At 28.7% G+C, this 47,953-nt stretch carries 63 protein-coding genes and 1 tRNA gene; 36 read left to right on the top strand and 28 right to left on the bottom strand.

The window, feature by feature from the left end; translation table 11 throughout:
- Nucleotides 1–155: 155 nt before the first annotated feature.
- Complete coding sequence (dnaQ, locus tag ACTTA5_RS06595; RefSeq protein ID WP_440648840.1) at nucleotides 156–818, top strand: DNA polymerase III subunit epsilon; 663 nt, start codon at nucleotides 156–158, stop codon at nucleotides 816–818.
- On the opposite strand, the gene ACTTA5_RS06590 is transcribed toward dnaQ, so the two are convergent.
- Nucleotides 811–1,239, bottom strand: coding sequence for a protein-export chaperone SecB (locus ACTTA5_RS06590; RefSeq protein WP_440648838.1), 429 nt, complete (start codon nucleotides 1,237–1,239; stop codon nucleotides 811–813). The genes dnaQ and ACTTA5_RS06590 overlap by 8 nt on opposite strands.
- A complete protein-coding gene (locus ACTTA5_RS06585) occupies nucleotides 1,217–1,645 on the bottom strand; it encodes an FxsA family protein (RefSeq protein ID WP_440648836.1) in 429 nt (142 codons plus the stop codon). Before ACTTA5_RS06585 ends, ACTTA5_RS06590 begins: the two co-directional genes overlap by 23 nt.
- A gap of 59 nt (nucleotides 1,646–1,704) precedes the next feature.
- Between ACTTA5_RS06585 and ACTTA5_RS06580 the strand changes: the two genes are divergently transcribed.
- The 4 genes from ACTTA5_RS06580 to ACTTA5_RS06565 are packed head-to-tail and all read left to right on the top strand — an operon-like array spanning nucleotide 1,705 to nucleotide 4,425.
- The gene (locus ACTTA5_RS06580; RefSeq protein WP_440648834.1) at nucleotides 1,705–2,301 is read left to right on the top strand and encodes a Tim44/TimA family putative adaptor protein; all 597 of its coding nucleotides are present in this window, start codon (nucleotides 1,705–1,707) and stop codon (nucleotides 2,299–2,301) included.
- The gene (locus ACTTA5_RS06575) at nucleotides 2,302–2,721 is read left to right on the top strand and encodes a Smr/MutS family protein (RefSeq protein WP_440648832.1); all 420 of its coding nucleotides are present in this window, start codon (nucleotides 2,302–2,304) and stop codon (nucleotides 2,719–2,721) included. It begins immediately after the preceding gene.
- Nucleotides 2,722–2,726: 5 nt separating this feature from the next.
- Nucleotides 2,727–3,566 (top strand): sulfotransferase domain-containing protein, encoded by an 840-nt coding sequence (locus ACTTA5_RS06570; protein WP_440648830.1) that lies wholly within the window; start codon nucleotides 2,727–2,729, stop codon nucleotides 3,564–3,566.
- Nucleotides 3,567–3,570: 4 nt separating this feature from the next.
- Nucleotides 3,571–4,425: a sulfotransferase domain-containing protein gene (locus tag ACTTA5_RS06565; protein WP_440648828.1), complete on the top strand. Its 855-nt coding sequence runs from the start codon at nucleotides 3,571–3,573 to the stop codon at nucleotides 4,423–4,425.
- A gap of 8 nt (nucleotides 4,426–4,433) precedes the next feature.
- On the opposite strand, the gene hslU is transcribed toward ACTTA5_RS06565, so the two are convergent.
- Both hslU and hslV read right to left on the bottom strand, forming a co-directional pair.
- Complete coding sequence (gene hslU / locus ACTTA5_RS06560; protein ID WP_440648826.1) at nucleotides 4,434–5,807, bottom strand: ATP-dependent protease ATPase subunit HslU; 1,374 nt, start codon at nucleotides 5,805–5,807, stop codon at nucleotides 4,434–4,436.
- Nucleotides 5,807–6,322, bottom strand: coding sequence for an ATP-dependent protease subunit HslV (hslV, locus tag ACTTA5_RS06555; protein ID WP_440648824.1), 516 nt, complete (start codon nucleotides 6,320–6,322; stop codon nucleotides 5,807–5,809). The genes hslU and hslV overlap by 1 nt, the downstream gene beginning before the upstream one ends.
- A gap of 89 nt (nucleotides 6,323–6,411) precedes the next feature.
- On the opposite strand from hslV, the gene hisB reads away from it, so the two are divergent.
- Genes hisB through ACTTA5_RS06520 form a run of 7 tightly spaced genes read left to right on the top strand, consistent with a single transcriptional unit; the run spans nucleotide 6,412 to nucleotide 10,243 of the window.
- On the top strand, nucleotides 6,412–7,002 hold the full coding sequence (hisB, locus tag ACTTA5_RS06550; RefSeq protein ID WP_440648822.1) for an imidazoleglycerol-phosphate dehydratase HisB: 591 nt from the start codon (nucleotides 6,412–6,414) through the stop codon (nucleotides 7,000–7,002).
- A gap of 5 nt (nucleotides 7,003–7,007) precedes the next feature.
- Nucleotides 7,008–7,634 carry an imidazole glycerol phosphate synthase subunit HisH gene (gene hisH / locus ACTTA5_RS06545; RefSeq protein ID WP_440648820.1) on the top strand — a complete coding sequence of 209 codons (627 nt, stop codon included), beginning with the start codon at nucleotides 7,008–7,010 and terminating at the stop codon, nucleotides 7,632–7,634.
- On the top strand, nucleotides 7,634–8,359 hold the full coding sequence (gene hisA / locus ACTTA5_RS06540; protein WP_440648818.1) for a 1-(5-phosphoribosyl)-5-[(5-phosphoribosylamino)methylideneamino]imidazole-4-carboxamide isomerase: 726 nt from the start codon (nucleotides 7,634–7,636) through the stop codon (nucleotides 8,357–8,359). Before hisH ends, hisA begins: the two co-directional genes overlap by 1 nt.
- Nucleotides 8,352–9,107: an imidazole glycerol phosphate synthase subunit HisF gene (gene hisF / locus ACTTA5_RS06535; RefSeq protein ID WP_440648816.1), complete on the top strand. Its 756-nt coding sequence runs from the start codon at nucleotides 8,352–8,354 to the stop codon at nucleotides 9,105–9,107. The genes hisA and hisF overlap by 8 nt, the downstream gene beginning before the upstream one ends.
- Nucleotide 9,108: 1 nt before the next feature.
- Entirely contained in the window at nucleotides 9,109–9,381 is a 273-nt protein-coding gene (hisE, locus tag ACTTA5_RS06530; RefSeq protein WP_075506069.1) for a phosphoribosyl-ATP diphosphatase, read from the top strand.
- On the top strand, nucleotides 9,378–9,743 hold the full coding sequence (locus ACTTA5_RS06525; protein ID WP_440648814.1) for a histidine triad nucleotide-binding protein: 366 nt from the start codon (nucleotides 9,378–9,380) through the stop codon (nucleotides 9,741–9,743). Before hisE ends, ACTTA5_RS06525 begins: the two co-directional genes overlap by 4 nt.
- Nucleotides 9,740–10,243 (top strand): GNAT family N-acetyltransferase, encoded by a 504-nt coding sequence (locus ACTTA5_RS06520; protein ID WP_440648812.1) that lies wholly within the window; start codon nucleotides 9,740–9,742, stop codon nucleotides 10,241–10,243. Before ACTTA5_RS06525 ends, ACTTA5_RS06520 begins: the two co-directional genes overlap by 4 nt.
- Here ACTTA5_RS06520 and ACTTA5_RS06515 read toward each other — a convergent pair.
- Both ACTTA5_RS06515 and ACTTA5_RS06510 read right to left on the bottom strand, forming a co-directional pair.
- On the bottom strand, nucleotides 10,240–10,785 hold the full coding sequence (locus ACTTA5_RS06515) for an outer-membrane lipoprotein carrier protein LolA (RefSeq protein WP_440648810.1): 546 nt from the start codon (nucleotides 10,783–10,785) through the stop codon (nucleotides 10,240–10,242). The two genes, ACTTA5_RS06520 and ACTTA5_RS06515, sit on opposite strands and share 4 nt — an antisense overlap.
- Nucleotides 10,785–12,869 (bottom strand): DNA translocase FtsK, encoded by a 2,085-nt coding sequence (locus ACTTA5_RS06510; RefSeq protein ID WP_440648808.1) that lies wholly within the window; start codon nucleotides 12,867–12,869, stop codon nucleotides 10,785–10,787. The genes ACTTA5_RS06515 and ACTTA5_RS06510 overlap by 1 nt, the downstream gene beginning before the upstream one ends.
- 62 nt (nucleotides 12,870–12,931) lie before the next feature.
- Between ACTTA5_RS06510 and ACTTA5_RS06505 the strand changes: the two genes are divergently transcribed.
- Nucleotides 12,932–14,008, top strand: a complete 1,077-nt coding sequence (locus tag ACTTA5_RS06505; RefSeq protein WP_440648806.1) for a ubiquinone biosynthesis protein UbiB — start codon at nucleotides 12,932–12,934, stop codon at nucleotides 14,006–14,008.
- On the opposite strand, the gene ACTTA5_RS06500 is transcribed toward ACTTA5_RS06505, so the two are convergent.
- Entirely contained in the window at nucleotides 14,009–14,653 is a 645-nt protein-coding gene (locus tag ACTTA5_RS06500) for an LON peptidase substrate-binding domain-containing protein (RefSeq protein ID WP_440648804.1), read from the bottom strand.
- Nucleotides 14,654–14,734: 81 nt separating this feature from the next.
- On the opposite strand from ACTTA5_RS06500, the gene ACTTA5_RS06495 reads away from it, so the two are divergent.
- Both ACTTA5_RS06495 and ACTTA5_RS06490 read left to right on the top strand, forming a co-directional pair.
- A tRNA-Gly gene (locus tag ACTTA5_RS06495) sits at nucleotides 14,735–14,809 on the top strand.
- Nucleotides 14,810–14,815: 6 nt separating this feature from the next.
- Nucleotides 14,816–15,163, top strand: a complete 348-nt coding sequence (locus tag ACTTA5_RS06490; protein ID WP_440648802.1) for a 4a-hydroxytetrahydrobiopterin dehydratase — start codon at nucleotides 14,816–14,818, stop codon at nucleotides 15,161–15,163.
- Here the strand turns inward: ACTTA5_RS06490 and purH are convergent.
- From purH to ACTTA5_RS06460, 6 genes are all read right to left on the bottom strand, one after another.
- Complete coding sequence (gene purH, locus ACTTA5_RS06485) at nucleotides 15,153–16,688, bottom strand: bifunctional phosphoribosylaminoimidazolecarboxamide formyltransferase/IMP cyclohydrolase (protein ID WP_440648800.1); 1,536 nt, start codon at nucleotides 16,686–16,688, stop codon at nucleotides 15,153–15,155. The genes ACTTA5_RS06490 and purH overlap by 11 nt on opposite strands.
- Nucleotides 16,688–18,313, bottom strand: a complete 1,626-nt coding sequence (locus ACTTA5_RS06480) for a heparinase II/III domain-containing protein (RefSeq protein ID WP_440648798.1) — start codon at nucleotides 18,311–18,313, stop codon at nucleotides 16,688–16,690. Before ACTTA5_RS06480 ends, purH begins: the two co-directional genes overlap by 1 nt.
- 4 nt (nucleotides 18,314–18,317) lie before the next feature.
- Nucleotides 18,318–18,977 (bottom strand): ribulose-phosphate 3-epimerase, encoded by a 660-nt coding sequence (rpe, locus tag ACTTA5_RS06475; RefSeq protein WP_440648796.1) that lies wholly within the window; start codon nucleotides 18,975–18,977, stop codon nucleotides 18,318–18,320.
- A 28-nt stretch (nucleotides 18,978–19,005) separates the two neighbouring features.
- Nucleotides 19,006–19,362, bottom strand: a complete 357-nt coding sequence (locus tag ACTTA5_RS06470; protein WP_440619143.1) for a hypothetical protein — start codon at nucleotides 19,360–19,362, stop codon at nucleotides 19,006–19,008.
- A 69-nt stretch (nucleotides 19,363–19,431) separates the two neighbouring features.
- Nucleotides 19,432–21,246 carry a sodium:solute symporter family protein gene (locus ACTTA5_RS06465; protein ID WP_440648794.1) on the bottom strand — a complete coding sequence of 605 codons (1,815 nt, stop codon included), beginning with the start codon at nucleotides 21,244–21,246 and terminating at the stop codon, nucleotides 19,432–19,434.
- On the bottom strand, nucleotides 21,246–21,506 hold the full coding sequence (locus tag ACTTA5_RS06460) for a DUF4212 domain-containing protein (protein WP_440613626.1): 261 nt from the start codon (nucleotides 21,504–21,506) through the stop codon (nucleotides 21,246–21,248). The genes ACTTA5_RS06465 and ACTTA5_RS06460 overlap by 1 nt, the downstream gene beginning before the upstream one ends.
- Before the next feature lie 121 nt (nucleotides 21,507–21,627).
- Between ACTTA5_RS06460 and ACTTA5_RS06455 the strand changes: the two genes are divergently transcribed.
- Nucleotides 21,628–22,251, top strand: coding sequence for an esterase (locus ACTTA5_RS06455; protein ID WP_440648792.1), 624 nt, complete (start codon nucleotides 21,628–21,630; stop codon nucleotides 22,249–22,251).
- Here ACTTA5_RS06455 and acs read toward each other — a convergent pair.
- The 3 genes from acs to tsaD are packed head-to-tail and all read right to left on the bottom strand — an operon-like array spanning nucleotide 22,248 to nucleotide 25,814.
- Entirely contained in the window at nucleotides 22,248–24,314 is a 2,067-nt protein-coding gene (gene acs, locus ACTTA5_RS06450; protein WP_440648790.1) for an acetate--CoA ligase, read from the bottom strand. The genes ACTTA5_RS06455 and acs overlap by 4 nt on opposite strands.
- 13 nt (nucleotides 24,315–24,327) lie before the next feature.
- Nucleotides 24,328–24,741: an EVE domain-containing protein gene (locus ACTTA5_RS06445; protein WP_440648788.1), complete on the bottom strand. Its 414-nt coding sequence runs from the start codon at nucleotides 24,739–24,741 to the stop codon at nucleotides 24,328–24,330.
- Nucleotides 24,738–25,814, bottom strand: coding sequence for a tRNA (adenosine(37)-N6)-threonylcarbamoyltransferase complex transferase subunit TsaD (tsaD, locus tag ACTTA5_RS06440; RefSeq protein ID WP_440648786.1), 1,077 nt, complete (start codon nucleotides 25,812–25,814; stop codon nucleotides 24,738–24,740). The genes ACTTA5_RS06445 and tsaD overlap by 4 nt, the downstream gene beginning before the upstream one ends.
- A 55-nt stretch (nucleotides 25,815–25,869) precedes the next feature.
- On the opposite strand from tsaD, the gene hemC reads away from it, so the two are divergent.
- From hemC to ACTTA5_RS06400, 8 genes are all read left to right on the top strand, one after another.
- The gene (gene hemC / locus ACTTA5_RS06435; protein ID WP_440648784.1) at nucleotides 25,870–26,787 is read left to right on the top strand and encodes a hydroxymethylbilane synthase; all 918 of its coding nucleotides are present in this window, start codon (nucleotides 25,870–25,872) and stop codon (nucleotides 26,785–26,787) included.
- Nucleotide 26,788: 1 nt separating this feature from the next.
- The gene (locus ACTTA5_RS06430; RefSeq protein ID WP_440648782.1) at nucleotides 26,789–27,487 is read left to right on the top strand and encodes a uroporphyrinogen-III synthase; all 699 of its coding nucleotides are present in this window, start codon (nucleotides 26,789–26,791) and stop codon (nucleotides 27,485–27,487) included.
- Nucleotides 27,488–27,489: 2 nt separating this feature from the next.
- Nucleotides 27,490–28,575 (top strand): mechanosensitive ion channel family protein, encoded by a 1,086-nt coding sequence (locus ACTTA5_RS06425; RefSeq protein ID WP_440648780.1) that lies wholly within the window; start codon nucleotides 27,490–27,492, stop codon nucleotides 28,573–28,575.
- Nucleotides 28,572–28,862: a YggT family protein gene (locus ACTTA5_RS06420; RefSeq protein ID WP_440648778.1), complete on the top strand. Its 291-nt coding sequence runs from the start codon at nucleotides 28,572–28,574 to the stop codon at nucleotides 28,860–28,862. Before ACTTA5_RS06425 ends, ACTTA5_RS06420 begins: the two co-directional genes overlap by 4 nt.
- Before the next feature lie 8 nt (nucleotides 28,863–28,870).
- Nucleotides 28,871–29,716, top strand: coding sequence for a bifunctional 5,10-methylenetetrahydrofolate dehydrogenase/5,10-methenyltetrahydrofolate cyclohydrolase (locus ACTTA5_RS06415; RefSeq protein ID WP_440648776.1), 846 nt, complete (start codon nucleotides 28,871–28,873; stop codon nucleotides 29,714–29,716).
- Between the two features lie 79 nt (nucleotides 29,717–29,795).
- A complete protein-coding gene (locus ACTTA5_RS06410; protein ID WP_262589965.1) occupies nucleotides 29,796–29,999 on the top strand; it encodes a hypothetical protein in 204 nt (67 codons plus the stop codon).
- A 3-nt stretch (nucleotides 30,000–30,002) separates the two neighbouring features.
- Nucleotides 30,003–30,275, top strand: coding sequence for an SHOCT domain-containing protein (locus tag ACTTA5_RS06405; RefSeq protein ID WP_440613635.1), 273 nt, complete (start codon nucleotides 30,003–30,005; stop codon nucleotides 30,273–30,275).
- An 8-nt stretch (nucleotides 30,276–30,283) separates the two neighbouring features.
- Nucleotides 30,284–31,075, top strand: coding sequence for a TauD/TfdA dioxygenase family protein (locus ACTTA5_RS06400; protein ID WP_440648774.1), 792 nt, complete (start codon nucleotides 30,284–30,286; stop codon nucleotides 31,073–31,075).
- On the opposite strand, the gene ACTTA5_RS06395 is transcribed toward ACTTA5_RS06400, so the two are convergent.
- Genes ACTTA5_RS06395 through ACTTA5_RS06385 form a run of 3 tightly spaced genes read right to left on the bottom strand, consistent with a single transcriptional unit; the run spans nucleotide 31,076 to nucleotide 33,840 of the window.
- Nucleotides 31,076–32,059: an MBL fold metallo-hydrolase gene (locus ACTTA5_RS06395; RefSeq protein ID WP_440648772.1), complete on the bottom strand. Its 984-nt coding sequence runs from the start codon at nucleotides 32,057–32,059 to the stop codon at nucleotides 31,076–31,078.
- Between the two features lie 4 nt (nucleotides 32,060–32,063).
- The gene (locus ACTTA5_RS06390; RefSeq protein WP_440648770.1) at nucleotides 32,064–33,155 is read right to left on the bottom strand and encodes a PQQ-dependent sugar dehydrogenase; all 1,092 of its coding nucleotides are present in this window, start codon (nucleotides 33,153–33,155) and stop codon (nucleotides 32,064–32,066) included.
- A complete protein-coding gene (locus tag ACTTA5_RS06385; protein ID WP_440648768.1) occupies nucleotides 33,130–33,840 on the bottom strand; it encodes an SDR family NAD(P)-dependent oxidoreductase in 711 nt (236 codons plus the stop codon). The genes ACTTA5_RS06390 and ACTTA5_RS06385 overlap by 26 nt, the downstream gene beginning before the upstream one ends.
- A 27-nt stretch (nucleotides 33,841–33,867) precedes the next feature.
- Here ACTTA5_RS06385 and ACTTA5_RS06380 point away from each other — a divergent pair, with 27 nt between their 5' ends.
- The 6 genes from ACTTA5_RS06380 to ACTTA5_RS06355 are packed head-to-tail and all read left to right on the top strand — an operon-like array spanning nucleotide 33,868 to nucleotide 36,950.
- On the top strand, nucleotides 33,868–35,358 hold the full coding sequence (locus tag ACTTA5_RS06380) for a cryptochrome/photolyase family protein (RefSeq protein WP_440648766.1): 1,491 nt from the start codon (nucleotides 33,868–33,870) through the stop codon (nucleotides 35,356–35,358).
- Between the two features lie 5 nt (nucleotides 35,359–35,363).
- Complete coding sequence (locus ACTTA5_RS06375) at nucleotides 35,364–35,693, top strand: hypothetical protein (protein ID WP_440619124.1); 330 nt, start codon at nucleotides 35,364–35,366, stop codon at nucleotides 35,691–35,693.
- Nucleotide 35,694: 1 nt separating this feature from the next.
- Complete coding sequence (locus tag ACTTA5_RS06370) at nucleotides 35,695–35,823, top strand: DUF2256 domain-containing protein (RefSeq protein WP_440648764.1); 129 nt, start codon at nucleotides 35,695–35,697, stop codon at nucleotides 35,821–35,823.
- A gap of 5 nt (nucleotides 35,824–35,828) precedes the next feature.
- Complete coding sequence (locus ACTTA5_RS06365) at nucleotides 35,829–36,548, top strand: type 1 glutamine amidotransferase (RefSeq protein WP_440648758.1); 720 nt, start codon at nucleotides 35,829–35,831, stop codon at nucleotides 36,546–36,548.
- Nucleotides 36,545–36,736 carry a hypothetical protein gene (locus tag ACTTA5_RS06360; protein WP_262589953.1) on the top strand — a complete coding sequence of 64 codons (192 nt, stop codon included), beginning with the start codon at nucleotides 36,545–36,547 and terminating at the stop codon, nucleotides 36,734–36,736. Before ACTTA5_RS06365 ends, ACTTA5_RS06360 begins: the two co-directional genes overlap by 4 nt.
- Nucleotides 36,729–36,950 (top strand): hypothetical protein, encoded by a 222-nt coding sequence (locus ACTTA5_RS06355; RefSeq protein ID WP_440619118.1) that lies wholly within the window; start codon nucleotides 36,729–36,731, stop codon nucleotides 36,948–36,950. Before ACTTA5_RS06360 ends, ACTTA5_RS06355 begins: the two co-directional genes overlap by 8 nt.
- On the opposite strand, the gene ACTTA5_RS06350 is transcribed toward ACTTA5_RS06355, so the two are convergent.
- Genes ACTTA5_RS06350 through ACTTA5_RS06320 form a run of 7 tightly spaced genes read right to left on the bottom strand, consistent with a single transcriptional unit; the run spans nucleotide 36,947 to nucleotide 42,333 of the window.
- On the bottom strand, nucleotides 36,947–38,086 hold the full coding sequence (locus ACTTA5_RS06350; protein ID WP_440648754.1) for an FAD-binding domain-containing protein: 1,140 nt from the start codon (nucleotides 38,084–38,086) through the stop codon (nucleotides 36,947–36,949). The genes ACTTA5_RS06355 and ACTTA5_RS06350 overlap by 4 nt on opposite strands.
- A gap of 6 nt (nucleotides 38,087–38,092) precedes the next feature.
- A complete protein-coding gene (locus tag ACTTA5_RS06345; protein ID WP_075504930.1) occupies nucleotides 38,093–38,473 on the bottom strand; it encodes a phosphate-starvation-inducible PsiE family protein in 381 nt (126 codons plus the stop codon).
- A complete protein-coding gene (locus tag ACTTA5_RS06340; protein ID WP_262589950.1) occupies nucleotides 38,473–38,931 on the bottom strand; it encodes a hypothetical protein in 459 nt (152 codons plus the stop codon). Before ACTTA5_RS06340 ends, ACTTA5_RS06345 begins: the two co-directional genes overlap by 1 nt.
- A gap of 53 nt (nucleotides 38,932–38,984) precedes the next feature.
- Nucleotides 38,985–39,602: a DsbA family oxidoreductase gene (locus ACTTA5_RS06335; protein ID WP_440648752.1), complete on the bottom strand. Its 618-nt coding sequence runs from the start codon at nucleotides 39,600–39,602 to the stop codon at nucleotides 38,985–38,987.
- 4 nt (nucleotides 39,603–39,606) lie between these two features.
- Complete coding sequence (locus ACTTA5_RS06330; protein WP_440648750.1) at nucleotides 39,607–40,794, bottom strand: argininosuccinate synthase; 1,188 nt, start codon at nucleotides 40,792–40,794, stop codon at nucleotides 39,607–39,609.
- 4 nt (nucleotides 40,795–40,798) lie between these two features.
- Nucleotides 40,799–41,308: an invasion associated locus B family protein gene (locus ACTTA5_RS06325; RefSeq protein ID WP_440619114.1), complete on the bottom strand. Its 510-nt coding sequence runs from the start codon at nucleotides 41,306–41,308 to the stop codon at nucleotides 40,799–40,801.
- Nucleotides 41,299–42,333: an aldo/keto reductase gene (locus ACTTA5_RS06320; RefSeq protein WP_440648748.1), complete on the bottom strand. Its 1,035-nt coding sequence runs from the start codon at nucleotides 42,331–42,333 to the stop codon at nucleotides 41,299–41,301. The genes ACTTA5_RS06325 and ACTTA5_RS06320 overlap by 10 nt, the downstream gene beginning before the upstream one ends.
- 79 nt (nucleotides 42,334–42,412) lie before the next feature.
- On the opposite strand from ACTTA5_RS06320, the gene ACTTA5_RS06315 reads away from it, so the two are divergent.
- The gene (locus ACTTA5_RS06315; protein WP_440619111.1) at nucleotides 42,413–43,174 is read left to right on the top strand and encodes a Bax inhibitor-1/YccA family protein; all 762 of its coding nucleotides are present in this window, start codon (nucleotides 42,413–42,415) and stop codon (nucleotides 43,172–43,174) included.
- A 1-nt stretch (nucleotide 43,175) separates the two neighbouring features.
- Here ACTTA5_RS06315 and ACTTA5_RS06310 read toward each other — a convergent pair whose 3' ends face one another.
- Nucleotides 43,176–43,520, bottom strand: coding sequence for a DUF2794 domain-containing protein (locus tag ACTTA5_RS06310; RefSeq protein WP_440613652.1), 345 nt, complete (start codon nucleotides 43,518–43,520; stop codon nucleotides 43,176–43,178).
- Entirely contained in the window at nucleotides 43,513–44,064 is a 552-nt protein-coding gene (locus tag ACTTA5_RS06305; RefSeq protein WP_440619109.1) for a septation protein A, read from the bottom strand. The genes ACTTA5_RS06310 and ACTTA5_RS06305 overlap by 8 nt, the downstream gene beginning before the upstream one ends.
- An 87-nt stretch (nucleotides 44,065–44,151) precedes the next feature.
- On the opposite strand from ACTTA5_RS06305, the gene hspQ reads away from it, so the two are divergent.
- From hspQ to ACTTA5_RS06280, 5 genes are all read left to right on the top strand, one after another.
- Entirely contained in the window at nucleotides 44,152–44,472 is a 321-nt protein-coding gene (gene hspQ, locus ACTTA5_RS06300; protein ID WP_262589942.1) for a heat shock protein HspQ, read from the top strand.
- 177 nt (nucleotides 44,473–44,649) lie between these two features.
- Nucleotides 44,650–45,357 carry a heme ABC transporter permease CcmC gene (gene ccmC, locus ACTTA5_RS06295; protein WP_440648746.1) on the top strand — a complete coding sequence of 236 codons (708 nt, stop codon included), beginning with the start codon at nucleotides 44,650–44,652 and terminating at the stop codon, nucleotides 45,355–45,357.
- Nucleotides 45,354–45,581 carry a heme exporter protein CcmD gene (locus ACTTA5_RS06290; protein ID WP_440619108.1) on the top strand — a complete coding sequence of 76 codons (228 nt, stop codon included), beginning with the start codon at nucleotides 45,354–45,356 and terminating at the stop codon, nucleotides 45,579–45,581. Before ccmC ends, ACTTA5_RS06290 begins: the two co-directional genes overlap by 4 nt.
- A gap of 10 nt (nucleotides 45,582–45,591) precedes the next feature.
- Nucleotides 45,592–46,011, top strand: a complete 420-nt coding sequence (gene ccmE, locus ACTTA5_RS06285; RefSeq protein WP_440619107.1) for a cytochrome c maturation protein CcmE — start codon at nucleotides 45,592–45,594, stop codon at nucleotides 46,009–46,011.
- Nucleotides 46,012–47,886 (top strand): heme lyase CcmF/NrfE family subunit, encoded by a 1,875-nt coding sequence (locus ACTTA5_RS06280; RefSeq protein ID WP_440648744.1) that lies wholly within the window; start codon nucleotides 46,012–46,014, stop codon nucleotides 47,884–47,886. It abuts the gene before it with no gap.
- Nucleotides 47,887–47,953: the final 67 nt, after the last annotated feature.

The raw sequence follows: 47,953 nt of genomic DNA, 5'->3' as shown, positions 1-47,953 counted from the left end.
GAGTAAATTTTAATATTAAACTTATTAATATGTTTAGAAAGATTCAATTAAAACCATCTTTGAAGAAAAAAAAATCTCACTATATAATTAAAAATACTTTCACTAAAGATTCTGTTAAAAAGCAAATTGAAAAAATTTTGAACGAAATTATATAAATGAAAGAAATAGTTTTAGATACGGAAACAACAGGAATATCCATAAAAGATGGTCACAGAATTGTTGAAATTGGATGCATAGAATTAGAAAATTTAATTCCAACAAAAAACACTTTTCATTGTTACCTTAATCCAGAAAGAAAAGTTTCTGAAAAAGCTTTTGAAGTACATGGTTATTCTGATGAATTTTTATCTAAACAAAAGAAGTTTAGTGATGTCGGAGATGATTTTTTAGAATTTATAAAAGACAAAAGACTTATTATACACAATGCCGAGTTTGATATTGGTCATTTAAATAATGAATTAAGTTTATTTGGAAAAAATAAAATTGAAAATGAAATTATAGATACTTTAACATTAGCACGAGATAAATATCCTGGATCTCAAGTAAGTTTAGATGCTCTTTGTAAAAGATTTAGAATTGATAACTCGCGCAGAACTTATCATACTGCTCTAATAGACTGTGATTTATTGGCAAAGGTATATATTAATTTAATTGATCAAAAAGAACCTACTTTAAATTTTAATAATGATAAAATTTTACAAGAAATAGAAAATATAAAAGTGAATTATTGCAAAAAAATAATAGTACCAACTAAAGAAGAAATTAAAAGACATAGAGAATATTTAAAAATTAATTTAAAAAAAAATTATTTTAATTAAATCTTTGATTATATAAGTTTTCAAAATCAACTTTTTTGTCAAATTTAACACCCGGATAGCCTGAGTTGTGTAATAAGTCCAGTAATGCTTTTTCCATGTAAGGGTAAATTTTTATTTGTAAATCACATAAAATAATTTTTTCTAACTCTTTTTTTTCTTTAATATCCTCATTAATTTTGACTATTGTTGAATAAACAAATTCAAAATAAGATTTTTTTTTATTATCTTCATTGTCATGAAATTTGAATTTTGTATTAACCTCAATCATTTTATTTTTTAATGCCACAGAGTTAATATCTATCCCTAACTGATATTTGTTTATCCTATCTTTTACAAACAAGTATGTCTCTGTATCTGGAGTTTCAGCTGAAAGATCTTTTATATATCTGCCTAAAATTTTATATTTTTCTGCTTTCATCATCGTCTCCTATATCTTCAAATTCTCCTTCAATAAAATCATTTTTCTGTTTTTTTTCTATGTTTGATTTTTTGAAGATAGTTTTAAAAATTAATTTTCTAGTTAGAGGAAATATTAATAAAAATCCTATTATATCAGTAGCAAATCCTGGAATTATTAAAAGCAATGCTGCAAAGGCAATTGCAGCACCAGATATAACTTCATAAGTTGGTTTTTTATTTTTGTTTATCTGAAATATTCCAGATTTAAGAGTATTTAATCCCTCATACTTCGCATAATAAACACCTACGATTGCAGTAAAAAAAATAAAAAAAATAGTATAAATTGCACCAATTTCTGCTCCAATCTTAATGAAAAGATATATTTCAATTACAGGCACTAAAATAAATGATATTAAGATTGTGTTCATTTGTCCTTAATCTAAATTGCTGGTTGAAATTAATCAATAGAGTAATTACTATTAACAGAATGAATTACAGTTTCCAATATATAGACATAATTTTATTAGCCATGATTGCTGGTTTTATTTTTTTAAGGTTAAGAGGAATTTTAGGAAAAAAAACAGGTTTTGAAGGCAAATCTCCATCAAAATTTAAAGAAGCTATTAAAAATATAAATGTTGAAGGTAGTAAAATTTTAAAAAATAATTTTGATCATGAAGCACAAAAAGAATTTTTGAATGGTGCAAAAATAGCATATGAGACAATTATTACAGATTTTGGTGATAATGATAACAAAATTACCAATGCAAAACCCTTGTTAGATAAAAAAATATATGAGCAATTTGATGAAGCCTTAAAAGAGAGAACAAAGAGAGGCCACTTCGCTGAAATTACTTTTATTGGAATTAATAAAGCTGAAATTAAAGAGCATAAAAAAATTGGAAATATTTTAAATGTAACAGTAGATTTTATTGCTGAAGTCATAACATGCGTTAAGGATAAAGAAAAAAAAATTGTCTCAGGTGATCCTGAAAAAATAAAAAAAATATTCGACACTTGGGTTTTTTCAAGAGATACGACATCTTCAAATCCTAATTGGCAGCTTGTAAATATTTTAACATAATTGAAAAATCAAAATTCAGATAAAGATATTAAAGATTGGGAAAAATTTATTAATAGTAATGACAAACTTCCCAATAAAGATGAAATTAAAAAAAAAAAAATTATCAATCAAAGTATTTCAATAGATCTTCATGGCTACAAATTAGATGAAGCGAATAAAGTTATTGAAAAATTAGTACTTAAAGCATATGAAGAAAAAATACTTAAAATAATTGTAATTACAGGGAAAGGTTTGCACTCTAATGTTGAAAAAAACCCTTATGTTTCAAAAAATTTAAGTATTTTGAAATATTCTGTTCCAGAATATCTCAATAACAATAAAGCTTTGATGAATATTATTTATGATATTACGGATGCAAAAATTGAAGATGGTGGATCTGGTGCTTTTTACATATATTTAAAAAAAAATCTTAAAAAATAAATTAAATGATAATCTGGTTGGCTTCTTATCCTAAAAGTGGGAATACTCTTTTAAGATCTATTTTGAGTTCTTATTTTTTTTCCAATAATGGAGAATTTAGTTTTGAAAACTTATATAAAATAACACAATTTCCTCTTCTAAGTCATTTATTGTCAGTTGGAGTAGATATTAATAATGAAAAAGACACCTTCAGAAATTTTATCAAAGCTCAAGAATATATAAATAAAGAAAAAGGAAATTTAAAATTTTTCAAAACTCATAGTTCATACGCAAAGGTTTATGATAGTGATTTTACAAATCTAAAGAATACACTAGGTGCAATTCATATAGTTCGTGATCCTAGAAACGTAGTTACTTCTTTAACTCACCATTATGATTATACTGTCGATGAAGCAATTGAAACGATGATTAACAAAGAACAATTTATGGCCAAAACAGATTTAAATGCAAAAGTATTTATTGGATCATGGAGTTTTAATTTTAACTCATGGAGACAATTAAAAAATCATAGTAATTATTTGCTTATCAAATATGAGGATTTAATAAATAAAAAAAAAACAGTTATGCTTAAAGTTCTTAAATTTTTGAAATCACTAGGGGCAAATATAGATATAGATATGATTAAGTTAAATAGGGCAATTAAATCTACAGAATTTAAGAACATGAAAATTAAAGAACAAAAAGAAACATTTACGGAAGCAGTCATTGATAAGAAAACTGGTAAAAGAAAAAATTTTTTTAATCTTGGGCCAAAGAATGATTGGAAGAATAATTTGAGCGATGAAATTAGAAAAAAAATTGAAAAAGAGTTTGAAAAAGAAATGTTAGAATTAGGTTATTTGTAATTTTATGTTTATTTGGATAGCTTCATACCCAAAAAGTGGAAATACACTAGTTAGATCGATGATTTCATCTTATTTTTTTACTAAAGATGGGTCATATGATTTTGGGCTTTTAAAAAACATAGGTCAGTTTCCAGATGTTACGCTATTTGAAAATTGTGGAATAGATACAAAAAATGAAAAACAAGTTATAAGAAACTATATCAATGTTCAAGAAAAGATAAATAATAAAAATTCAATTCAATTTTTCAAAACTCACAGTCTTTTATTTAATATAGACAATAATTTATTTACCAATCTAGATAACACTCTTGGAGTAATTTACATTATTAGAGACCCAAGAAATGTTGTTCTATCTTGGTCAAAGCATGCCAGCATTTCACTTGAACAAACCACTGACAGAATGATTAATAGGTATCATTTTGGAGGTGATATTAACAGCAAAAAAATCTCAGAGAGAACACTAGTTTATTCTGGTACATGGAGCACAAACTTTAATAGCTGGAAATCTTTTAAAGTCCAAGATAGATATTTATTAGTTAAATATGAGGATTTAGTTATTAATAAAGAAAAAACATTTTTGGATATATTAAATTTTTTGGGAAAATTTCGAAAAACAAAACTTATTTTAGATAATAAAAAATTTGAAAATGTTCTCAAATCAACAGATTTTCAAATAATGAAAAATTTAGAAAAAGATAAAGGTTTTGTTGAAGCTAAAATTAATAAAAAAACTGGTGAAAAAATACCTTTTTTTAATCTAGGTCCAAAAAATGATTGGAAAAAAAAATTAGATACTAAATTAAAAGATAAAATTGAAACTGCTTTTAGTAATGAAATGAAAGAATTGGGTTATCTATAATAAAAAAATTATAGAATAAATTTTGAGAGATCTGTATCTTTAACTAGGCTATCTAAGTTTTTATTTATATAATCTTTGTTAATTATTATTTTTTCTCCAGCTCGATCAGTAGCCGTAAAACTTATATCATCTAATATTTTTTCAATTATTGTATGTAATCTTCTTGCACCAATATTTTCGACAGTAGTATTTACTTCGGATGCGATATATGCAATTGCATCAATGCCATCATCTGAAAACTCAAGATCAACATTTTCTGTTTTCAACAGTGCTACGTATTGTTTAATCAAACTAAAATCTGGTTCTCTTAATATTCTTTTAAAATCTTCGCTTGTTAATGCTTCTAGCTCAACTCTTATCGGCAATCTTCCTTGTAATTCTGGTAGCAGATCAGATGGTTTTGCTAGTTGAAATGCTCCAGAAGCAATAAACAATATATGATCAGTTTTTATTGGTCCATGTTTTGTATTAACTGTTGTGCCCTCAATCAAAGGCAATAGATCTCTTTGAACTCCTTCTCTTGAAACGTCTCCTCCAACTCTATCTGTTCTAGCAGAAATTTTATCAATCTCATCTAAGAATACTATACCATTATTTTCTGTTGATAATTTAGCAGCTTTAATAATTTTATCTTGTTCGATTAGTTTGTCTGATTCATCATTAATTAAAATTTCATGAGACTCTTTAACCGTCATTTTTTTCTTTTTTTCTTTGTTGCCCATAGATTTACCAATCATTTCTCCAATGTTTATCATTCCAACATTAGCTCCTGGCATTCCTGGGATCTCAAAAGAGGCACCATTTGAACCATTATCGCTTACGGCTATCTCTATTTCATTGTCATCTAAGTCACCATTTCTAAGTCTTTTTTTAAAACTTTCTCTTGTTGCAAGGCTTGCTTTTTTACCAACTAAAGCATCTAATACTTTTTCTTCAGCAGCTTTTTGAGCTTTTGCAAAAACTTCTTTTCTTTTTTTTACTTTTTCCATTGCGATTGCAATCTCAATCAAATCTCTAACAATTTGCTCAACGTCCCTCCCTACGTATCCAACCTCTGTAAATCTTGTTGCTTCAACTTTAACGAAAGGAGCCTCTGCTAATTTTGAAAGTCTTCTAGAAATTTCTGTTTTACCAACTCCTGTTGGCCCGATCATCAGAATATTTTTTGGCAAGACTTCATTTTTCATTTCACCCTTTAAAGCTTGTCTTCTCCATCTATTTCTTAATGCAACAGCAACAGCTTTTTTTGCTTTGTTTTGTCCAACAACAAAACGATCTAATTCTGAAACTATTTCTCTTGGAGAAAGAGCGCTTACCAAAGAAGCTTCTTCTTTCTGATTTTTTTCTTTTGGGTGTAGTGGGGTTACGTTTGAATTATCCATTAAATTTTTTCAATTTTAACATTTTCATTTGTAAAAACACAAATATCAGATGCAACTTTAATTGCTTTTTTTGCAACTTCTTCTGCAGACAAATTACCTTCTATTAAAACTTTTCCTGCTGCTAAGGCATAATTTCCACCAGAACCAATTCCAATTATATCACCTTCAGGCTCTAAAACATCTCCAGTTCCAGAAATTATATAACTGTTATTTTTGTCACCAACAGCCATTAATGCTTCTAATCTTCTTAAGTATTTATCGGTTCGCCAATCTTTTGCTAACTCAACAGCAGCTCTAGATAAATTACCAGCATGTTTTTCTAATTTTCCTTCCAGTCTTTCAAATAAAGTTAATGCATCAGCAGTTGATCCTGCAAATCCTGCAACTACATCTCTCTTTTCAATTTTTCTAACTTTCGATGCTGTACTTTTGACAACAGTATTTCCCATACTTACTTGACCGTCACCAGCAACTACAACTTCATTATTTTTTCTAACTAGTACAATTGTTGTCATACCTAATAAATGGTAACTATTTTTGATACTTCAAGTCTTTACACTAATATTGATATAGTTGGATTAAGTATGTATACCATTTAAAATATATGGCTAGAAAAGGAAAAGTTTCTCGAAAAACAAAAGAAACCAGTATCAATGTTGAATTAAACATTGATGGTAAAGGTAAATACCAGATTGATACTGGAATAGGTTTTTTAGATCATATGCTTGAACAACTATCTAAGCATTCATTAATAGATTTAAAAGTTAAAGCAAAAGGCGACACTCATATCGATCTTCACCACACAACTGAAGATACAGGAATTGCAATTGGTGAAGCTTTAAAAAAAGCTGCAAAGAAATTTGTAGGTATTAAAAGATATGCACACAGAGTTATCCCTATGGACGAAACATTAACTAGAGTTGCAATAGATGTATCGAACAGACCTTATTTGATTTGGAAAGTAAAAATAAAAGTTGAGAAACTTGGTGAGATGGATACTGAATTGTTTAAGGAATGGTTCCAGGCATTTTCACAGGCCGCAGGTATTACAATGCATGTTGAAAATATTTATGGTGATAACAGTCATCACATTATAGAGTCTTGTTATAAAGCATTAGCAAGATCATTAAGAGAGGCATTAGAGATGGATCCTAGAAGCAAAAAAAGTATTCCATCAACTAAAGGCTCATTATAAGTTTAATGAACGTCACTATTGTTGATTATAATTCGGGCAATATAAGCTCGGTAATAAACTCGTTTAAGGAAGTTGCTAAAGATAAAGTAAATATCGAGGTTACATCAGATTTAAATAAGATTAAATCTTCAGACAAAGTTGTTTTACCAGGGCAGGGTTCGTTTAAAAGTTGTGTTGATGCACTTAAAAATATTAATGGTTTAGCCGATACTTTGAATGAATTTGCAAATAATAATAAAAAACCTCTTCTTGGCATTTGTGTTGGACTACAAATGTTTGCAGATATTGGATATGAAGAAATAGAAACCAAAGGCCTTGGTTGGATATCTGGCAAGGTATCTAAAATAGATAATCAAAATGGAAAATTTAAACTCCCTCACATTGGATGGAATGAAATTGATATAAAGAAAGATAGTAAAATATTTAAAGGTATTGATAATAAATCTCACATGTACTTTGTACACAGTTATGAGTTTATTCCAGAAGATAAAAATGTGATTTCTGCAATTACAGATTATTCTTCAAATATCGTTTGTTCAGTTGAAAAAGAAAATATTTTTGGAACACAGTTTCACCCTGAAAAAAGTGATAAAATTGGACTCAAAATAATTGAAAATTTTATAAATTTATAATGAAGATATTTCCAGCAATAGATATTAAAGACAAAAAGTGTGTGAGGTTAGTAAAAGGAGACTTTGATAATAAAACTGAATATGAAATGTCTCCAGTTGAACAAGCTAGAAAATATAAAGATCATGGTTTTAAAAACTTACACATAGTTGATTTAGATGGGGCATTAACTGGTGAAACAGTTAATTTAGATATTATTCAAGAAATAGTTACTAAATTTGATCTTAAAATTGAGATTGGTGGAGGTGTAAGAAATTTTGAAAGTATCCAGAAATATACTGATGCTGGTGTTGAAAAAGTTATTTTAGGAAGTGCCGCCATAAAAGATAAAAATTTTTTAAAAGAAGCTTGTAAAATATTTCCAGACAAAATTGCCTTAGGTTTAGATGCTAAGGACGGTTATTTGTCTGTTTCTGGTTGGAAAGAAAATTCAAATCAGTTGACTTTAGATTACTTAAAAGAAGTAAATGAATATGGAGCAAGTAGACTCATTTATACTGATATCAATAGAGATGGAATGAAGCAAAGTCCTAATTTCGAGGAGACATTTAAAGTTGCTGATACCTCAAATTGTCCTGTAATTATATCTGGTGGAGTTTCATCAATTTTAGATATTAAAAAAGCTAAGGAGTTAAACAATAGTAATATCGAAGGTATTATAGTTGGAAAAGCTATTTATGATGGCGATATTAAATTGTATGAATTAGCTAAGGAAGTAGATGCTTAAGAATAGAATAATACCTTGTTTAGATGTTAAAAATGGTCGTGTTGTAAAAGGAATTAACTTCGTTGATCTGCAGGATGCAGGAGATCCAGTTGAACAGGCCAAAATTTATTCTGATGGAGGAGCAGATGAAATTTGTTTCTTGGATATCACAGCATCAAATGAAAATAGAGATACAATTTATGATGTTGTAGAGAAAACTTCAAAAAAATGCTTTGTTCCATTAACAGTTGGAGGAGGGGTTAGAAGTGTTGATGATATTAATAAATTACTTAATTGTGGAGCAGATAAAGTTTCTATTAATACTGCAGCGGTTCAAAATTCTGAGGTAGTAGTTGAAAGCTCAAAAAAATTTGGTTCACAATGCATTGTGGTGGCTATTGATGCTAAAAAAAATGCTGATAAATGGGAAATTTTTACACATGGTGGAAGAAATAATACTGGAATTGATGCAATAGAATTTGCATCAAAAATGGAAAGTAGTGGAGCAGGTGAACTATTGGTAACTTCAATGGATAGAGATGGTACCCAGGTAGGTTATGATATTGAGCTTATGTCTAAAATTTCATCCAAAATAAACATTCCTGTCATTGCATCAGGCGGAGTAGGGAATCTTGATCATTTAGTTGATGGAATTAAATTAGGAAATGCTAGTGCAGTCTTAGCAGCATCAATATTTCATTACGGTAAACACTCAGTAAAAGAAGCGAAGGAATATCTGGATTCAAAAGGAATACCTGTTAGAATTTGATATGCTTAATACATTAGAAAATCTAATTAAACTTGCAAGAGAAAGAAAAACCAATCCAGTTGAAGGTTCTTATACAAATAAATTACTTACAGACAAATCTTTAAGTAAAGCTAAGGTCTTGGAAGAAATTGATGAATTAATTGAAGCTATAGAGGAAAATACAAACAAAATTCACGAAGCAGCTGATGTCTTTTATCATCTGCTAATGTATTTAGAAGCTAATGATGTAAAAATTGAAGAAGTAATGGAAGAATTAGAAAAAAGGAAAAAATGAACTACGATGACAATAATATTTTTGCTAAAATTTTACGTGGAGAGATACCTTGCAATAAAATATACGAAGATGATTATGTTTTGTCATTTCATGATATCAATCCACAAAAGAAAGTTCATGCTTTAGTAATTCCTAAGGGAAAATACAAAGATCTTGATGATTTTAGCATGAATGCATCATCTGAAGAGATGGTGGGTCTTTTGAAAGGTATTAATATAGTTGCAAAAAAGCTAGGTATTTCAACAGAAGTAGGCCAAGGTTATAGAGCACTTGCTAATATTAGTGAACATGGTGGTCAAGAGGTCCCTCATTTGCATTTTCATCTATTTGGCGGCGAACGTGTCGGAAAAATGGTCGAGTGACAGAAGAAGTTAAAAGAAATTATCTAGAAATAAACTCACTGCATGATTTAAAAGACGGTGAACTACCTTCGAAAGATTACAAAGTTAATTTGATTGAACCGATTGATTTTCAATTAAATAAATTTTTTTATAAAAATATAGGTAAAAAACATAAATGGATCGATAGATTAATATGGACAGAAGAGCAGTGGATTAAATACGTGTCCAACAAAAATGTTAAAACATTTGTATTAAAAAATAAAAAAGATTTAGTTGGTTTTTTCGAATTAATTATTCATTCAGATAAAAAAGAAGTAGAAATTGCATACTTTGGAATATTAGAAGAATATCAAAATAAAAAATTAGGCTCATTTTTATTATCGGATGCCATTAAAAAATCATTTCAACAAAATGTAGAGAGAGTTTGGCTTCATACGTGTTCTTTGGATCATAAAAATGCACTTAATAATTATCTAGCTAGAGGAATGAAAATATTTAAATCAGAAATTGTTAAAATTTAATTTTGAAGAGGAGTTTTAAATATTTTTTCATCAACAACTTGATTTGATTTAACTGAATAAAGAAGTGTGACAGCAATATTTTGATAAATATCCTTAGTTTGCCAGCCAATTAAATTATAATTATTTATATCAAAAAAAATCTCTATTGATTGATTATTTTCATTTATTGTAAATTTGACCAGAGAATTATTAATAATTTCTTCATTTAATTTCGATATTTTATTTAATAAGAAATTTTTATCTAAAATAAAATTTAATGGTGTTTTATCCAATGGATACCTGTAGTAGCTCGAAGTAGATTTTATAATTAAAGATTTTCCATTTGAAACTATAACTTTGTTTTTTCGATCATACGTACAAAACATTTTTTTTGGATATTGAATTGTACAGTTTCCAAACTCAATTTTTCCATTTATATCTTGCTCAAAATCAAAATTTAAATTTAAAGTATCTTTTAATTTATTAATTATTTGATTTTTATTATTTGCATTTACCTCACTAGATAAAATAATCAGATAAACCAATAGCAATAATCTCAACATCAAAGAACGTCTCTTTTACCCACATGATTTGCTTTGCTAACAATTCCATCAGCTTCCATCATATCAATTATTCGTGCAGCTCTATTGTACCCAATTTGAAGTTTTCTTTGTAAAAACGAGGTAGAGGCTTTTCCTTCAGATCTAATTATTTCAACAGCTTGTTGATATAATTCATCTTTATCTCCTTGATCTGTATTTGATCCTAACTCTTTCTCGTCTGCAAAATTCAAGATTTCATCAATATAGTCTGGTTCAGCTTGTGATCTTAAAAAATTGTTTATTTTCTCTATTTCATTATCTGAGACAAATGGAGCATGAATTCTTACTATTCTGTTAGCAGATGACATATAAAGCATGTCTCCCTTTCCTAATAATTGTTCTGCTCCTTGTTCACCTAAAATTGTTCTACTATCTATTTTTGAAGTTACTTGAAAAGATATTCTTGTGGGAAAATTAGCTTTAATTGTACCTGTTATTACATCAACACTAGGTCTTTGCGTAGCCATAATAATATGAATCCCAGCTGCTCTAGCCATTTGAGATAATTTTTGAATATAGTTTTCTATCTCTTTTCCTGCCACTAACATTAAATCTGACATTTCATCTACCACCACCACTATGTAGGGCATTGGAAGTTTGTGCTTAGCATTGTAACCATCAATATTTCTAACTCCTTCTTTTGTCATCAACCTGTATCTACTCTCCATTTCTTTTACTACCCAACCAAGAACTGATGCAGCTTTTTTAGCTTCAGTTATTACAGGGCAAAGTAAGTGTGGTATGCCTTCATATGTTGAAAGCTCAAGCATTTTAGGATCAATTAATATAAACTTACACCTTTCAGGTGTGTGACGGTAAAGAAGAGATAAAATAATTGTATTAATGCAAACAGATTTTCCTGAACCTGTAGTACCAGCAATCAGCAAATGTGGCATAGAAGATAGATCTCCTACAATAGATTTTCCAGAAATATTTTTACCAAGAGCTATCGGTAATTTTGTTTCCTTCTTTTTAAAATCGGCGTTATTTAGAATTTCACTAAGATAAACGTTTTCTCTTGAATTATTTGGTAATTCAATTCCTATAGTATTACTCCCAGGTATAGTTGAAATTCTAGCAGATTCAGAGCTAGTATTTCTAGCGATATCATCTGATAAATTTATAATTTTAGAAACTTTTACTCCAGCAGCTGGTTCAAATTCATTGAGTGTTACAACTGGACCATGACTTACTTTCTGAATTTCCCCCTTAACTCCAAAGTCCATTAGAATTTTTTCTAAAAATTTAGGGTCATTTGTTTCATTTTTATTTGAGTTTTCTCTTTCTCTTTTAGTTGGAACTTTTAATAATTCTATTTTTGGTAATTGAAACTTATTTTTAGAGTTTGATTTATTCTCTGCTTTAATAAATGGTAAGTCTTCTTGTATTAAGTTTTTGATTTCCTCTTGAGGAATATATTCACTTATAAGTTCACTTTTATCTGTGTAAGATTTATTTTCTTTTTTATAAAAAAATTGAAAAATTTTAATTAAAAAATTATAAAATTTAATAGGGTGGAAATTTACACTTAATAAAAATAAAGTAATTATCAGTATAATTAGAACATAGTAAATTAATGTTTCATTTGTAAGAATTATTGTGTTTAAAAAAGTTTGTCCAAAATAGTCTCCTACAAAACCTCCATTTCCATTTATATAAAGTGTAAAAGCATCAGAATAAAAATGGTTTAAAAATAACGTTCCAATAATAGTATATAATATTGCTATAAAAGTATTTTCAATTATTAAAAAAAACTCCTTTAATCGAAATATATTGATACCAGTAATTATGTATGTAAAAGAAATAAGATAAGCAATGAATCCAAAAGATTGAAAAAACAGATCAGAAATAAAACTTCCTTGAAAACCTAATAAATTTTTAATTTCAGTATCTTTAGGAAAAATAAAGTTAGGGTCATCAGGAGAATATGAAAAAAGTGCAATAAATAAAAGAATACCAGCAGAGAAAATTATAATACCAGATATTTCTGCTAATCGATTTAAAGTAAAATTAAGTAATAAATTAGCTGTTTTTTTAATGTCCATTTATACAAATCAATTATACCACTTTGTATCATCTAATTTTTGTTGTTAAAATTAAAAATAATATGAAGATTTGTTTAATAGGCAGTGGACTAACTAGTTTAGCTTTAGCTAAAGCTTTAGTTAATCAAAATATACATGTAGATATTTTAAGAGATAAAAAAAAACAAATAATAGATCAATCTAGGACTATAGGTATTACAAAAAGTAATGTTGAATATTTTAATAATAATATAGTCAATATTGATAAAATAATTTGGAAATTAAATAAAATAGAAATTCTTTCTGACAAACTAAATCAAGAAAAATTATTGGAGTTTCAAAACAACAATCAAGAACTTTTTTCAATGGTCAGAAGTTATGATCTTTATAATATTTTAGAAAAAAGTCTCAAAAAAAATAAATTTTTTAAAATACAAAATCAAATAAATTTAGAAAATATTCAGAATAAATATAATCTTTTAATAAATTTAAATTTTGCAAATTTAATTGCAAAAAAATTTTTTAGTAAAAAAATTATCAAAAAATATAAAAGCTTAGCTTACACTTTAATTCTAGAACATGACAAAATTGATAATAAAATTGCGAGACAAGTATTTACAAAGATTGGACCTTTGGCATTTTTACCTATTTCTGATAAAGAAACTTCTGTTGTTTATTCTATAAAAAATACTGCTAAAATTAAAAAAGAAAATTTAATAAAACTCATAAACTCACATAATCCAAAATATAAAATTAAAAAAATTATAAAAATATCTTCATTTGAATTATTCTCTGCAAGTTTAAGAAATTATTATCATAAAAATATTCTAGCTTTTGGCGAATTAACGCACAAAATACATCCTTTAGCTGGACAAGGTTTTAATATGACTATTAGAGATATAAAAATATTATTAGAGATAATTCAAAAAAAAATAGATCTTGGATTACCAATAAATAGTTCTGTTAATCAAGAATTTCAAAAAAATACAAAACATAGAAATTTTATTTTTTCGAACGGAATTAATTTTATTTATGAATTTTTTAACTATGAAAGTAAGACTAGGAATAATTTTCTTCTAAATTCTTTAAAATATATAGGAAGCAAAAATTCTATAAATAGTATGCTAAAAAAAATAGCAGATACTGGTTTGAATTATTGATTATTGAATAGTGTTATTTTCATAGATATCGTGAGTATATGTTTTTAATATCTCGGCAATTTTGTTTTTTCTGATATCTAAATTTTGAGCTTCTAACAAAACTTGTTTTTCTTCTAGAGAAAATGGCGAGGCCATTGCTAAAGCATTTATTGTTTCATCTAAACTTTGTTTTTCTAGTGCTTTCCAATTAATGATAAAACCTTTTTTTTCAAACAAAGATTTTAGGTCTTTGAAGATTAACTCTAAATCTGAAAATTTAAGATCTTCTTTTTTATTATCCAAATCTTGAATATAATCATTATAATCTACATGCAAAATTCTATATTTAGTTACAGTTTTTAATTCTTTTACAGATTTAAATCTTGTAACTCCTTTTAATTCTATTAAATACCTACCATCTTCTGTTTCTCTAAAACTAGTTATTTTACCAATACAACCCACTTTATGAAGCTCGGGTTGAACTTTTTGATAGCTAGATGATTGAGGCTGTATCATTCCTATTATTTTATTTGATTTCATACTATCGTTAATCATGTCAATATAACGAGGCTCAAAAATATTTAACGGGACTGTAGTTTTTGGAAAAATGATAAAATTACTTAATGGAAATACAGGAATATTAATTGGTAGATCTTCTTTTTTCATAATAAAATTAAATATAACATAGAAAATGTAAATTAGTATTGATTGAATTAAAAAAAGTGTTTAGTTATAATATTTTTTTAAGCGGGCATAGCTCAGTGGTAGAGCGTCTCGTTGCCAACGAGAAGGTCGAGGGTTCGACCCCCTTTGCCCGCTCCAAATTTTATGAACGATGATCTTTTAAGTAAAAAATGTTTACCTTGTGAAGGAGGTGTCCTTCCTTTTGATATATCTGAAATTCATAAATATCAGAAGAAAGTTGATGGTTGGGATATTACAGAAGACGAAAATAAAATATTTTTCCTATTTAAAAAATTTAATTTTGAAAATTTTATAAAAAGTCAAAATTTTGTTAATGAAGTTGGTAAAATTTCTGAGGAAGAAGGTCATCATCCAGATATAAGTTTTGGTTGGGGTTATGCAGAAATTAAAATTACCACACATGCAATCAAAGGTCTTTCAGAAAATGATTTTATTTTAGCTGCAAAGATAGATAAAATTACTAATGTCTGAAATGTCTTGTCTTGGAAAAGACTAGAATAGTATCTGTTTCGTTTGCAAATTTAATTATTTCTTTGTCTCTAATTGATCCAGATGGTTGAATTACAGCTTGAACTCCTGATTGAACTAATTTTTCAATTCCATCCACAAATGGAAAAAAAGCGTCTGACGCTGCAACCAAATTATCTCCAAATAAATTAAATTTTCTCATTTTATTAATTGCTATCTCACAGCTATCTAATCTACTCGGTTGACCTGATCCAATACCAACAATAGAATCATCTTTTGCGAGGACAATTGCGTTTGATTTAACATATCTACAAACATTGAATGCAAAAAATAGATTTCTGAGCATCTTAGGGTTTGGTCTTCTTTTAGATACAACTTTAAAATCTTTATTTTTGAATATTTTTAAGTCTTCAGATTGAACTAATATTGCTTCATTTGATGAATTGAATTTTGTAATTTCACTAAGTGAATAATTTGTTGAGTCAATTACACGTAAATTTTTTTTAGTTTTAAGTATTTTTAGAGCATCACTATCAAAACCATTAGCAATAATTACTTCTAAAAAAAGTTTATTTAGTTCAACTGCAAGATTTTTTCTTATTTTAAAATTACAAGAAACAATTCCTCCAAAAGCACTTATGGGATCACATGCTAATGCAGATTTATAGCTATTTATAGGATTTGAATTTATTGATACACCACAAGGGTTTGCATGTTTTACAATTACAGTACCTTTGTTTTTTGGTAAAGATTTTGAAATAGTTAATGCAGCAAAAATATCGTTGTAATTATTGTAGCTTAGTTGTTTTCCTTGAAGTTGTTTTAAATTAGTTTTTAAATTTTTCGAATAATATCCACTAAATTGATGTGGATTTTCTCCATACCTAAGTTTTTCAATTAAATTTGCAGAAAAAACTTTTTTATCTGGCAAGTGTATATTAGCTTTTTTATTAAAATAACTTGAAATTACAGAGTCATAGTAAGCAGTTTCAGTAAAAGCTATTCTTGATAGTTTTTCTCTGAAATTTAATGATGTAGCTCCATTATTTCCATTCATCTCATCAATTAATTCTTGATATTGATCTGCAGAAGTAATCACAGTTACATCATTATAATTTTTAGCAGCAGACCTAACCATAGTGGGACCTCCCACATCTATATTTTCAATTATTTTTTTGTGATTATTTGTAATTTCTAAAGTTTTTTCAAAAGGATAAAAATTTACAATTACTAGATCAATATTTTCAAAATTATTTTTCTTTAAGTCATTTAAATGTTTTTTATTGTTTCTTTTATTTAAGATTCCTGCGTGTACTTTTGGATGTAAGGTTTTAACTCTTCCCTCTAAAATTTCAGGAGAATCTGTAAAATCAGATACTTCTAAACAATTAAATTTTAATTTTTTTATTTCTTTAAAAGTTCCACCAGAACTAATAATTTTGATTTGATATTTTTTTAAAATTTCTAAAACTGGTTTTAAATTATTTTTATTTGATACAGAAATAAGAGCTGTTTTTATTTTTTTCATTATATTTTACTTATTTCCCATTTAATTATTTGTTCACTTTCATTACTCATGCCAGAGATAAATATATTTTGGTTTTCTTGATACGAATTTTTATTACCGAAATATAAACCATTATCAATATTTATATCATAGTTATCACAACTAAATTGCCAACCTTCATCTTCTAATTGTATCAATATAAACTTATTATTTTGCGTTTTCATAACTTTAGAGTCGGGATGAAGATGAAATCTAATATCAAATTTAATTTGCTTGTCAGGATCTTTTCTTACTATTTTATCATGACCAATAAATTTAAATTGTTCAGGATAGAATTCTATTTCTCTATGATGATCTATTTTAAACTTTTTGAAGTAACCATTATGACTAGCTGAAATTTTCCAATAATTCTTCTCAAAAACTATATTTTTATTTTCAATTTTTAAATCTTTTTGTATCAAAAAATTATCACCATCTTTAATAAAATCGCATGAAGAATAATCTTCAATTGAAAGTGTACTTTGTAAAGCGGTGCTTTTGGAAAATTTATTCAGTCTGTTTTTTGGATCTGGATAATATCCAGAATTTGAAATTAATTTTTTATCGTTAGAAAAAATTTCAAAAGATAAAGCGCCTGCCTGATAATTTTTGGTATATATTTTTTCAGGATTTGATCCAATGTCAGCCGCTAGGATAAATTTTTTATTTTGCAATATTGTATATCCAGCTAACTCATTAATTTGATTTTTAAAAGTATATCCAAATCGTTTTAAATATTGGTCAAATTCATTATGATTAGATGAATAATTTCCATTAAAAAAGATATCTTTCTTTATGTTTTGCCACACAAAAGCATAACTGGATCCTAAATAATATATAGTTTCATCAACATATTCTGGAATTGGATTTTGCGATTCTTTAAACCATTCTCTAATAATGATTAGATATTTAAGATAAAAAACTAAATTTTGAATATTTCTTGATTTGGGAAAACCTTGTTTATCAAGAGAGTTTTTGATTAAATTTTTTAATATATTTAAACCACTGTCTAAATAATTTTTCTCATCTTTATACGCTAAACCTGTTAAAATTATTGCGGCACAGCCAATCAGTTTTTCTTCTGTTTCATCTAAATTTTTGATCTCATTTAATAAATGGTTAGTTTGTTTTTGAAGCATATGATTAAAATATAATCTATATTCTTCATTACTATCTTCATAAGTTAACTGATGATTGGAAAGCCAAGCAATAATTCTTTTTGCAGTAATATTGAATTCCCAAATATTCTCATCAAATTTTTCATTTTTATTAATCCAATTGAGAATAATTGATTGCGTGGTTTCCTTAGATGATTTTAAATCCAAACTAAAAAACCAAAAAAAATTGTTTAGTTTTTTAAAGTCTTTAGAAGAAATATTGTTTGTCCAGATAGTTTCAGTTACAAAATCTTCAATTTTATATTTTTTTTTTTGATAATTTATAATTGAAGATAAAAGATGAGGACTTGGTTTATATTCAAAATTGTTATCAAAAGTTTTTGAAATTCGTTTTTCATAAAAATTTGAATTTTTATATAATTTCTTAAATGAAGATTTTAACTTAAAAAATATTCCATTAGAAAGATTTAAGGAATTTTGAGATTGCATTAACTTATCTTGTTTTTAATAAATTAATATTCTTTTTAATATCTCCATCATTGCTTTTAAAAACCGTTGTACCAGATACAAGAATATTAGCACCAGCTTCAATTGCTATTTTACAATTGTCAAAATTTATTCCACCGTCTATTTCAATATCAAAGTTAAGTTTTTCTATTTCTCTAATTTTTTTTAATTGTTTAATTTTTTCTAAAACTTCTGGCATGAATTTTTGTCCACCAAACCCAGGATTTACACTCATTATTAAAACTAAATCAATTTTATCTAAAAGATTTTTTATTAAATCTATACTTGTTTCAGGATTGAGAGAAACCCCTACCTTTTTCTTTAGATCTTTTATTTTATTTATTGAGTCTTCTAAATTATCAGTTGCTTCTGGATGCACAGTAATTATATCTGCACCTGCATCAGCATAATCTTCTATGTATTTATGCACTGGAGAGATCATTAAATGAACATCGAATTTTAATGAACAATGTTTTCTGAGAGCTTTAATTACTGGAGGACCGATTGTTAAGTTTGGAACAAAGTGTCCATCCATTACATCTACATGAATCATATCAGCTCCGCCTTCCTCAAGTCTTTTTATTTCAGTACCTAATTGGCTAAAATCAGCTGATAAAATTGATGGAGATATTTGTATATTTTTCATTGATATCTAGACTTACTAGTATCAATTTTTAAAATTTAATTGAATTAAAAAATTGATAAATCTGCCTAGAAATTTCACTTTCAAGAGGGAAGGATAACATTCCCATAACTGAATATCCCAAGATCCAAGGCATCAAATAAAATCTAATCATGAAAAAGAACCAAGCCACATAAAGAGGTACCAATGGTTGAATTATGAAAGAAGGAGTAACAGGTTTAAAAATTCTTAATAAGGGATTGGTAAATTTTACAAAAGCTTTCATAAAGAAAAAATTTGAGTCTTCTCTTTGAAAGATATTCATTGCTACTCTTCCAACTAAAGTCCACATTATAATTCCAAGAATATAGTCAATTATATAAACTAAAGGATGAAAGTTAGCAGACATTAAGGAATTTATATTTGATCTTAAAAAGAAATAAAAGGGGCGAAATTAATCGCCCCTTAAAAAGATTATTTATTTTTGGCCGCCGATTACAGATGCACCCGCAGGTACCCTAGAATCATCAACCATTTTTTGTGTTGCAGCGCTCGGTGCTGAAGTCATTAAACTTACAACAACCATAGCTACTAAGCTAACAGTAGATCCGAAGATACCAAATGTTAACTGAGTAATTCCTAAGAATCCGCTTCCACCACTTCGTACCCAAACTAGATACGCGAAACCAGAAACTAATCCTAAGACCATACCAGCTATAGCACCTTCTTTGTTAGCTCTCTTCCACCATACACCAAGTACAAGTGGCCAGAACAATCCAGACATCGCAAAGTCAAAAGCCCAGATTACTGAACCTAAGATACCTTGGATCTCCATTGCTGCAATAGTTGCTCCTGCAAAACCAATTACTACAAGTAATACCCTTGCAACAACTAGTCTCTTAGCAGTTTCAGCTTTAGGGTCTACCATTTTGTAGTAAACGTCATGCGAGATTGCATTTGCAATTGCAAGAATCAAACCATCTGCAGTTGACATCGCAGCTGCCAAACCTCCAGCAGCAACTAGACCTGAGATTACATATGGTAATCCAGCAATTTCTGGCGTTGCTAATACAACGGCTTTACCACCCATGAAGAACTCGTTTAATTCAACAGTTCCATTTCCGTTAAAGTCGCTTACAAACATCAGATTTGCTTGGTTCCAGTTTTGATACCAATCGATTGCTTGAACGTCTGCAATTGATTTACCAATAATACCTGTCGGTAAGTTTGGATCAATCAAAGCAAGTTTAGATAGTGTCGCTAACATCGGTGCAGAAGAATATAGTAGGAAAATAAAGAATACTGACCAACCTACTGATTTTCTAGCTGCTTTTACACTTGGAGTAGTAAAGAACCTCATCATTACGTGTGGTAATGAAGCTGTTCCCATCATCATTGCTAATGCTAATGAGATGAAAGCCCAAGGTGTTGCGTTTACTTCAGAGTGAGCTTTAGTAATACCAGCTAACCCTTTAGGTACTGTAGCTAAATCAGCAGCAGAGTTTTTAACAAAACCATACTGTTGTTCTAACTCACCAATTCTAGCAACTTCATCAGCTAACATGAAGTGTGGGAAGAAACCCGCACCAATATTATTACTGATCCAGAATACTGGAAGTAGGTAAGCTATAATTAGCACAATGTATTGTGCAACCTGTGTCCAAGTTACCCCTCTCATACCACCAAGCATTGAACATAGTAAAATACTAACTAGTCCAACATATACTGCGTATTGGAATGGGATATCTAAAGCAACAGCTGCAATAGTACCTGTAGCGTTAATTTGTGCAGTCACATACGTGAATGATGCAACAGTTAAAACGATAACTGCCATCAATCTTGCAGTATTACCACCGTATCTAGTACCTACGAAATCTGGAACTGTGTAACATCCAAATTTTCTTAAGTATGGTGCTAATAAAGTTGCAACTAACACATAACCACCTGTCCAACCTACAAGCAAAGCCATATATCCATAACCTTTGAAGTAAATACCACCTGCCATCGCAACGAATGAAGCACCAGACATCCAGTCAGCTGCTGTTGCCATTCCGTTGAATACAGTTGGAACCGTTCTTCCAGCTACGTAATAGTTACTTGCTTGGGCTGTTCGAGATAGCCAACCAATTGCTGCGTAGATGAAAATGGTAAAACCTACAAAGCAAATACCTATTGCTTTTGCAGACATACCCATCTGCTCACCAATCGCCATTAAGATTATGAAACCTATAAATCCACCCGTGTAGATTCCATAAACTTTAGGCAAGTTATCTATAAAATTACCCTTAATCATTAGTCGTCTCCTTTTTCACTAAAGCCGAACTCTTCATCAATTTTTTCTTGTCTACCTGCAAACCAGAAAATCAGGATTACAAATATGGCAAGAGAACCTTGACACGTGAACCAATAAGTTAATGGATACCCAAAAGGTCCAGTAACTTCGTTCATTTCAGCTCCGAAAAGGAATATACCCATTGAGAATACAGCCCAGATTGCAAGTGTTACAAACAACAAGCCTCTGGTCTTTTCCCAGTGTTGAGCGTTTTTCGCCATGTATACCTCTCTTTTTTAGTTATAACTGCTAAAACCTTAACCATTATGAAAGAGAATAAAAGTGTAAAATTAGCCGTATTAGGTTAATTTTTTCAAATATTTTCAATAAAATTAACTTTTTATGGATAAAAAAAAATTAAGTTGGAAAGATTTATCATTAAGTGATTTCAAAGTTTATTTTTTTTCTTTGTTTAAAGCTTTTATTCCTAAAACAAAAATTAAAACTTTAGATGAGTTAGAAAAGTTTATTCAAACAAAATCAGCCTGGGTATCTCAAGTTACACTTTATAGTTATTTAAAAACTAGAATGGGGACAAGATATGTTCTTCACTTTGATAATGATGAATTTATGAAGTCTGTAAATGAAGCTAAATGGAATATTTATTCTGTTGCTCTTCAAGATTTAACATTTTTCACTTTTTCTTATTTAAAAGTTAATTTTAGTTACAATGAATTAGATAAAGCCAAGGAAATTTTTTTAAAAATTTTAGATGATGAAACAACAAATAGTATGCCTTTGCATATCATCGAAGAAGCAAAAAAAGAATTTGATGAAAGACTAATTAAAATTGATTGGGAGAAGTATCACAATGATCGTCCTTTTAATCCAAGTGCTTTATCAATGTATAAATGGGCACCAATAGCAGATGAATTAAAAACTCTTGATCGAAAAATAGTTTTAAATTCCGTTATTTTAAAATGGGATGTTATTAAAAAAGAATTTAAAGACAGAATACAATTCTAAATATTTTTTCTGTTTTCAACCAAACTATCTACAACACTAGGATCGGCTAATGTAGTTGTATCTCCCAATTGACCATGTTCATTTGCAGCAATTTTTCTTAAAATTCTTCTCATAATTTTTCCAGACCTTGTTTTTGGAAGTCCTGGAGTGAAATGAATTAAGTCAGGTGTAGCAAGAGGACCAATTTGTTTTCTAACCCAAAGTTTTAGATCTCTTTCGAGTTCACCAGTTTCTCTTTCACCAGCATTTAATGTTACATAACAATATAGACCATTACCTTTAATATCATGTGGGTAACCTACAACTGCTGCCTCTGCTACCTTTGGATGAGCCACAAATGCACTTTCAATTTCAGCAGTACCCAAGTTGTGTCCTGATACAATAATTACATCATCTACCCGACCTGTAATCCAATAATATCCATCCTTGTCTCTTCGACACCCGTCTCCAGTAAAATATTTACCTTCAAACTGAGAAAAATAAGTATCTATAAATCTTTGATGATCCCCATATACTGTTCTCATTTGTCCAGGCCATGATTGTGCTATACAAAGCCTTCCTTCTCCAGGTCCTTTTATCTCTTTGCCGGATTTATCAACTAACATAGGCTTTATTCCATAAAATGGTTTTGTTGCAGAGCCAGGTTTTAGAGGAATAGCGCCTGTTTGAGGAGCAATTAATATCCCTCCTGTTTCTGTCTGCCACCATGTATCTACAATTGGGCACTTAGAATTTCCAACTGTTTTGTAATACCACATCCAAGCCTCTGGATTTATTGGTTCACCAACAGTTCCAAGTAATTTTAAAGATTTTCTAGATGTTTTTTTGACAGGCTTATCACCTTCTCTCATTAGAGCTCTGATTGCAGTGGGTGCAGTATAAAAAGTATTTACTTTGTATTTGTCAACTATTTGCCACCACCTAGAACTGTCAGGATAGTTTGGTATTCCCTCAAACATTATAGTTGTTGCACCGTTCGAAAGAGGACCATAGATAATATAACTGTGGCCTGTTACCCAACCAATATCAGCAGTACACCAATAAATATCTTTTGGTTTGTAATTAAAAATATACTGATGAGTCATTGATGCATACACCATGTATCCACCTGTTGTATGAAGAACTCCTTTTGGTTTTCCAGTTGAACCTGATGTGTATAAAATAAATAAAGGATCTTCTGCGTTCATTTCTTCTGGCTCACATTGAGAAGGAACATCTTTAATTAAATCATGATACCAAACGTCTCTATCATAATTCCAACTAATTGAATTACCTGTACGTTTAACAACGATACATTTTTTTACATTGGGACAACTTTCTAATGCTTCATCAGTTGTTTCTTTTAAAGGAATAGTTTTTCCACCTCTAACACCTTCATCAGCTGTAATTATATATTCAGACTCACAATCATTAACTCTTCCAGAAATAGAGTCTGCAGAAAAACCTCCAAAAATAATTGAGTGGACTGCACCAATCCTAACACATGCCAACATTAAAATAGCAAGCTCAGGTATCATTGTAAGATAAATTGTAACCCGATCTCCCTTTTTAATACCTAATTTTTTTAAACCATTTGCCGCTTTAGAAACTTTTTGATGAAGCTGTTTGTAAGTAATTTTTTGATTATCTTTTGGATCATCACCAACCCATATTATTGCTGTTTTATCTTTTTTATCTTTTAGATGTCTATCGATACAGTTTGCAGATGCATTTAGTGTTCCATCTTCAAACCATTTAATTTTTACTTCCTTAGAACTGTATTTAACGTCTTTAATTTTTTTATAAGGTTTAATCCAAGTAATTCTTTTTCCCTCTTTTTTCCAAAATTCGTCGTTATTTTTTATAGATTGAGAATATTTTTGCTCGTATTTACTTTTGTTAGCCAAACTACTTTTGATCCACTCAGGTTTAGTTTTTATAACTAATTCAGGAGCAGGTTTTTCATTTTGCTTTAAAATTTTTTTTGATTTTTTTCCTTTAACTTTAGTTTTTTTCTTAACAGCAGTTTTCTTTCTTACTTTAGTTTTTTTTTTAGATTTAGCTTTTTTCTTTTTTTTTGGCATGGATTATTTTTTTTTAAATTTTACTCATGTTATTTATAATTTTCCAGCTTTTATCATCAATTGGCATTACCGAAAGTCTACTTTGTTTAATAAGCGCTAAATCGCTTAAATCCATATTTTTTTTGATATTTTCAAGGGTTACTGGTTTAGAGAATTTGCTTTTAAATTGGACCGTTACTGCAACAAACCTTCCAGTCTTATCAGTTTTATCTAAATAGTGTTCTTTAATTACTTTTACTATTCCAACCACCTCTTTACCAATGTTAGAGTGATAAAAAAAACATAGGTCACCCTTTTTCATACTTTTTAGATTATTTGCTGCTTGATAATTTCTAACACCATCCCAAGGTGCTCCTTTTTTCCCAGCCTTAATTTGTTGATCAATAGACCAAACATCTGGTTCTGATTTTAATAACCAATAGTTCATGACAGTTGTACTCCTGCACCTTTCAAAAATGCAGCTTTTTCATCTAAAGGCCATCTAGGTTTTGCTGGATAATCTAAAGTATTAAATTCATTTAATTTATATTTTTCTAAACCTACCATTGCAATCATTGCAGCATTATCTCCGCAAAGTTCTATTGGAGGAAATATACTTTTATAGTTATTAGCTTCACATAAATTAATCAACGCAGATCTAATTTTTTTGTTAGCAGCAACTCCTCCAGCAACTACAAAAACTTTTTCTTTTAATTTATTTTCTTTTTCAAATTCTTCAAATGCTATCTTTGTTTTTTTATTAAGAATTTCTTCAACAGTTTTTTGAAAAGAAGCAGCTAAGTCAAATTTTTCTTGTTCTGTTTTTATAGATTTTGCAATTTTTAAAATTGCAGTTTTTAATCCTGCAAAAGATAAATTGCATCCACCTTTATTAAAAATTGGTTTGGGTAAATCATATTTCTCAGGATCTCCTTTTTTTGCCAAAACTTCGATTTGTGGTCCACCAGGAAATTCAATTCCCAAAAGTTTAGCTGTTTTATCAAATGCTTCACCTAATGCGTCATCAATAGTTGTTCCTAATCTTTTATATTTTCCAAGACCTTGAACACTTAAATATTGTGAGTGACCTCCTGAAATTAATAATAATAGATAGGGATAATTTAAATGGGAATTTAACTTAGGACTTAATGCATGACCCTCAAGATGGTTAACTGCTATAAAAGGTTTATTAATTGCGCTTGCAAAAGCTTTTCCAAAACTCAAACCAACTGACAAGCAAACAATTAAACCTGGCCCAGCAGTTGAAGCAACAGCATCAATTTCTTCAATTTTTTTTCCACTATCTGAAATTGCTTTTTCAACAATCCAGTCTATTTTTTCTATATGTGATCTTGCGGCTAGTTCGGGAACTACTCCCCCAAATTCTTTGTGAACATCAACCTGACTAGAAATAATATTGGATAAAACTGTTGGAATTCCTTTGTCATTTTCAGTTATTATAGATGCTGCAGTTTCATCACAGCTAGTCTCTATTCCAAGAATTAAGGGTTTTTTACTCATTCAAATAGTTTTTAATAATTGTACAATCTCAATACAAGTAAGAAATAAAATTTTAATGAATAGAAAAATTATAATAGGCTCAAGAGGAAGTAAATTGGCTTTGCTTTATGCGCAAAAAGCTAAAGATAAAATTATTGAAGCTTTAGACTTACAAGATGATCAGATTGTCATTCAAACAATAACTACAAAAGGTGATCAAATTCAGGATCGAAGATTATCAGAGGTCGGTGGCAAGGGTTTATTTTCTAGTACGATTGAAAAAGAACTGAAAGAAAAAAAAATTGATATAGCGGTACATGCATTAAAAGATATGCCAGCCATTGAAACTGAAGGACTTAGAACTAATTCATTTTTACAAAGGACAGATCCAAGAGAAATTTTGATAACAAATGACAACAAAAATATCGAGGAATTAAAACAAAATGCAATAGTAGGAACCTCATCTTATAGAAGGGAATTTCAAATTAAAAAAATAAGATCAGATGTAAACTGTAAATTAATAAGAGGAAATGTAGATACTAGAATCAAAAAGCTCAAGGAAGGTATTTATGATGCAATAATTTTATCTTATGCGGGTATAAAATATTTAAATTTAGATAATGAAATTTCTGAAATTTTTTCGACTGATCAAATTATTCCAAGTGCAGGCCAAGGTATTATTGCTTTACAGTGTAGAGATGATGATGATGAAATTATAAAAGTTTTAGAAAAAATAAATCACAAAGATACTTATATGAGAGCCCACATAGAGAGAAACATTTTAAAGGCATTGGAAGGTGACTGCGAAACGGCAATAGGTGCTCATTCAATTATAGAAGGAGATAAAATTACAGTTAAAGCTGAACTATTCTCATTAGACGGTTCCCAAATATTTTATGAAAAAAAAACTGGCAGTATTGATATGTTTAAAGAAATTGGAACAGAAGTTGGTAACACTTTAAAAATTAAATCAAATAATTCATATAAAAAGTAAAATGCATATTTTGTTAACTAGACCTATAGAAGACTGTTCAGAAATGATAGTTAAGTTTCAATCTTTAGATCATAAAGTTTCTCACCTTCCATTAATAAATGTTGAAAATGTTCAACATGAAAAAATCAATTCTAATGATTATGGCGGTATAATATTTACAAGTTCTAATGCAGTAAAAAATTTAAATGTAGAAAATTTAAATAAAAAATTAATTTGTTTTTGTGTTGGTAGTGCTACAGAAAAAAAAGCTAGAAGTATAGGCTTTCAAAATACAATTGCTGCAGAAGGAAATGTTTCAAACCTTAAAGAATTAATTTTGCAAAATTATGAATTAAAAGAAACTCCACTTCTTTATGTGAGTGGTGAGATCATAACAACTGATTTAGACCAACAATTATTAAAAGAAGGGTATGTTGTTAAACGTATTATTAATTATAAAGTTAATCATACGGAAAAATTTGATGAAAATTTTGTTAATGAATTAAAGCAGAATATGCCAGATATTGTTTATGTTTATTCTCAAAACAGTGCCTCTAGTTTCTTAAATTTTATAAAAATCTATCAAACAGAAAACCTTTGGATGAATACAAACTTGATGTGTATAGGTGAAAAAACCTCGTCAATATTGAATGAAATCAAATGGAAAAAGATATTTCTTTTTAATCCTGGAGAAGAAGAGTTTTTGTTATATAAAATTTAGGTATGGAATTAATAAATAATTTTTCTGAAATATTTTTATCTGTTTGGAATAAAGGAATACTTGGTGTCGATATTTTTCAAATTTTAATTGGAGTAGGGATATTCTTACTTTTTTTAGTTTTTAGAGGGTTAATTAGTAAATTAATTATAAAAAAATTAGAAATTATCTCAAAAAGAACAACAAACAAATTAGATGATACTTTTGTTCAGTCATTAATTGGTCCAGCTAGATTTTTACCAATTGTATTAGGTTTCTTTATTGCAAGTTACTACATGACTTTTTCCACAGAGGGTAGAGAAGTAGTTGATACAATTAATAGAACGTTAATTACGATATTAATTTTTTGGGTTATTCATCAAATTATAGAACCCATTTCATATATTTTAAGTGGACTAGATAAACTTTTAACAAGAGAGCTTATTGGATGGATAATTAAATCGCTTAAGATTTTAATATTTATTTTAGGATTAGCTGCAGTACTAGAATTATGGGGTATTAAGATAGGACCAATTATTGCTGGTCTTGGTTTGTTTGGGGTTGCTGTTGCGCTTGGAGCCCAAGATTTATTTAAAAATTTAATTTCTGGAATTTTAGTATTAGTTGAAAAAAGATTTAAAATTGGAGATTGGATTGCAGTAGACGGGATTATTGAAGGCACAGTTGAAAAAATTGGTTTTAGATCAACAACAATAAGAAAGTTTGATAAATCTCTAGCGATTATTCCTAATTTTCAATTTGCAGAAAATGCTGTGGTTAATGTTAGCGAAACATCTAATTGGAGAATTAGATGGATAATTACATTGCAGTACGACTCTACGATTGATCAATTAAAAAAAATAAGAGAGGAAATTGAAAGTTATATAAATAACAGTGAAGACTTTAATCAATCAACTGGGGTTGCGGTTAGAATTGAGAAGTTTTCTGATAGTTCAATAGATTTATTGGTAAGATGTTTTACAAATTCAAATAGTTGGAGTAATTCACTAGAAGTTAAAGAGAGATTGGCAATTGAAATTAAGCAGATTGTAGAAAAAAATAAGGCCTCTTTTGCTTTCCCAAGTCAGTCAATTTATGTTGAGAAAAAATGATAGCAATTTTTTATTTAGTTTTACAGATTTTAAAACTGTATTCTTATGTAGTAATAGCAAATGTAGTTATAAGCTGGTTGATAGCATTTAATGTTTTAAATACTCAAAATAGATTTGTTTACTCAATTTTAGAGCTTACATACAAATTGACTGAGCCAATACTTAATAAAATTAGATGTTTTTTACCCAATTTAGGATCACTAGATATTTCACCAATCATTCTTCTTCTATTGATTTGGTTTATTGAAATGTGTATGAAGCTCTACATTGCACCAATTATATTTTAGAAAGTAAAATGATTTTAATTGACGGAAAAAAAGCTGCAGCTGAATTAAGAGAAGAATTAAAACAAGAAGTATTAGGACTTAGATCCAAATATAATAAAGTTCCTGGTTTAACTGTAATATTAATTGGAGATCTTACTCCAAGCCAAATTTATGTTCGTAATAAAGAAAAATCAGCAAATGAAGTAGGGTTAAAATCAGAAGTAATTAAATATCCAGATAGTGTTGAAGAAAAAACTGTTTTAGAAAAAATTAAAGAATTAAATAAAGATGAAACAGTATCAGGAATTTTAGTTCAATTGCCGCTACCAAAACATATAGATAAGCAAAAAGTTATTGAGACCATTGATCCTTCTAAAGATGTAGATGGTTTTCATCCAATGAATGTAGGAAATCTTTCATCGGGTTATGAAAGTTCAGTTCCTTGTACACCTCTAGGCTGTTATTTGTTAATTAAAAAAATTGAACCAAATTTAAGTGGAAAAAAAGCAGTTGTAGTTGGTAGATCAAATTTAAATGGAAAACCAATGACGCAATTACTTTTGAAAGAAAATTGTACCGTAACAATTACCCATTCAAAAACTAAAGATCTAAAAGCTGAATGTTTAGAAGCTGATATAATTGTTGCAGCAGTTGGAATACCTGAACTTGTAAAAGGAGATTGGGTTAAAAAAGATGCAATAGTAATTGATGTTGGTATCAATAAAACTGATAAAGGTATTGTCGGAGATGTTGATTTTGAAGATGTTTCAAAAAATGCAAAAGCTTTAACCCCAGTTCCAGGTGGTGTAGGGCCAATGACTATCGCTTGTTTATTAAAAAACACAATTGAGTGTTTCAAAAGATCACAAAAATAAAGACTTTTTATCTAAGTTTAATTGTCTCAAGGATATTTAAACTGATTTAATTACTGTTGTATTTGATAAGCTCTTTTTGATGAAAAAACCCAAATATGAATACAGAATTGCAATAATAATGATTTTATTAACTGCAGTTCCAATTGGAGCTACTCAATTGGGTTGGTATTTATATAACAAACAAGTTGGTTTTGATTTTGGAATGATTGCTGGAGTTTTTTCTGTTATCTTAGCTGGATATTTGATGTATGAAAAAGGTTGGAGAGATGAGGATGAGGATTAATTAATGGAAAAAATTATTTTTTTTGCTTTAGCAGTGCCAATTTTAGGATTTGTTTTTTACCTAGGTGGTTCTGCAATTATGAAGGGTTTTAAGGCTAAAGTTGATAATCGACCTAATAAAACTGAGGAAACAGAATCAGATTCAGAAACAGTAATTAGACCTTCAAATAGTAACGATCTAAGTTCTGAAATTTCTAAATTAAATGAGTTGTATAAAAATGGAGCTCTTACCCAAGAAGAGTTTGAGAAAGCTAAAAGTAAATTACTAAATAATTAAATTTAGACATGTTTAATATAATTCCCAATAAAAAAAATATTGGGGCTGAGATTACTGGTCACGTCAAAAAAATTTCTAAAAAAGATTTTAAATTTTTTTTTAAAGCACTCGAACTTTATGGTATGATTTTTTTTAGAAGACAAAAATTAAGTTCATCAGATTATATAGCGTTTGCTAAACATTTTGGTAAATTAGCAAAATATCCAAGACTAAAAGGATTAAGTAAGAAATATAAACAAATTACTGTCGTTCAAAGAAAAGCAACAGATAAGGGACCTAGTTTTGGAGAACAGTTTCACACAGACTCAATTTACACAAAAAAACCACCTAGATTTACAATGCTTTATTCTAAACTAGTTCCTAAAAAAGGTAGAGCAAATACTGAATTTTCCTCTCAATACTTAGCTTATGATTATTTGCCTAAATCAATAAAAAATAAATTACTCAAAGTAAAGGGAAGGTACTCTTCTGAAGGACCAATTTCAATTACTACAAGAGAAAGAGTAAAAGAAAAGGGTAGAAAGATTGAAGAATTAAAATCTATTCATAAAATTATAAAAAAGATAAACTCTAAAAATACGATCTATTGTAGTCCCGGACATCTTGTAGGATTTTCTCCAAATTTAAAAAATTCTGAAAAAGTTAAAAAACAATTATTTAAGCACCAAGTTAAAAAAAAGTTTCAATACTCATTAGAATGGGAAAAAGATCAGTTAGCTATTTGGGACAATAGATCCATGCTCCACCAAGCTACCCCTTTTAAAGGCAATAGAATTATGCATAGAATAACTATATTGTAGTTATAATAATTCGTTTAAGGATTTTACCTCACCAATATTAAATGTAATTGCATCTTCTCTTTTAAATCCATAATTTTCTGCATTATCTTTAAATCGAATTGGCGGTTCCATAATTGGCTCTAAAGATAAAACAAAAGTCCCCCAATGCATTCCTAATACTTTTTTGCTTTTAAGATCTTTTGCTACATTTAAAGCTTCTTCTGGGGTTGTATGGTAAATAGTTTTATCGAACATTGGTTTAAAATTATATGCTCCAATGTTGATCATTGTAAGATCAATCGGACCATATTTTTCTCCTAGTTCTTTATAGATATTTCCATAACCAGTATCACAAGCGAATAAAATTTTTCTATTTTTATATTCAATTAAAAAATTCCCCCACAAAGTTTTGTTTGTGTCTGTAAGGCTTCTTTTTGACCAATGAACTGCTGGTAGTAAAGTTATTTTTAAATGACTATTAATATTTTTGTGATCATACCAATCCATTTCATTTACATCTTCATAATTCTTAAAATATTTTCCAAGGTTAAGTGGAACTAATACTTTTGCATCTTTGTATGGAAAATTTCTGATAGTTGACATGTCTTGATGATCATAATGATTGTGAGTTAATAAAAATAAATCTGTTTTTGGAATTTCGTTCAGATCTAGTGCAGGTTTAGTAAATCTCTTTGGTCCAAATATTAATGGACCTGCATTTTTTGAAAAAATAGGATCGGTAATTATTGTTGTGTTACCTAATTTAATTAAATAAGTGGCGTGCCCAATCCAGGCAACGTAATCATCATTTTTGTATTTTTCTAAATCAGATTTAACTTTTTCTTTTTCGACAACATGATCTTTTGGAAAATTAAGACTAATTTTTTTTCTTAGTTTGCTGAAAGTTCTATAAGAAAATTTCCCTGATCTAGATATCACAACAGGTGAACCTTTAGGATTTCGAAAAGTTCCATCTGATAAGTGGTGATAAGGTTTCTCTTTCATTATATTAATTTTTTTTTTTCATTAGCCACAAATCATCTCCAGCTAAAAAATAAATTGTCCCATCAATTGGGTGAACTTGTATGTCTCTAATTCTTCCAATTTTATCCTTAAAAATAATTTCCTCTTGGATTTCAGATGTCTTTGAAAATATTAATTTTCTTAAAGATTTATCTTTAAGAGAAGTAATTAATGCGTGACCATTCCATTCCTCAAACTCTTTACCTTTATAAATTGTAATAGCACTTGCAGCGATTGATGGAACCCAATATTGAATAGCTTTTGTAAATCCTGTTTTCCATTTTGGACCAATTTTAGTTCCAGAGTAATTTGTTCCTCCCCATCCTAAAATTTTCCAACCATAATTTTCTCCTTTCTTCGCCTCTCCAAACCAATCACCACCTCTTGCTCCATGATTGCTCATATAAATTTTTCCATCAAATTCTGAAAAAGTTAAACCTTGAGGATTTCTAACTCCAATCTGGTATATCTCTGGAAGCCATTCTGGCTTACCTTCAAACTTAGGGTTATCTTTTGGAACACTTCCATCTAAATTTATTCTAATAATGCTTCCTGGATGTTGTGTTGGATCTTGAGCAATCATATTCATGCCTCTTTCTCCCGCAGAAGCAAACAAGTAATTTCCCTTGATAGCAAGTCTTGATCCAAAATGATAGCCAGATTCAATAGGTGGATTTGCTTGAAATATATTTTTAAAATTTAAAGAATTCTTATTTAAATCTGCTTTTGCAATTGAGGTGCTGGTTTTCCAGCCTCCTCTATTTTCTGAATATGAAATCCATAATTTTTTATCTTTATAAATAATATCTAAAAGACCACCCTGACCATGAACAAAATAGTTTAAATTATGTTCAACTTCAGAAATATTTTTTGAAACAATGTTTATTATTTTAATTTTGCCACCTTTTTCTGTAACAATTAATTCTTCACTATTAATGAAACTTGAACCCCATGGTTCATTAAAAGACCCTAATTTTTCAAAATTATAATTTTTAGAATTTGCAGTAGAGGAAATTAAAATAAAAAAAAATATATAAATAAATTTTTTCACTTTATGAAAGCTTAGATCTACCACCATCTACAGCTATAACTTGACCAGTGATCCAAGAACTATCTTCTGTAAGTAAAAATTTAGCAAGTGATGCTGAATCTTTTCCTTCCCCTAATCTTTTTAATGGATGAGCTTTTGCAATACCTTCTGCTAAAGCAGCATTTTTTAACATTGGTTCAGCAATTTTAGATTTTGTTAAGCTTGGTGCAACACAATTTACTCTTATGTTTGGAGCAAATTCTGCGGCTAAAGAAACAGTCAGACCTTCAACAGCTGCCTTGGATGATGCGATAATTGCATGATTGGTGAAACCTCTTTGTGCAGCAACAGTTGAAAACATTACAATTGATCCTTTATTTTTTTTTAAACTTTCTTGATATCCCTTGATAGCCTCTACAGCAGAATAAAGATTAAGTTTCATGCACTTTTGAAAATCTTGCTCATTAATCATTCTAAGTGGCTTTAAGTCTATAGATCCTACACAGTAAGCCATTCCTTTGATTTCAGAAATATCTGATTTAACTTTTTCTATAAATCCATCCTCCAAAACATCCGCAACAGTATGTGAGCATCCAAGCTTTTCTACAATTGGAGCAAGTTCACTTTCATTTCTTGCAACTAAATGAATATCATTTCCTGAATTTTTTAATTGTTCTGCTAAACTAGATCCAATTGAGCCAGTTGCACCAAAAATAAGATATTTTTCTGACATAAAAATTTTTATTAGTTATATTTAAATATGAAGTTATTTTTTATACTTGGCAATCAATTATTTCCAACAAAATACATTGACCGCTTCAAAAAAGACCATCTATTTTTTATGGCTGAAGATAAGGGTTTATGCACATATGAAAAGCATCATAAACAAAAAATCTTATTATTTTTATCATCAATGCGATCTTATGCTGATCAGTTAAAGAAAAATAAATTTGAATTAGACTATATCAAAATTGAAGACAAAGAGTTTCATGATGATTATTTAAAAAAGTTAAAAAAAATTATTACTAAAAAAAAAATAAAAGAAATTTCTAGTTTCGAAGTTGAGGATAAATTTTTTGAAAAAAAAATTTCTCAATTTTTAAAAAAAGAAAAAATTAATTGGAATGTAATTCATACACCAATGTTTTTAAATTCTAGAGAAGATTTTAAAAATTATTTATCAAAATCAAAAAAACCTTTTATGGCAACTTTCTATAAGGATGTTAGAAAAAAATCTGGAATATTGATTGGATCAGATGGTAATCCAATCGGAGGTAAATGGAGTTTTGATGAAGATAACAGAAATAAATTACCAAAAGATATATCTATTCCTATATTTCCAAAAATTAATGAAACTAGTCACACAAAAAAATTGAAGCCTATTATTGAGAAGGAATTTAAAAACCATCCAGGGAGTACAGAGAATTTTTGGTTTGCTACTGAATATGACGATGTAGTTAAACTTTTAAACTTTTTTATAAAAGAAAAATCTAATCTATTTGGTGATTATGAGGATGCTGTTGATCAAAAAGATAATATTCTTTTTCATAGCGCTTTAAGTCCTTATATAAATTTAGGCATAATAACTCCTGAATTTGTAATCCAAAAAATTTTAGATTTTCATAAAAAAAATAAAATTAGAATGAATTCTTTAGAGGGATATGTGCGTCAGGTAATTGGATGGAGAGAGTTTATGCGTGGAATTTACCAGTCCTACTCACAAGAAATGGAAACTGGAAATTTTTTTAAACAGAATAGAAAAATGAAAAGTTCATGGTATGAGGGTTCAACTGGTCTTCCACCTTTAGATTATGCAATTAAAAATGCAGTCAATCATGGCTGGTCACATCACATTGAAAGATTAATGATCTTATCCAACATCATGAACCTTTGTGAGATAAAGCCCACAATTGTTTATAAGTGGTTTATGGAGATGTTTGTAGACTCATCAGATTGGGTAATGGTTCCCAATGTATATGGAATGGGATTGTTTAGTGACGGAGGGATTTTCGCGACTAAACCATATATATGTGGATCTGCATATTTTATGAAAATGATGGACTTTAAGAAAGGTGATTGGTGTAACACCATGGATGGTCTTTATTGGAGATTCATAGACCGAAACAGAAAATTTTTTTTAAAAAATCCTCGTCTTTCAATGATGGTCCGTATCTTTGATAAAATGAAACTTGATAGAAAAAAATTAATTTTATCCGAAGCAGATAAATTTATTAAACAAAATACAAACTAAATTTTATGTATATTGCCATTACTGGCTTAAAGCCAAAAAATTTTTTTTCAAAATTAAGATTTTGGTTGTTAGCAATCCCGTCTTTTAAGGCAGCACAAAAAGCCGAAGGAAATATATTTTGTGAAACAAAGCCATTTAACGGATACCAACATACTTTAACAGCTTGGAAAGATAGAGAACTAATGGTTAAATATTTAAATGGAACTCAGCACTTAAAAGCCATGCGAAACTTTAGAGCAATTGCAACAGGCTCTACATATGGTTATGAAAGCGATCATATTCCAACTTGGGACGAAGCTTTAGATCTTTGGAATAAAAATTTTAAAGAATATTAAATTGAAAAAACAAAACTTACCCACAAAAATATGTCCTGTATGTAAAAGACCATTTAAGTGGCGAAAAAAATGGAAACTTAATTGGGATAGAGTAAAATATTGTTCCAAGAAGTGTTCTAAGTTAAATTAGCCATAGTGAATATAATTGTACTACAACATATTAAAATAGAGGATCCAGGCTACATTAAAGATTTAATGCTATCGGATGGATTTAATTTAACCACAATAGAGTTAGACGAAGGTGAAAAAATACCAGAGGATCTTAGTAAATTTGATGGAATGTTTTGTATGGGAGGACCAATGGATACCTATATGGAAAAAGAATATCCATGGTTAATTGAAGAAAAGAAAAAAATTAAAGAATTTGTTGTAGATTTGAGAAAACCATATTTGGGTTTTTGCTTGGGCTGCCAATTATTAGGAGAGGTAGTGGGTGGTAAAGTTGTTAAATCAAATCCTGCAGAAATTGGTATTATGGATATTGATTTTTCTAAAGAAAAAGAAAACGATAATTTGTTTTCACAATTTCCTGATAAGATAAAAAGTTTACAATGGCATTCTTATGAGGTCCAAGGAATTGAAAAAAATAATGATATAACTTTATTGGCTTCCTCACCGATTACTAAGTATCAAATATTTAAATATCAAAACCACGCTTACGGAATTCAATTTCATATAGAAATAAAAGATACAACAGTCAATGAATGGGGATGCGTTCCTGAATACAAGAAAGCTTTAGAAGATCAGCTTGGTAATAATGCTTTAGAAAAATTTGATCAATCAGCAAAAGATAATATGAATGACATGAACAATTATTCTACAATACTTTATAATAACTTTAAAAAACTTCTATGATTTGCATAAAGACAGAAATACCTAATGAGCTAAACGATATAGATGATGAACTTAAAGCAATCTATCACAGCAAAGATACAGTTTGTTTTTACATTTTTAAAACAAGAGAGTTAAGAAATGAATTTTTAGAAAAAACAAAGGGTATGAACAAAAGTGAACGTGAAGAGATATATAAAAATTATGAATAATAAAATTTTTGAATGGGCAGGGGTTGTTACAGCAATATTATATTCTTTATTTGTGGCTTTAAACATAGGTATAGAATTTTTTGGTTTTTGCTTATTACTTTTGTCATCTATTTTAATCGGAATTTGGGCTTACAGAGGTGGACACAAAGGAATTCTCTTACTGCAATTTTTTTATGCTACCGCTGGAATTATAGGTATGGTTCGATGGTTTTAATTGAAGGTTGAAACAATTTTGGGAATATAATTTTTAAAATTAAAAAATCCTTTATTACAATATTGCCAAGCTAACTGATCAAGGCTTCTGTATAAATAATCTACCTTTAAATTATTTGAGTTTAAGAAGTCTAAATTTTCACCAACTGTAGGATACAAACCATAACAATTTTCAATGTTTGTCACTTCACTTATATCAATTAACTGAAAATCAATAGATTGATTTTTTAATCTTTGTCCTTGGTCTTCTATTAACTGAGATTTAAATTTCACTAATTTTTCACTGAGTTTTATAGATCTATTTTCATTTTTGTTAGAAACTAAGTAAATTTTCTTAAAGTTTTTTTCTTTAAAGTCAGTGATTTCAAATGAGAGATTATTATCAAAAATTAAAAGATTTTTTTCTTCAATATTTTGTGGATTAGTAAAATCTTGTTTTATTATTTGATAAGATTTTTCTGAGATCTTAGGAGGGGCATTTTCATTTAATTTTATGTTTTGAAATCTATTGTTCGTGAATTTTTTAATATTCCATTCACTAGCAAGATAGTGTTTGCCTTGAGTTTGGATACCCGCAACCCATCTCCATCCTAGAGTATTTGATGCAGCATCTCCATCATAAAGATTTTGCATGAAAAATTCTGCACCTAATTGCCAAGGTAGTTCTAAGGTAAAAATCCAAATACTAGCAAACCACATTCTTGTGTGATTATGCAAATAATTGTTTTCTTTTAGTTCTTTAACCCACTCATTGAAGCATTCAATATCTGTTTTTCCCTCAATTGCTGATAGGTAATTTTTATTATTTTGAAATTCATTTTTTATTTGATTTAATTCAATAAGATAATCTGTCCAAACATTTGGTCTTAGCTCTAACCAACCTTTCCAATAAGTTCTCCATAAAACTTCTTGAATAAATTTTTCATTTTTTGAAAAAGAAAATTTGCTTAGAGCTTTCTGGATGACCTCTTTTTCATTTATAATTCCATGTGTTATGTATGGAGATAAGCAAGATATGTTATTTCTTTTTTCAGGACCAAAATCAAAATTTCTTAATTTAGAGTATTCTGCAAGACCGTTATCGATAAAATTATTTAATTGATTTAAGGCCTTAGCCCTTGAAGCTTCAAACATCATTTTAAATTATTTTGATTTTTTTTTCTTGAGACCCAATTTATCACTATGTCTCAATCTTAAGACAACAATTGCTCCAGCAATTAATAAAATCGCGACCGCTTCATAAACAAGTGCAGTAGGATCCATTTCTTTTCCTTGTAAAATAATAAATCGTGCAAGAGCAGTAATCGCAATAAGCAGTGGAAGGGTAATACTAATTGATTGTTGGTTCCAAAAAACTCTAACCATCGCTAGGACCTCTAGATAAAGAAACATTAATAGTAGATCAGCTAATGTTACAGATTGATTTAAGAACATATTTTTCATCTCAATTCCAACTGCAATAACTGTGCTGATTAAGATAATAACCATCAAAGCTAGTTGTAAGTTTTTCGCTATCTTGTCCATTATTTATCTTTACTAAATGGAAGCCATTTTTCAAAAACTGATTTTGACGGCCCATCATAAGGAATTGAATAAGAACTAGGATTAGGACTAGTTAATACTTCAATACCTTTTGAAAAAACAAATATAAATACTATCACAAAAACAATTACCATAATCTTAAATGGGTCAAAATTTTTAGTTTCAAATACACTGCTAGATCTTTCCTCTGCTTTATGAAATTGTTTAAAAGTCATATACACAGCAAAAATTAATCCTACATGCGCCACATAAAGACCTGCCCAACCAAATGCAAATGTTGTGTATGAGAATACATATAAACTGAAAACTGTAGTCCAAATAAAACTTAGAACTAAAAGAATTTGAAGTCTAACTGTTTTGGGTAGTGCTCTCAGATCATTTTTACTATCATCAAACAAAATGTTTGCAGCATCTTTCATCCAGTTTTTTAATGAGTCCATGTATTTAACATATAGTTTTAAAAAGTTATAACAAAGGAAAAATTGACTTAATTTTAGTTTAAGTTTGAATTTATTGCATTTTCCAATTGTGTTACACTTTGAGCACCTGATATAAAATCATTTCCTATCTCATAAAACGGAACACCACTTATATTTTTTTTTGTAGCAATTAATATTTTTGAATTTACATCCTCAATGTTTTTATCATTGATAAAATTTTTAAAGATCTCTTCAGAAATATCATGTTGTTTTGCAATATTGGTTAAAACATAAATATCTCCTATGTCGAGACCATCAATAAAATATGATTGATAAATTTTTTCTTTTATCTGGTTTTGTATATTAAATTTTTCACTCAAAATTATTAGCAAATGAGATAGAACTGTATTAGGAGTTTTTTTTATTTTATCTAAATTAAAATTCATTCCAGACTCTTTTGCTTTTAATTTCATATTTTCATACATAGGTTCTGCAAATTTTTTCCCACCAAATTTTATCTCAAGATATTTATCACGAGCTATTCCCTCTAGAGGCATATCGGGGTTTAATTGAAAAGGTATATGTTTAATTTCAAATTTAATGTTTGGAAATTTTTTAATCGCTTTATTTAAATTTTTATGACCTATGTAACACCATCCACAAATAGTGTCTGCGAATATATTTATTTCCATTTATTTATGAACGAAGTTTTTTCTTATGAAAATTAATAAATCTTTCAACATTAGATTTGTTAAATGTTTTATTTTCTTCAAAGGAAACTTTTTTCATAGAGTAGGCTGAACTATTTGTAATTCGAGACTCTATTATTACATTTCCTTTATAAAGTTTGAGTTTTACTGAGCCATTAACTTTGTTTCTTTTAAGATCTACAATTTTTTGAAGTTTGAATCTCTCTTTTGAATACCAATAACCATTATAAATAAGTTCAGCATATCTTGGCATAATCTGATCTTTTTTATGCATTGTTTCTTTATCTAAAGTTACGGACTCGATTGCTCTATGCGCATGAATTAATAAAGTTCCACCTGGTGTTTCGTATACACCTCGAGACTTTATTCCAATAAATCTGTTTTCAACTAAATCGACTCTTCCTATTCCATTTTTTCCAGCAATATAGTTCAATTTTTCTAATAGTTTTGAAGGAGACATTTTTTTTCCATTAATTGCAAAGGGATCTCCATTTTTAAAATTGATAGTAATAAATGAAGGCTTGTTTGGAGCTCTCTCAGGAGAAACTGTTCTTTGGAAAATAAATTCTGGCGCAGAATTTTTTGGATTTTCTAATACTTTCCCTTCCGTTGATGTATGAAATAAATTGTCATCTACTGAAAAAGGTGGAGCACCTTTTTTATCTTTTGGTATTGGTATCCCATGTTTTTTTGCATAGTCAATTAAATCAGTTCTTGATCTTAATTTCCAAATTCTCCATGGAGCAATAATTTTTATTTTTGGTCCAAAGTAATGATAACCTAATTCAAATCTTACTTGGTCGTTTCCTTTTCCTGTAGCGCCATGTGAAACTGCATTAGCTTTAAATTTTTTAGCAACTCTTATTTGGTCTTTGGCAATCAATGGTCTAGCAATAGAAGTACCTAATAGATACACCCCTTCATAAATTGCATGTCCTCTAATCATTGGATAAACGTAATCTTTTACAAAAACATCTTTTAAATCTTGGATAATAATATTTTTGACACCAAATTTTTTTGCATTCTTAAAAATTTTTTTTCTATCAATTTCTTGACCAACATCAGCAGTATAACAAATTACTTCAGCTTTATAATTTTCTTGAAGCCATTTTAAAATTATGGATGTATCTAAACCGCCTGAGTAGGCAAGTACAATTTTATTTTTTGATTTCATTTAATTATGTGCAAGCTTTTTTTGATGCGTTGTAAGCTTTTGTAAATCCAAGTAAAGAATAATGATCAATTGTTTGGGATCCATTTTGATTGTAACCGGTAATCATTATTCTTGATCCCTTCTTCATTCTACTAATCATTTTTACTTCAATTTTGTTATCAGCAATCCATGCAAATCCTTGCTGCATTATATCAAACTTAAATTTGTTCTTTCCAGATGCTGCAATAACAGAATTCTTGTTATTAAATTCATATCCAGGAGTAACACTTACTTCATTTGAAATACTTTCTTCTGGTCTAAAAGTTACAAATAATTTTGCATCTCTTTTGTTTGATTTTGGTGCTTGAAGTACAGGTACTGATTGAGCAAAACATACTTTGCCATCAGGTTCATATGCTACCATTGCCTCCCAATCTTTATATTTACCAATTTTTTTTACTTCCTGAGCAAATAGATGATTTGAACTTAAGATAAATATAGTTGATAAAATTATTATTTTTTTAATTAAGGACATGGGTTTGGATAAATTGTTTGAACTTGATTGATTTCTTCAATGACATCATTAGATAAATTTACATTTACACTTTCTATATCTGATTTCAACTGCTCCATTGTAGTTGCACCTATAATTACACTTGTCATAAATTCTTGAATTTCACAGAATTTAATAGACATTTGAGTCATATTTAAATTGTGTTCTTCACAGATTTTAAAATAAAGTTCTACAGCAGCCTCTGTGTTGGGTTTTCTATATCTTGTCCAAAAATCAAAGTCTCTTTCCATTCTTGATCCTTTAGGAAAATTTTTATTTCTGTACTTTCCCGTTAAGTATCCACTTGCTAGAGGTGAATATGCAAGGCATCCAATTTTTTCTCTAATAGAAACCTCGGCTAATCCCACTTCATAAGATCTATTTAGTAAGCTGTATGGATTTTGAATAGACATCATTCTTGGTAAATTTTTATCTTTTGAAAGCTGCAAATAATTTAACGCTCCCCAAGGAGTTTCGTTTGAAAGACCAACGTATCTTATTTTCCCAGCTTTAATATATTTATCTAATTCCCCAAGAACATCTTCAAATTTATTCCAATCATTTTCTTTATGAACGTAACCAAGTCTTCCAAAATTATTTACATTTCTTTCTGGCCAATGAAGTTGATATAAATCAATATAATCTGTTTTAAGTCTTTTGAGACTATTGTTCAAAGCCGACTCTAAGTTTGGACCTGTAAAACTATTTTCTCCATTCCTTAAATAATCTCTTGCTGGACCAGCAACTTTCGTAGCTAAAATAACTTCATTTCTTTTTTTTGTTTTTTCAAACCAATTACCAATTATTTCTTCAGTGTCCCCATAAGTTTCTTTACGAGGAGGAACTGCATACAATTCAGCTGTGTCCCAAAAATTTACTCCATTGCCTAAAGCAAAGTCCATTTGTTGAAATGCTTCATCTTGAGTATTTTGTTCTCCCCAAGTCATTGTACCGAGACAAATTGTACTTACATCAAGATCGGTATTTCCCAATTTTTTGTAATTCATTAATGTTTTATGTTAACTTTTTATTAATCTTTTAAGGTGTCTTGAATAATTATTAAAAGACTATTATATGTAGCATATTATGGAATTTGATAAAAACGGAATATTAAACAGAGCAAAAGCAGCGCAACAAACTGCAGCTGTAATGGATGAAGGCTTAAGAGCCTACATGTTAAAAGTTTACAACTATATGGCAACAGGTGTGTTGTTAACAGGGATCATTGCATTAATGACATTTAAGATGTCAGTCGTGACTGATCAATCAGGAGCAATTGTTGGATTAACACAAATGGGGAATGCAATCTATTTGTCAGGACTTAAATGGTTAGTAATGCTGGCTCCTTTAGGTATCGTTTTTTACATGAGTTTTGGAATTAATAAGATGAGCGCTTCAAAAGCTCAAACAACATTTTGGGTGTTTGCAGCTTTAATGGGTCTTTCATTGTCTTCAATCTTATTAGTTTATACTGGCTTGAGTGTTACTAGAGTGTTTTTCATAACATCAGCAACTTTTGGAGCGATGAGTATTTATGGTTATACAACAAAAAGAGATTTAACTAAGTTTGGCTCATTTTTAATGATGGGATTGATTGGTATAATTATTGCATCAATCGTTAATATTTTCTTGAAGTCTTCAATGATGTACTTTGTAATTTCAATTTTAGGTGTTTTAATTTTCGTAGGTTTAACAGCCTATGATACTCAAAAAATTAAAAACATGTATGTTGCAAGTGACTCTGGTGAAATCATTGGAAAAAAAGCTGTCATGGGTGCTTTAACATTATACCTAGACTTTATTAATCTATTTATAATGTTGTTAAGACTTTTTGGTCAAAGACGATAGTTTATTTTTGAAGTTTCTTCCAATTAGTATTTTTAAGTAAAGACTTAAGCTCATAAGAATTTTTTAAAATCTTACCGCTTGTGTCTGTGATTAAGTATTTTAAATTTTTATTTTTTGGCTTAAAATTTTTACAAATTTTATAGAGCGCATTCTCTGCTGCATTCCTAAATACACTAAAGCTAACTTGTTTGCTTGATATGTTGAGACCATAATCTTTCCAAGAGCCTTCGGAAACCATCTTTGCATAAAGATCTAAAATAATTTTAAGCTCATCTTTTTCAAAAAATTGTTTTTCCTCTATTTTATTATGTGGATTGTTTACTACTAATCTTAAGTTATTACGCATCTATTTTATGTTTATTTATTAAAGGTACCTGAAATCCAGTAAACACTATTGTTATTGGAAGCATTCCCCATACTTTAAAATTAACCCAAAATTCTTCAGTTTGTGTTCTCCATACAAACTCATTTAATAATGCAAGACCAAAGAAAAAAAACATCCATCTTCGATTTAAAATTTCCCATCCGATATCTGACAAAGGTATTGATTTCCCCATAACTTTTTTAAGCACTGGTTCTTTCGTAAAGTATTTTCCAAAATATAAAGCTAAAGCAAACATGATATTTATTATTGTTGGTTTTACATAAATAAATATTGGATCATTAAAGTAGATAGTGAGGCCTCCAAAAAAAGTTATTAGAATTCCACTTAACAGAGGCATTGGTGGAATTTTTTTTTCAAAAAACCAAACAACAGCCAATGCAATAATAGTTGCAACTATTAAGGGAGGAATTGCTACTGATAAATTTTTTCCACTGTTGTAATAATAGAAAAAAAATATTGCTAGTGGTCCAAAATCAGTAACAAATTTTAAAAAAGATTTATTCACTTAAAAGATATTAACATATTTGCCACATCACAAAACATTAATATTTTTTACATTGATTTTTATTTTTAAATACCCATACTAACTAACATGGCAATCCAAAAAGCTAAATTCTCAATTGGAGATATTGTTAAACATAAGCACTTCGAATTTAGGGGTGTTATTTATGATGTAGATTTCGAGTTTAACAATTCAGAGGAATGGTATCAGTCTATTCCAAAAAATGTTAGACCAAGAAAAGATCAGCCTTTTTATCATCTACTTGCCGAAAATGACGAAATCACTTACGAAGCTTATGTTTCAGAGCAAAATCTTTTGATGGACGATTCAGACGAGCCTATAAAACATCCGTTAATTGAAGAAATTTTTTCAGGTAAAAAAGGCTCAAGTTATTTCAAGCTTTCTAATTAGCTATCATTATTCAAACACATTTATTTCCAATCTAGGCCACACTAATTTTTTATAAAATAGTCATATTCTGATCAAGAGTGTTAAAAGTTAATCTTTCTTTATTATCTCCCCCTCTTCATTCTTGATCAGATAATTTTTCACAATAGTATTTTCAAAATAAATCCCTAAATTAGAGTTATGTTTAAACTTTTAGAGCCAAATAAAATTTTTCAAATTACTTCGAAGGCGCCAAAATATGTTTTATTTTTATTTGTTGTTGTTCTATCTGTTGGATTAGTTGAAGCACTAATATTGTCTCCAGAAGATTACAAGCAGAGTGACGCTGTTAGAATTATGTATGTTCATGTTCCTGCTGCATGGATTTCTCTTGGAATTTTTTCTTCGATAACTGTTTTGTCAATTTCAGGATTTATTTTTAAAAACAAAAATTTTTTTTTAATATCCAAAAGTTTAGCACCTTCAGGTTTTGTTTTTAACATAATTGCTTTGGTAACAGGTTCTATTTGGGGGAAACCAACTTGGGGAACATGGTGGGCTTGGGATGCGAGGATTACTTCGATGTTAATTTTAGCTCTATTTTATGCTCTATACCTAATCTCTTGGAGAATTTATGAAAATGAGGAAAAAGTATTTAAAATCTCAACCTTTATTACCATTCTTGGAATTATCAATGTGCCAATAGTTAAGTACTCTGTTGATTGGTGGAACACACTTCACCAACCTGCCTCAATAAATATCTTGTCTAAAAGCTCAATTCATTCATCAATGCTTTATCCTTTATTAATAATGACTGCGGCATTTGCTCTATTTTCGTTGTTAATTTTCTTAATGAAATATAATACAGAACTGATAAAAATTAAAAATAAAGGTTTAGATAGACTATGATTAACGACTTATTATTTATGAATGGATATGCAGTATACGTGTTATCTGCATTTGGTTTTACTTTATTAAGTTTCCTAAGTTTATATTTAGTAACAAAAGTTCAATTTATTAAAGAACAAAGTAAATTTGTTGCTAAATTTGGATCACTTAACACTGAACAAGCTAATTCTGCAAAATCACAAAGAATAAATAAAGAAATTTTAGCTGACGCAACAAACAACTAATTTTTGATCGATGTATGGTCGAAAAGTTAAGTTAAGATTTCTATTTGTTTCGACTATTTTATTAATTTTAATATTAACTGTTTTTTTAGTTCTAAAATCTTTAGAAGAAAACGTTGTTTATTTTCAATCTCCTTCAGAGATTAAGTCATTAACTGAGCTTACAAATAATAAAATTAGAGTAGGTGGAATGGTTAAAAAAAATTCTATTAATATGAATTCTAATGAAGTGAATTTTATTATTACAGATTTTAAAAATGAGATTAATGTTACTTATTCAGGTGCTGTCCCAAATTTATTTGAAGAAGGAAAGGGAGTTGTGGCCGAAGGTGTTTTGAAAGACAGAAATTTCTTTTCAGCAACAAAAATTTTAGCAAAGCATGATGAAAATTATATGCCTCCCGAGGTTAAAGCTGCATTGGAGGAAAATTAATTGATTTATAGTGTTGTTGGATATTATGCACTTATTTTAGGATTAATTAGTGGTTCAATTTTGATTTATTTTTCAATTCAAAATTTTAGAAATTCAGAAATTTTGGATACTAAAATATTATCATTATCATTTTTACAATTATTTTTTGTTGTTGTTAGTTTTTTTGGTTTAGTTTTATCTTTTGTAGTTTCAGATTTTAGTAACGAAACTGTATTTAGTAATTCCCATACTACTAAACCTTTGTTTTACAAAATTACAGGAACCTGGGGGAACCATGAGGGTAGTTTGTTATTGTGGTTGTTGGTTTTAACATTATTCATTTTCATTTTTTTATTAAGAACAAATAATCAATCAATAAAATATAAAACTCTAACAACAATATTTCAGCAGATAATAATTATTGGTTTTTTTATATTTTTATTAAAAACTTCTAATCCATTTAATTACTTATTCCCAATTCCTGAAGAAGGTTTAGGTTTAAACCCAATATTGCAAGATCCTGCATTAGCAATTCATCCACCTATTCTATATTTAGGCTATGTTGGTTCATCAATAATATTTTCGTCCGCATTAGCAGCAACAACTTTAAAAATGGTTTCTGGAAGCTGGGCAGCTCATATAAAAAAATGGACTTTAATTTCATGGATATTTTTAACGTTAGGAATTTTACTAGGTTCTATTTGGGCATATTATGAACTTGGGTGGGGAGGATTTTGGTTTTGGGATCCAGTTGAAAATGTATCTCTTATGCCCTGGTTAGCATTGACCACATTGTTACATTGTATATTAGTTTTAGAGAAAAAATCGATTTTAACCTCTTGGGTTATAATTTTATCTATTGCTACATTTACACTTAGTATGTGTGGAACTTTCTTAGTCAGATCAGGTATCCTTAATTCAGTTCATACTTTCGCTAACGACCCTGAAAGAGGTCTGTTCATATTAATATTTTTATTTGTTCTAATTTTTATTTCTTTATTTATTTTTTTCTTTTTTCATAAAGAGGGTCAAAAAAATTCAATAAATCTTTTTTGGTTAAGTAAAGAAAGTGCGATTATATTGAATAATTGGTTCATGATGTATTTTTTATCTGTGGTTTTAATTGGTACAGTGTATCCAATTTTTTTAGATGTAATTTCTTCAGAAAAAATATCAGTCGGTCCACCGTTCTATCATAAACTAATTATCCCTTTCTTAATTCCATTTTTAATCGCTATGGCGATTGGACCTCAATTGAAATGGATTAAATCTAACTTAGAGAGTAAAAAAATTCTTATATTTTTATTATTTATATCAATTTTAATATCTTATTTGATTGTTAAGAATTTTGATAAAAATTTACTTGTAAACACTATTTTAATCTCAAGTGCATTTTATTTGTTTTTTATTACTGTGAGGGATTTTTTTACAAAAAAATATAAAAACATTTCTCAAACTATTGCTCACTTTGGATTTAGCTTATTAATTTTAAGTATTTTATTTAATAATTTGCTTTCTAGCGAAGTAATAACCAATCTTAAAATTGGTCAGAGTTATGAAAACTCAAAAATTAAAATTACACTTGAAGATGTAAACCAGAGAAGTGAAAAAAATTACAACTCAGTGGTAGCAAATTTTAAAATAATTTCTTCAGATGGAAAAATTAATAAAATGTCTCCAGAGTTAAGAATTTACAATCAGCCAAATATAGTAACTAGCGAAGCTGATATTAAAACTTCTTTAATGAAAGATAAATTTATTGTCATAAACTTAGTGCAAAATCAGGAATATTTTAATGTTAGATATCAAGACAAACCTTTTATGCTTTGGATATGGGTATCAGTATTATTATTAAGTATTGGTGGAATATTAAGTTTTTTAAAAAACAGAATATGAAAAATAAATTAATACATTCAATAGTAATAATAAGTTTTATAATTATTTTTTTAATATTTTATAAAGG

This window comes from Candidatus Pelagibacter sp. HIMB1521, from assembly GCF_052047875.1.
Classification (GTDB): domain Bacteria; phylum Pseudomonadota; class Alphaproteobacteria; order Pelagibacterales; family Pelagibacteraceae; genus Pelagibacter.
The sequence above is the reverse complement of the archived record's forward strand: the minus strand, read 5'-3'. Positions and strand labels throughout refer to the sequence as shown.

Bases quoted from the DNA above. Each gene is read 5' to 3' on its own strand.
- hisF (WP_440648816.1), top strand. From the start codon at position 8,352: ATGCTTAAGAATAGAATAATACCTTGTTTAGATGTTAAAAATGGTCGT.
- hisB (WP_440648822.1), top strand. From the start codon at position 6,412: ATGGCTAGAAAAGGAAAAGTTTCTCGAAAAACAAAAGAAACCAGTATC.
- ACTTA5_RS06390 (WP_440648770.1), bottom strand. From the start codon at position 33,155: ATGGTGGTAGATCTAAGCTTTCATAAAGTGAAAAAATTTATTTATATA.
- ACTTA5_RS06515 (WP_440648810.1), bottom strand. From the start codon at position 10,785: ATGTTGAGATTATTGCTATTGGTTTATCTGATTATTTTATCTAGTGAG.
- ACTTA5_RS06465 (WP_440648794.1), bottom strand. From the start codon at position 21,246: ATGATTAAGGGTAATTTTATAGATAACTTGCCTAAAGTTTATGGAATC.
- ACTTA5_RS06455 (WP_440648792.1), top strand. From the start codon at position 21,628: ATGGATAAAAAAAAATTAAGTTGGAAAGATTTATCATTAAGTGATTTC.
- ACTTA5_RS06340 (WP_262589950.1), bottom strand. From the start codon at position 38,931: ATGGACTCATTAAAAAACTGGATGAAAGATGCTGCAAACATTTTGTTT.
- ACTTA5_RS06375 (WP_440619124.1), top strand. From the start codon at position 35,364: ATGTATATTGCCATTACTGGCTTAAAGCCAAAAAATTTTTTTTCAAAA.
- ccmC (WP_440648746.1), top strand. From the start codon at position 44,650: ATGTTTAAACTTTTAGAGCCAAATAAAATTTTTCAAATTACTTCGAAG.
- hisH (WP_440648820.1), top strand. From the start codon at position 7,008: ATGAACGTCACTATTGTTGATTATAATTCGGGCAATATAAGCTCGGTA.
- ACTTA5_RS06590 (WP_440648838.1), bottom strand. From the start codon at position 1,239: ATGATGAAAGCAGAAAAATATAAAATTTTAGGCAGATATATAAAAGAT.
- acs (WP_440648790.1), bottom strand. From the start codon at position 24,314: ATGCCAAAAAAAAAGAAAAAAGCTAAATCTAAAAAAAAAACTAAAGTA.
- ACTTA5_RS06330 (WP_440648750.1), bottom strand. From the start codon at position 40,794: ATGAAATCAAAAAATAAAATTGTACTTGCCTACTCAGGCGGTTTAGAT.
- hspQ (WP_262589942.1), top strand. From the start codon at position 44,152: ATGGCAATCCAAAAAGCTAAATTCTCAATTGGAGATATTGTTAAACAT.
- ACTTA5_RS06500 (WP_440648804.1), bottom strand. From the start codon at position 14,653: ATGAAAAAAGAAGATCTACCAATTAATATTCCTGTATTTCCATTAAGT.
- ACTTA5_RS06350 (WP_440648754.1), bottom strand. From the start codon at position 38,086: ATGATGTTTGAAGCTTCAAGGGCTAAGGCCTTAAATCAATTAAATAAT.
- ACTTA5_RS06355 (WP_440619118.1), top strand. From the start codon at position 36,729: ATGAATAATAAAATTTTTGAATGGGCAGGGGTTGTTACAGCAATATTA.
- ACTTA5_RS06405 (WP_440613635.1), top strand. From the start codon at position 30,003: ATGGAAAAAATTATTTTTTTTGCTTTAGCAGTGCCAATTTTAGGATTT.
- rpe (WP_440648796.1), bottom strand. From the start codon at position 18,977: ATGAAAAATATACAAATATCTCCATCAATTTTATCAGCTGATTTTAGC.
- ACTTA5_RS06335 (WP_440648752.1), bottom strand. From the start codon at position 39,602: ATGGAAATAAATATATTCGCAGACACTATTTGTGGATGGTGTTACATA.
- ACTTA5_RS06480 (WP_440648798.1), bottom strand. From the start codon at position 18,313: ATGCAATCTCAAAATTCCTTAAATCTTTCTAATGGAATATTTTTTAAG.
- ACTTA5_RS06525 (WP_440648814.1), top strand. From the start codon at position 9,378: ATGAACTACGATGACAATAATATTTTTGCTAAAATTTTACGTGGAGAG.
- ACTTA5_RS06360 (WP_262589953.1), top strand. From the start codon at position 36,545: ATGATTTGCATAAAGACAGAAATACCTAATGAGCTAAACGATATAGAT.
- ACTTA5_RS06570 (WP_440648830.1), top strand. From the start codon at position 2,727: ATGATAATCTGGTTGGCTTCTTATCCTAAAAGTGGGAATACTCTTTTA.
- ACTTA5_RS06445 (WP_440648788.1), bottom strand. From the start codon at position 24,741: ATGAACTATTGGTTATTAAAATCAGAACCAGATGTTTGGTCTATTGAT.
- purH (WP_440648800.1), bottom strand. From the start codon at position 16,688: ATGAAAAAAATAAAAACAGCTCTTATTTCTGTATCAAATAAAAATAAT.
- ACTTA5_RS06415 (WP_440648776.1), top strand. From the start codon at position 28,871: ATGATTTTAATTGACGGAAAAAAAGCTGCAGCTGAATTAAGAGAAGAA.
- ACTTA5_RS06420 (WP_440648778.1), top strand. From the start codon at position 28,572: ATGATAGCAATTTTTTATTTAGTTTTACAGATTTTAAAACTGTATTCT.
- tsaD (WP_440648786.1), bottom strand. From the start codon at position 25,814: ATGAGTAAAAAACCCTTAATTCTTGGAATAGAGACTAGCTGTGATGAA.
- ACTTA5_RS06320 (WP_440648748.1), bottom strand. From the start codon at position 42,333: ATGAATTACAAAAAATTGGGAAATACCGATCTTGATGTAAGTACAATT.
- ACTTA5_RS06580 (WP_440648834.1), top strand. From the start codon at position 1,705: ATGAATTACAGTTTCCAATATATAGACATAATTTTATTAGCCATGATT.
- hslV (WP_440648824.1), bottom strand. From the start codon at position 6,322: ATGACAACAATTGTACTAGTTAGAAAAAATAATGAAGTTGTAGTTGCT.
- ACTTA5_RS06400 (WP_440648774.1), top strand. From the start codon at position 30,284: ATGTTTAATATAATTCCCAATAAAAAAAATATTGGGGCTGAGATTACT.
- ACTTA5_RS06460 (WP_440613626.1), bottom strand. From the start codon at position 21,506: ATGGCGAAAAACGCTCAACACTGGGAAAAGACCAGAGGCTTGTTGTTT.
- ACTTA5_RS06510 (WP_440648808.1), bottom strand. From the start codon at position 12,869: ATGGACATTAAAAAAACAGCTAATTTATTACTTAATTTTACTTTAAAT.
- ACTTA5_RS06410 (WP_262589965.1), top strand. From the start codon at position 29,796: ATGAAAAAACCCAAATATGAATACAGAATTGCAATAATAATGATTTTA.
- ACTTA5_RS06325 (WP_440619114.1), bottom strand. From the start codon at position 41,308: ATGTCCTTAATTAAAAAAATAATAATTTTATCAACTATATTTATCTTA.
- ACTTA5_RS06395 (WP_440648772.1), bottom strand. From the start codon at position 32,059: ATGAAAGAGAAACCTTATCACCACTTATCAGATGGAACTTTTCGAAAT.
- ACTTA5_RS06565 (WP_440648828.1), top strand. From the start codon at position 3,571: ATGTTTATTTGGATAGCTTCATACCCAAAAAGTGGAAATACACTAGTT.
- ACTTA5_RS06425 (WP_440648780.1), top strand. From the start codon at position 27,490: ATGGAATTAATAAATAATTTTTCTGAAATATTTTTATCTGTTTGGAAT.
- hisA (WP_440648818.1), top strand. From the start codon at position 7,634: ATGAAGATATTTCCAGCAATAGATATTAAAGACAAAAAGTGTGTGAGG.
- ACTTA5_RS06490 (WP_440648802.1), top strand. From the start codon at position 14,816: ATGAACGATGATCTTTTAAGTAAAAAATGTTTACCTTGTGAAGGAGGT.
- hslU (WP_440648826.1), bottom strand. From the start codon at position 5,807: ATGGATAATTCAAACGTAACCCCACTACACCCAAAAGAAAAAAATCAG.
- ACTTA5_RS06315 (WP_440619111.1), top strand. From the start codon at position 42,413: ATGGAATTTGATAAAAACGGAATATTAAACAGAGCAAAAGCAGCGCAA.
- ACTTA5_RS06430 (WP_440648782.1), top strand. From the start codon at position 26,789: ATGCATATTTTGTTAACTAGACCTATAGAAGACTGTTCAGAAATGATA.
- ACTTA5_RS06310 (WP_440613652.1), bottom strand. From the start codon at position 43,520: ATGCGTAATAACTTAAGATTAGTAGTAAACAATCCACATAATAAAATA.
- ACTTA5_RS06380 (WP_440648766.1), top strand. From the start codon at position 33,868: ATGAAGTTATTTTTTATACTTGGCAATCAATTATTTCCAACAAAATAC.
- ccmE (WP_440619107.1), top strand. From the start codon at position 45,592: ATGTATGGTCGAAAAGTTAAGTTAAGATTTCTATTTGTTTCGACTATT.
- ACTTA5_RS06505 (WP_440648806.1), top strand. From the start codon at position 12,932: ATGAAGATTTGTTTAATAGGCAGTGGACTAACTAGTTTAGCTTTAGCT.
- ACTTA5_RS06385 (WP_440648768.1), bottom strand. From the start codon at position 33,840: ATGTCAGAAAAATATCTTATTTTTGGTGCAACTGGCTCAATTGGATCT.
- ACTTA5_RS06290 (WP_440619108.1), top strand. From the start codon at position 45,354: ATGATTAACGACTTATTATTTATGAATGGATATGCAGTATACGTGTTA.
- hisE (WP_075506069.1), top strand. From the start codon at position 9,109: ATGCTTAATACATTAGAAAATCTAATTAAACTTGCAAGAGAAAGAAAA.
- ACTTA5_RS06585 (WP_440648836.1), bottom strand. From the start codon at position 1,645: ATGAACACAATCTTAATATCATTTATTTTAGTGCCTGTAATTGAAATA.
- ACTTA5_RS06470 (WP_440619143.1), bottom strand. From the start codon at position 19,362: ATGTCTGCTAACTTTCATCCTTTAGTTTATATAATTGACTATATTCTT.
- dnaQ (WP_440648840.1), top strand. From the start codon at position 156: ATGAAAGAAATAGTTTTAGATACGGAAACAACAGGAATATCCATAAAA.
- ACTTA5_RS06345 (WP_075504930.1), bottom strand. From the start codon at position 38,473: ATGGACAAGATAGCGAAAAACTTACAACTAGCTTTGATGGTTATTATC.
- hemC (WP_440648784.1), top strand. From the start codon at position 25,870: ATGAATAGAAAAATTATAATAGGCTCAAGAGGAAGTAAATTGGCTTTG.